General features: G+C 62.3%; 40 protein-coding genes (1 of these 40 cut by a window edge). 17 read left to right on the forward strand and 23 right to left on the reverse strand.

The window, feature by feature from the left end:
- From L8I05_RS27240 to L8I05_RS27265, 6 genes are all read right to left on the reverse strand, one after another.
- On the reverse strand, positions 1 to 72 hold the start of the coding sequence (locus L8I05_RS27240; protein ID WP_242175015.1) for a PepSY domain-containing protein. Its footprint begins 1311 nt before the window's first position; only the first 72 of its 1383 coding nucleotides appear in the window; it begins with the start codon at positions 70 to 72; its stop codon lies off the left edge, out of view.
- 116 nt (positions 73 to 188) lie between these two features.
- Positions 189 to 2249 (reverse strand): TonB-dependent copper receptor, encoded by a 2061-nt coding sequence (locus L8I05_RS27245; RefSeq protein WP_242175017.1) that lies wholly within the window; start codon positions 2247 to 2249, stop codon positions 189 to 191.
- A gap of 93 nt (positions 2250 to 2342) precedes the next feature.
- Complete coding sequence (locus tag L8I05_RS27250; RefSeq protein ID WP_242175018.1) at positions 2343 to 2768, reverse strand: DUF2946 domain-containing protein; 426 nt, start codon at positions 2766 to 2768, stop codon at positions 2343 to 2345.
- Between the two features lie 10 nt (positions 2769 to 2778).
- Positions 2779 to 3261, reverse strand: coding sequence for a copper chaperone PCu(A)C (locus L8I05_RS27255; RefSeq protein ID WP_242175019.1), 483 nt, complete (start codon positions 3259 to 3261; stop codon positions 2779 to 2781).
- A gap of 46 nt (positions 3262 to 3307) precedes the next feature.
- A complete protein-coding gene (locus tag L8I05_RS27260) occupies positions 3308 to 3703 on the reverse strand; it encodes a DUF2946 domain-containing protein (protein ID WP_177017409.1) in 396 nt (131 codons plus the stop codon).
- Positions 3704 to 3836: 133 nt separating this feature from the next.
- The gene (locus L8I05_RS27265) at positions 3837 to 4364 is read right to left on the reverse strand and encodes a hypothetical protein (RefSeq protein ID WP_242175023.1); all 528 of its coding nucleotides are present in this window, start codon (positions 4362 to 4364) and stop codon (positions 3837 to 3839) included.
- Positions 4365 to 4755: 391 nt separating this feature from the next.
- Between L8I05_RS27265 and L8I05_RS27270 the strand changes: the two genes are divergently transcribed.
- Positions 4756 to 5004, forward strand: coding sequence for a DUF6124 family protein (locus tag L8I05_RS27270; RefSeq protein ID WP_242175027.1), 249 nt, complete (start codon positions 4756 to 4758; stop codon positions 5002 to 5004).
- Between the two features lie 381 nt (positions 5005 to 5385).
- On the opposite strand, the gene L8I05_RS27275 is transcribed toward L8I05_RS27270, so the two are convergent.
- On the reverse strand, positions 5386 to 6105 hold the full coding sequence (locus L8I05_RS27275; RefSeq protein ID WP_242175029.1) for a cobalt-precorrin-6A reductase: 720 nt from the start codon (positions 6103 to 6105) through the stop codon (positions 5386 to 5388).
- On the reverse strand, positions 6102 to 7307 hold the full coding sequence (gene cbiE / locus L8I05_RS27280; protein WP_242175031.1) for a precorrin-6y C5,15-methyltransferase (decarboxylating) subunit CbiE: 1206 nt from the start codon (positions 7305 to 7307) through the stop codon (positions 6102 to 6104). The genes L8I05_RS27275 and cbiE overlap by 4 nt, the downstream gene beginning before the upstream one ends.
- Before the next feature lie 38 nt (positions 7308 to 7345).
- Between cbiE and cobG the strand changes: the two genes are divergently transcribed.
- The 5 genes from cobG to L8I05_RS27305 all read left to right on the forward strand — a co-directional run bounded on the left by cobG (position 7346) and on the right by L8I05_RS27305 (position 12697).
- Entirely contained in the window at positions 7346 to 8692 is a 1347-nt protein-coding gene (gene cobG, locus L8I05_RS27285; protein WP_242175036.1) for a precorrin-3B synthase, read from the forward strand.
- Positions 8685 to 9311 (forward strand): precorrin-8X methylmutase, encoded by a 627-nt coding sequence (locus L8I05_RS27290; RefSeq protein WP_159953946.1) that lies wholly within the window; start codon positions 8685 to 8687, stop codon positions 9309 to 9311. The genes cobG and L8I05_RS27290 overlap by 8 nt, the downstream gene beginning before the upstream one ends.
- Entirely contained in the window at positions 9311 to 10042 is a 732-nt protein-coding gene (locus L8I05_RS27295) for a precorrin-2 C(20)-methyltransferase (protein ID WP_242175038.1), read from the forward strand. The genes L8I05_RS27290 and L8I05_RS27295 overlap by 1 nt, the downstream gene beginning before the upstream one ends.
- On the forward strand, positions 10042 to 11679 hold the full coding sequence (gene cobJ, locus L8I05_RS27300; protein ID WP_242175040.1) for a precorrin-3B C(17)-methyltransferase: 1638 nt from the start codon (positions 10042 to 10044) through the stop codon (positions 11677 to 11679). Before L8I05_RS27295 ends, cobJ begins: the two co-directional genes overlap by 1 nt.
- A gap of 238 nt (positions 11680 to 11917) precedes the next feature.
- Entirely contained in the window at positions 11918 to 12697 is a 780-nt protein-coding gene (locus L8I05_RS27305; RefSeq protein ID WP_242175042.1) for a hypothetical protein, read from the forward strand.
- Here the strand turns inward: L8I05_RS27305 and L8I05_RS27310 are convergent.
- The 13 genes from L8I05_RS27310 to L8I05_RS27370 all read right to left on the reverse strand — a co-directional run bounded on the left by L8I05_RS27310 (position 12694) and on the right by L8I05_RS27370 (position 29743).
- Positions 12694 to 13290 carry a MarC family protein gene (locus L8I05_RS27310; protein WP_003217330.1) on the reverse strand — a complete coding sequence of 199 codons (597 nt, stop codon included), beginning with the start codon at positions 13288 to 13290 and terminating at the stop codon, positions 12694 to 12696. The two genes, L8I05_RS27305 and L8I05_RS27310, sit on opposite strands and share 4 nt — an antisense overlap.
- A gap of 164 nt (positions 13291 to 13454) precedes the next feature.
- The gene (locus L8I05_RS27315; RefSeq protein ID WP_242175045.1) at positions 13455 to 16229 is read right to left on the reverse strand and encodes a hybrid sensor histidine kinase/response regulator; all 2775 of its coding nucleotides are present in this window, start codon (positions 16227 to 16229) and stop codon (positions 13455 to 13457) included.
- A gap of 115 nt (positions 16230 to 16344) precedes the next feature.
- Positions 16345 to 17637, reverse strand: coding sequence for a phosphoribosylamine--glycine ligase (gene purD / locus L8I05_RS27320; protein WP_159953951.1), 1293 nt, complete (start codon positions 17635 to 17637; stop codon positions 16345 to 16347).
- Between the two features lie 124 nt (positions 17638 to 17761).
- Positions 17762 to 19369, reverse strand: a complete 1608-nt coding sequence (purH, locus tag L8I05_RS27325) for a bifunctional phosphoribosylaminoimidazolecarboxamide formyltransferase/IMP cyclohydrolase (protein WP_242175047.1) — start codon at positions 19367 to 19369, stop codon at positions 17762 to 17764.
- An 81-nt stretch (positions 19370 to 19450) separates the two neighbouring features.
- Positions 19451 to 19771, reverse strand: a complete 321-nt coding sequence (gene fis, locus L8I05_RS27330) for a DNA-binding transcriptional regulator Fis (RefSeq protein WP_002555375.1) — start codon at positions 19769 to 19771, stop codon at positions 19451 to 19453.
- Complete coding sequence (gene dusB, locus L8I05_RS27335; protein ID WP_242175049.1) at positions 19768 to 20781, reverse strand: tRNA dihydrouridine synthase DusB; 1014 nt, start codon at positions 20779 to 20781, stop codon at positions 19768 to 19770. Before dusB ends, fis begins: the two co-directional genes overlap by 4 nt.
- A gap of 185 nt (positions 20782 to 20966) precedes the next feature.
- Positions 20967 to 22226: a DUF3426 domain-containing protein gene (locus L8I05_RS27340; RefSeq protein WP_242175050.1), complete on the reverse strand. Its 1260-nt coding sequence runs from the start codon at positions 22224 to 22226 to the stop codon at positions 20967 to 20969.
- Positions 22227 to 22256: 30 nt separating this feature from the next.
- Complete coding sequence (gene prmA, locus L8I05_RS27345) at positions 22257 to 23135, reverse strand: 50S ribosomal protein L11 methyltransferase (RefSeq protein ID WP_159953954.1); 879 nt, start codon at positions 23133 to 23135, stop codon at positions 22257 to 22259.
- 302 nt (positions 23136 to 23437) lie between these two features.
- Positions 23438 to 24799, reverse strand: coding sequence for an acetyl-CoA carboxylase biotin carboxylase subunit (accC, locus tag L8I05_RS27350; RefSeq protein ID WP_131696710.1), 1362 nt, complete (start codon positions 24797 to 24799; stop codon positions 23438 to 23440).
- 17 nt (positions 24800 to 24816) lie between these two features.
- On the reverse strand, positions 24817 to 25281 hold the full coding sequence (gene accB, locus L8I05_RS27355; protein ID WP_003188191.1) for an acetyl-CoA carboxylase biotin carboxyl carrier protein: 465 nt from the start codon (positions 25279 to 25281) through the stop codon (positions 24817 to 24819).
- A 24-nt stretch (positions 25282 to 25305) separates the two neighbouring features.
- Positions 25306 to 25761, reverse strand: coding sequence for a type II 3-dehydroquinate dehydratase (gene aroQ / locus L8I05_RS27360; protein WP_065940938.1), 456 nt, complete (start codon positions 25759 to 25761; stop codon positions 25306 to 25308).
- Positions 25762 to 26057: 296 nt separating this feature from the next.
- Positions 26058 to 28019 (reverse strand): methyl-accepting chemotaxis protein, encoded by a 1962-nt coding sequence (locus L8I05_RS27365; RefSeq protein WP_242175053.1) that lies wholly within the window; start codon positions 28017 to 28019, stop codon positions 26058 to 26060.
- A gap of 53 nt (positions 28020 to 28072) precedes the next feature.
- Positions 28073 to 29743, reverse strand: coding sequence for a PleD family two-component system response regulator (locus L8I05_RS27370; protein ID WP_242175054.1), 1671 nt, complete (start codon positions 29741 to 29743; stop codon positions 28073 to 28075).
- A gap of 298 nt (positions 29744 to 30041) precedes the next feature.
- Between L8I05_RS27370 and L8I05_RS27375 the strand changes: the two genes are divergently transcribed.
- The 5 genes from L8I05_RS27375 to L8I05_RS27395 all read left to right on the forward strand — a co-directional run bounded on the left by L8I05_RS27375 (position 30042) and on the right by L8I05_RS27395 (position 35307).
- Positions 30042 to 31109, forward strand: a complete 1068-nt coding sequence (locus tag L8I05_RS27375; protein WP_159953959.1) for a DUF2333 family protein — start codon at positions 30042 to 30044, stop codon at positions 31107 to 31109.
- Positions 31110 to 31111: 2 nt separating this feature from the next.
- Positions 31112 to 31648 (forward strand): NUDIX hydrolase, encoded by a 537-nt coding sequence (locus L8I05_RS27380; protein ID WP_242175055.1) that lies wholly within the window; start codon positions 31112 to 31114, stop codon positions 31646 to 31648.
- Positions 31649 to 31830: 182 nt separating this feature from the next.
- Positions 31831 to 32202, forward strand: a complete 372-nt coding sequence (locus tag L8I05_RS27385; protein WP_012722004.1) for a translation initiation factor Sui1 — start codon at positions 31831 to 31833, stop codon at positions 32200 to 32202.
- Between the two features lie 143 nt (positions 32203 to 32345).
- Positions 32346 to 34259: an arginine decarboxylase gene (speA, locus tag L8I05_RS27390; RefSeq protein ID WP_242175058.1), complete on the forward strand. Its 1914-nt coding sequence runs from the start codon at positions 32346 to 32348 to the stop codon at positions 34257 to 34259.
- 154 nt (positions 34260 to 34413) lie between these two features.
- Positions 34414 to 35307, forward strand: a complete 894-nt coding sequence (locus L8I05_RS27395; RefSeq protein ID WP_242175059.1) for an alpha/beta hydrolase — start codon at positions 34414 to 34416, stop codon at positions 35305 to 35307.
- Here the strand turns inward: L8I05_RS27395 and L8I05_RS27400 are convergent.
- A complete protein-coding gene (locus L8I05_RS27400; RefSeq protein WP_242175061.1) occupies positions 35252 to 36589 on the reverse strand; it encodes an MATE family efflux transporter in 1338 nt (445 codons plus the stop codon). The two genes, L8I05_RS27395 and L8I05_RS27400, sit on opposite strands and share 56 nt — an antisense overlap.
- Before the next feature lie 211 nt (positions 36590 to 36800).
- Here L8I05_RS27400 and L8I05_RS27405 point away from each other — a divergent pair, with 211 nt between their 5' ends.
- Positions 36801 to 41696 carry an alpha-2-macroglobulin gene (locus tag L8I05_RS27405; RefSeq protein WP_242175063.1) on the forward strand — a complete coding sequence of 1632 codons (4896 nt, stop codon included), beginning with the start codon at positions 36801 to 36803 and terminating at the stop codon, positions 41694 to 41696.
- 79 nt (positions 41697 to 41775) lie between these two features.
- On the opposite strand, the gene L8I05_RS27410 is transcribed toward L8I05_RS27405, so the two are convergent.
- On the reverse strand, positions 41776 to 42066 hold the full coding sequence (locus L8I05_RS27410) for a hypothetical protein (protein WP_159953965.1): 291 nt from the start codon (positions 42064 to 42066) through the stop codon (positions 41776 to 41778).
- 211 nt (positions 42067 to 42277) lie between these two features.
- Between L8I05_RS27410 and pbpC the strand changes: the two genes are divergently transcribed.
- The 5 genes from pbpC (at position 42278) to L8I05_RS27435 (ending at position 47010) form a co-directional block, all read left to right on the forward strand.
- A complete protein-coding gene (pbpC, locus tag L8I05_RS27415) occupies positions 42278 to 44569 on the forward strand; it encodes a peptidoglycan glycosyltransferase PbpC (protein ID WP_242175069.1) in 2292 nt (763 codons plus the stop codon).
- A gap of 160 nt (positions 44570 to 44729) precedes the next feature.
- Positions 44730 to 45038, forward strand: coding sequence for a MazG-like family protein (locus L8I05_RS27420; protein WP_177017427.1), 309 nt, complete (start codon positions 44730 to 44732; stop codon positions 45036 to 45038).
- Complete coding sequence (locus tag L8I05_RS27425) at positions 45031 to 45780, forward strand: methyltransferase (RefSeq protein ID WP_242175065.1); 750 nt, start codon at positions 45031 to 45033, stop codon at positions 45778 to 45780. Before L8I05_RS27420 ends, L8I05_RS27425 begins: the two co-directional genes overlap by 8 nt.
- A gap of 24 nt (positions 45781 to 45804) precedes the next feature.
- Entirely contained in the window at positions 45805 to 46407 is a 603-nt protein-coding gene (locus L8I05_RS27430; protein WP_177017429.1) for a DUF4136 domain-containing protein, read from the forward strand.
- Positions 46408 to 46452: 45 nt separating this feature from the next.
- The gene (locus tag L8I05_RS27435; protein ID WP_177017430.1) at positions 46453 to 47010 is read left to right on the forward strand and encodes a DUF4136 domain-containing protein; all 558 of its coding nucleotides are present in this window, start codon (positions 46453 to 46455) and stop codon (positions 47008 to 47010) included.
- The last annotated feature ends 21 nt before the right edge of the window (positions 47011 to 47031 follow it).

Genomic DNA, 47031 nt, shown 5'->3' on the forward strand with positions numbered 1-47031 from the left:
CGCGACGAAGAGCCCGGCGTAGAAGTGCCAGCGCCAGGCCAGGTTGTAGAAGGAAATCTTTTGAGTGGTCATCATTGGGCTCCGCAAGGCTTTAATTTTTTTGGGTCCGTTGTGCCGCCATCGCGGGCAAGCCCGCTCCCACAGGGGAATACATTCCAAGTGTGGGAGCGGGCTTGCCTGCGATGCTTTTAGAAGCTCATGTCCACCTTGGTCCAGAGCGTACGCCCCGGCTCCTTGATGGCTTGCGGGTCATTGGCCGGGTAGCCGAAACCGGCGTTACCGGCCAGGTTCAAGTGTTCGGCGTAAGCCTTGCCGAACAGGTTGTCGACGCCGGTGCTGACCTTGAAGTTTTTATTGATGCGGTACGCCGCGTTCAGCGAGAACACGCCAAAGCCACCACTCTTGTCGAAGTCCTTGCCGACCACGTTGCCCTTGTTCTGGTCGATGCGGTTTTGCGCCGCCACCACACGCCACAGGGCGCCGGCGCTCCAATCATCTTCGCTGTAGGTCAGGCCGAAGCGTGCGTCCAGCGGCGGCATTTGCGGCAGTGCCTTGCCGTCGCTGGTGTTCTTGCCCCAGGCGTAGGCGAGGCTGGCGTCGGCCTTCCAGTTGCGCGTCAGCTTGTAGGCCGCGCCCACTTCGCCGCCCATGATGCGCGCGTCGACGTTACGCGCCTGGGAGGTGGTGCCCATCATGCCGGGCCTGTAGTCGAACAGAATGAAGTCCTGGACCCGGCCGATGTAACCCGAGGCCCAGGCTTCGAGGTCGGCGGTTTTGTATTGCGCGCCGAAGTCGAGCTGGGTGGTTTTTTCCGGCTTAACGCCATCGAAGGCATTCACAGATCCGACCGCGCCAGTGTTTGGGGAAAACAGCTCCCAGTAGTCCGGGAAGCGTTCGGCGTGGCCCAGCCCGGCGTAGACGGTGGTGGGTGTGTCGGCCAGGTCGTGTTCATAGCGCACAAAGCCCGACGGCAGCGTCTCGGCGCGGGTGTCATCGGCGGTCGGGTTGGGGCGCGACATCATTCCCGAGCCGGTGGTTTGGCGAAAATCCTTGGCCGAGGCGCGGTCCAGGCGTGCGCCGGTGATCAGGCGATCACGCTCGGCGGCGTACCAGGTCAGTTCGCTGAACACGCCATAGTTGTGGAAGTTGGCGTCCTTGTTGCGCGGCAGGTCCTTGTAGGTGTCGATGCCCATGCTGCTGCGCTGGCGGTGTTCGTTGGTCTGCGCGTCCAGGCCGCTGATCAACTGCACATCGGCCCAGCGCCAGGTCGCCTTGATCCGCGCGCCGAGGGTGCGGCGGTCGACATTGGAGGCCATGGGCCCGGCCATCATGCCGGTGCCCGACGGCGTGCGCAGGCTGTAGTTGTCCATCACGTGGTCGGCGTAGTTGTAGTAGACCTGGGCCTCGACCTTATCCAGCACCTCGCCGATGTTGGATTTTTCAAAACGCAGCCCGAGGCTTTCGCGCAGGAACTGCGAACCGTCCATGCCACGCCCGGCGTAGCGCGCTTCGCCATCGCCACGCCCAGCGGTGAGTTCCAGCAGGGTGTCGGCGTCGGGGGTGAAACCGACGGCGACGTCGCCGTTCCATTTGTCGTAGCGCGAGGCAACCGTATGGTTGTTGCCGTCCTTGTAGTCATCGGCGTGCGCCTGGTTGCCGATCACGCGCACGTAGCCCAGCGGCCCACCGGCGGCGGCATCGATGACCTTGTCGAAGCGCCCGTTGGAACCGGCCAGCACGCTGGCATTGACCCGTGTGCCCAACTCGCCGAACTGCTCGGGTTCGCGGTCGAACAGGATGGTGCCGGCCGACCCGCCTGGCCCCCACAGCACGGTTTGCGGGCCTTTGATCACCGTGAGTTTGTCGTAGGTTTCCGGCGAAATATAGGAGGTCGGCGCGTCCATGCGGCCTGGGCAGGCGCCGAGCATCATGCCGCCGTTGGTGAGGATGTTCAGGCGCGAGCCGAACATGCCGCGCAGCACCGGGTCGCCGTTGGTGCCGCCGTTGCGTACCAGGGCGAAGCCGGGGATGGTCTTGAGGTAGTCGCCGCCATCGCTGGCGGGCACCGGTTGGCGCGGGTCTTTCGGGTTGGTAATCACAGTCAGCGGCGAGCTGGGGGCAATCGCGGTGATCACCGTGGGGCTCAACTCGTGATCATCCGCGTGTGCCTGTGGCACCAACAGCGCGCCACACAGAATAGCGAAAACGGGGGTACGTCCCAAACGGGTGTCAGCAGAAAACCTGGACATGACAAATTCCATCAATCAAGCGTAAACAACACGGCCAGCAGCCTGCGGCTGTCTGTCTAAAGTCGGCCGGTGTGAAGTAAGGAGGTGAAGTGCTTACGCAGTGATGGGCGGTGCGCGGCTGCGCGCGCCGGGGAAGATGCTTTGCCGGGCATGGCCCAGGCGGGTGGCGGGGGTAATGGCGTTGGCCGGCGGCGGGGTGCCGAGGCTGACGCAGGACACGCTGCCGGGCAGGGCCGGGCAACTGAAGAGCAGGCTGCAATAGCCGCACTTTTCCCAGAGGACGTGGTGTTCGTCAGGCGCTTGCTTGTGTTCGCCGTGGCCGCCGGACATGTCCATGCCCGCGGGCATTTGCATCGACATTTGCATCGACATACCGGCGTGATGATCCATCGGCATCGCTTGGGAAATCAGCGGACCGATAAAGATCATCAACATGGCGAACAGGCTGATCCAACTGCCGCGCATCAGGCTCATGGGCTGGCGGCGGTGTGCGGATAACCTGGCGCGAGGGGCGCCCATTTACGTTGGCCTATTGCGCGTGTTTATGCTCGTGGCCGGCCATTGGCGGCGTTTTCTGGACCGAGACTTCCACTTCAACCTTGCCGGCTTTTTCGAAGGTCAGGGTCAGCGGGAATTGCTTGCCATCGGCCAACAGGCTGCGGTCCTTGAGGCCCAGCAGCATCACGTGATAGGCCATGGGCGCGAAGGTCAAATCACCCTTGGCGGGCACGGCGACGGTTTCCACTTGCTGCATCTTCATCAAGTCGCCTTGCATCACATGCTCATGCAACTCGGCCTTGTCCGCCACCGGCGTCGCAACGCTGAGCAGGCGGTCCGGCGTTTCACCGGTGTTATGAATCACAAAGTATGCCGCGACAGTCGGCGCATTCGGCGGCAACTCCTGGGACCACGGATCGCTGACCAGCAGGTCGCCGGCCTTGTAGTCATCGGCATTTGCAGCAACACACACCGGCAGCAGCAACGCAGCCAGAAGCAGGGAAGATTTGAGCATGGCAGTTCTCCAGAACGGTTCTAAACGCAGTTCACTTGCGAAGAAATCAGACCGTTGGAGAGGCGCGCGGGTTAAGGCTCGGCCATTGCTGGCGCGGCGTAGGGGCTTGCAGTGAAGGCGGCGGCAGGCTCTGCACCGCCGCAAACCGCGTCACGTACAACTGCGGCACATGCCCCGGCAACGCCACCAACGGCGGTGAGCCCGAGCAACACCAGCAATGCTGCATGGTGGAGTGGTCGTCCTGTTGCGGCGCCGGAATCTCCAGCTTGCCCAGGGCAATCGTCTTCAGGCTGGCGCCATTGGACGAACAGAAACTGCCCCACAGCAATTGCTGAACAGGGTCTTGGGACTGCTGCATCGCACTGGCCATCGGCATGGCAAAGGCGTTGAACAGCACTGCAAAGCAGGCGATCCACACAATTGCAAAGCGTTGACGGGCCATGGCGGACAATCCGTAGGGTTAAGCGATCAGGTGGGTATTTAGCCTGATCGCTGGGGATAAGTAAAAAGCGGCGGTGTGGTTTGGTGTCGCAGTGGTTGCCTTCATGATAGACGGGAACCACCGATTGCCAATCTTAACCCTGTGGGAGCTGGCTTGCCTGCGATGGCATCACCTTGGCCTGGCTGGAAGACCGAGTCGCCTGCATCGCAGGCAAGCCAGCTCCCACAGGTTGGATTGTGCTCGGCTGTTGCTGGGCGTTGAGCCTGCTGGTTGCGCGGGCAATGCCGTCTCGCGCCATTTTGATCAATGAGCCATCGCCTGGGTCTTCTTCGATGCTGGCTTCGAGGTAAGCATCCATATCTTCTTGTGTACAGAGATGGTCGGCAACATCGAAACGCGCGAACTGTGTCTTCCTGTCAGGTAGACATTGCGCTTTTTTCAGCCATTGGTTTAACCGTGCTGCGACTTGGGGTTTATCTGATGTCAGGGCGTCCGCTTCAAGGCCGAGCGCGTGGGCAAACTCTGGATTGGCGGCTATGTAGTCGACATTCGTCTGTTCAACAGGTCGAGTTAAGCCCCGCGCACGGGATTTTTTAGTCATGTGATGAGCCTCATGTTTAACGTCGGTGCACGAAATGTTGAGGATCATGGCCAAAGGCATGCGCTTCTCGGTAGTCAGCCGCCTCTAGTACTGATGTAGGCTGCTTCTTGTTGAGCCTCTATGTAACTCCAATGTGGGAGCCTTCTACAGAAACGTCCCACAAGGATTTAAGGTTGTCCCTAGGAAGGTGGAACTCTAGTCTCCATGCACCGCTGAGAACACAGTGGTCGGGCGTCGCGGCCCGGATTTCTCCAGACGCAAAAGCGTCATCGTCTCCTTTCAGTTGGCGCTTTTTTATCGTCTACTGTGCGGCGCTATGGCGGCTGTGCGCGGGATACCTTCGGGTATGCCGGTGTTCTGGAGAATCGGTCCGCGAACCTGCGTACAGCTGCCACCCCATCGCGTCGCGGCGATCAATGGCAGCTCCTATTTACTTCTCCGGAGCTTCACAATGATTAAACCCACTCCCAATCCCCCTGTATGTCTATTTACAGTAGCCGACGGAATCAGCACCGAAGACCTGCTGGTCAATCTCAGCGAAACACTCGCCTCGGCCAATGCGCTGAGTTGCGACCTTGCCTTTGACCTGGATGGCCCGAAACGAGAGGAGTTGCTCGGCGTTGCGCAGTTGATTGAGCTGGCGCAGTTGCTGGCTGATCGAGTGCATAAGGGCGTCGGGCAAACGAAAACTGCAGCCTGATAACACAGTTCCAAATGTGGGAGCGGGCTTGCTCGCGAAGGCGGTGTATCAGTAACGGCCAGGCTGACTGACCCACCGCCATCGCAGGCAAGCCAGCTCCCACAGTTATTTGTGCCTGGCCAAAATTTTGCGCTCGCCACAAACCAAATGTGGGAGTGGGCTTGCTCGCGAAGGCGGTGTATCAGTAACGGCCAGGCTGACTGACCCACCGCCATCGCAGGCAAGCCAGCTCCCACAGTTATTTGTGCCTGGCCAAAATTTTGCGCCCGCCACAATCCAAATGTGGGAGCGGGCTTGCCCGCGATAACGGTGGGTCAGCCAGTGATTTATTGGCTGACCCACCGCCTTCGCGAGCAAGCCCACACATTGGAAAGGTGGTGTTTAGAGCGTGTTGACGGCCTGTAGCACCGCCGCCACGGTAGTGAATTCTCGGTCTACCTCAGCCAACACCGGCCGCTTCAAGACAAGCACCGGTATTCCCAGTTCCCGCGCCACTTCCAGCTTCGGCTCGGTGGCCGCACTACCGCTGTTCTTACTGATCAGCACATCAATCCCACGCCGCTCAAACAGCGCGCGCTCGTCTTCGATCAGAAACGGCCCACGCGCGCCAATGACTTCACAGCGCGCATTTCCCGGATACACATCCAGCGCGCGCAGCGTCCAGAACTGATCGGCGGGGATTTCATCGAGGTGCTGCAATGGCTCGCGCCCCAGTGTGAACAGCGGGCGCTTGAAGGGTTTCAACGCTTCAATCAACTCGGCCCAATCACTGACCTCACGCCAGTCATCCCCGGCTTGCGGTTGCCACGCTGGTCGCCGCAAGGCCCAGCAAGGAATGTCGCACAACTGCGCAGCCAGGGCGGCATTCCGGCTGATCTGAGCCGCATAGGGATGTGTGGCGTCGAGGATCAAGCGGATATTTTCATCGCGAACAAACTGGGCGAGGCCTTCAGCCCCGCCATAACCACCGACACGCACTTGGCAGGTGAGGTCGGTAGGCACACGGCCCACACCGGCCAAACTGTAGAGATGTTCCGGCCCCAGTGTGCGGGCGATGGCCAGCGCTTCCGTCACGCCGCCCAGCAGCAGGATGCGTTTCATAACGGCTTGACCAGGTCCAGCAGCGTGATCGGCAGCGCCTGGCGCCAGGTGTCGAACTCGCCCAACGGCTGGGCCTGCGCCACATGAATGCGCGTCAGCTCACCGCCGTGTTGGGCGCGCCAGGCCATCAAGGTCATTTCGCTTTGCAGGGTCACGGCATTCGCCACCAGGCGGCCGCCGGGGCGCAGCTGCTGCCAGCAGGTGTCGAGTACGCCATCGCGGGTGACGCCGCCGCCGATGAAGATGGCGTCCGGTGCTTCCAGGCCGTGCAGCACGTCCGGCGCCTTTCCACGAATCAATTGCAAGCCGGGCACGCCAAGGGCGTCGCGGTTGTGTTCGATCAAGCCCTGGCGGCCGGTATCGGCTTCAATCGCCAGTGCGCGGCAGCTCGGGTGGGTGCGCATCCATTCGATGCCGATGGAGCCGCTGCCTGCACCCACGTCCCAGAGCAATTCGCCGGGCATGGGCGCGAGGCGGGCGAGGGTCATGGCGCGCACGTCGCGCTTGGTCAGTTGGCCGTCATGTTTGAAGGCTGAATCGGGCAGACCGGCGAGGCGCGACAGGCGCGGTGCATTGGCGTCGGCGAGGCAGTCGATAGCGACCACGTTCAAGTCGGCGACCGAGGCGTGTTCCCATGACTGGGCCAGCCCATCGATACGCTGCTCATCCGCGCCGCCCAAATGTTCAAACACGCTCAACCGGCTTGGCCCAAACCCGGATTCAACCAGTAGCGACGCAATCGCCGCCGGGCTGCGCCCATCATTGCTCAACACCAGCACGCGCACGCCGCTGGCCAGATGCGCGTTAAGCGCCGCCAATGGCCGAGCCACCACGGATAACGTCACCACTTCCTGCAACGGCCAACCCAACCGCGCCGCTGCCAGGGAAACAGACGACGGCGCCGGCAAAATCAGCAATTCTTCAGCCGCCACCTGCCGCGCCAGGCTGGCGCCCACGCCATAGAACATCGGGTCGCCGCTGGCCAGCACGCACACAGGCTCGCCGCGCCGCGCCAGTACCGGCTCCAGGGAAAACGGGCTCGGCCACAGCTCGCGCTCGCCACGAATACACACCGGCAACAAGTCCAACTGGCGTTGGCCACCTATAATCCGAGTGGCGCGCAGCAGGGCATGCCGGGCGTTTCTGCCCAGCCCCTTGAAGCCGTCTTCACCGATGCCTACAACCGTCAGCCAGGGCGACATATGAATTCCTTGAACGACATCCGACGGGCAGGCTTTTCATGCCGCCGGACAAAGCAGGCATAATACCGCGCCTTTACCCGTCAACCGGTAGCCCCGTGAACCCAACGCCCGCTGTGAATACCTTGCGCCCCTCGGCTTGTCCGGGGTTGCTGCGTATTGTCCAGGCGTTGGATGGCGGCATTTGTCGGATCAAATTGGCCGGTGGCTCGATCACTGCGGCCCAGGCGATTGCGGTGGCGGACGCGGCCCAGGCCTATGCGGGCGGGGTGATCGAGGCCACCAACCGCGCCAACCTGCAGATTCGCGGGATCGGCGCCGAGCAGGACGCCTTGATCGCCCTGCTGCTGGCTGCGGGCCTTGGCCCGAACAACGCCGCCGGTGACGACGTACGCAACCTGATGCTCAGCCCCAGCGCCGGCATCGACCCGCACATGCTGTTCGACACGCGCCCGCTGGCCGAGCAGATCCTGGCGACACTGCAAAACCATCCGCGTTTCCATGAGCTGTCAGCCAAATTCGCTGTGCAACTGGATGGCTGTGAGGCCCTGGCGATGCTCGAGCATCACCATGACGTGTGGTTGTCGGCGTTTGAACGGGATGGCCAGACGTTGTTGGCCTTCGGCCTGGCCGGTTGCCCGGGGTTGGATGCGCCCTTCGCGGCGGTGCCTCTGGAGCAAGGTCATGCCTTGGTCGTCGCGGTGCTGGAGCTGTTTCTCGACCTGGCGACCCCGACGCAAACCCGCATGCGTCATCTGGCTGTGGATAACTTACTGAGCCGTCTGAACCTGCCGCTGCTGCCGGTGGATGGCTTCAAACGCCCGGCCAGTGGGGCTTGTTTGCACCTGGGAACTTATCCACAGCGTCAAAAAGATCTGTTCTACGTCGGCGCCGTTGCGCCGTTGGGCCGCCTGGATTCAACCATGCTCCAAGGCGCCGCGCAGTTGGCCAGCGCATTCGGCGACGGCACGTTGCGCTTCACGCCCTGGCAGGGCGTACTGCTGCCCAACGTTAAAAACCACACCGCCGTGACTGAAGGTTTGCAGCGGTTGGGCTTTCTCTGTTCAGTCGACCAACCCCTGGCGCGCCTGATCGCCTGCACCGGTTCCAGCGGCTGCGGCAAAGGCCTGGCCGATACCAAGGCCGACGCCCTGCAATTGGCTGCGCTGCAACCTGGCATCGAGGTGCACCTGTCCGGCTGCCCGCGTTCCTGCGCCGCCGCGCACACCGCGCCGGTCACCTTGCTGGCGGTAAGCCCCGGCCACTACGACGTCTATTTTCGCGAGGCAGCCGAGCCGGGTTTTGGCCGGCTGCACGCACGCACTCTTTCCATTGAAGCGGCGGGCGCCCTGTTACGCGCACGCTCACGGAGCAACACCGATGATTGATTACATCCGCGACGGTCAGGAGATCTATCGCAACTCCTTCGCCATTATTCGCGCGGAAGCCAAGTTAGAGCGCATCCCGGCTGATTTGGAAAAACTCGCGGTGCGGGTCATTCATGCCTGTGGCATGGTCGAGGCGATTGACGGCCTGCAGTTCTCCGAAGGCGCCGGCAAGGCCGGGCGCGATGCGCTGGCCGCTGGTGCGCCGATTCTGTGTGATGCGCGGATGGTCTCCGAAGGGGTGACCCGCGCGCGCTTGCCGGCCAACAATGAAGTGATCTGCACCTTGCGCGACGACAGCGTGCCGGAGCTGGCGCGTGAGTTGGGCAACACCCGCTCCGCCGCTGCGCTGGAACTGTGGCGTCCGCACCTGGAAGGCAGCGTGGTGGTGATCGGCAACGCGCCGACCGCGTTGTTCTACCTGCTGGAGATGCTCGACGCCGGCGCACCGAAACCGGCGCTGATCCTCGGCTTCCCGGTCGGCTTTGTCGGCGCCGCCGAATCCAAGGCCATGCTCGCGGCTGACAGCCGTGGCGTGCCGTTCGTGATCATGCAAGGCCGCCTCGGCGGCAGTGCAATGGCCGCCGCTGCGGTCAACGCCTTGGCCACGGAGGTCGAGTAATGCAGGCACGTGGACGTTTGATTGGCCTGGGCGTCGGCCCCGGCGACCCGGAACTGATCACCCTCAAGGCCCTGCGCCTGCTGCGTGAATCGCCGGTGGTGGCGTACTTCGTGGCCAAGGGCAAGAAGGGCAACGCCTTCGGCATCATCGAAGACCACTTGGTGGCGCAACAGACCTTGATGCCGCTGGTGTACCCGGTGACCACCGAAGTGCTGCCGGCGCCGCTGTCCTACGAGCAAGTCATCAGCGACTTTTACGACACGGCCAGCCTGGACGTGGCCGCGCACCTGGACGCCGGGCGCGATGTGGCGGTGATCTGCGAAGGCGACCCGTTCTTCTACGGTTCCTACATGTACCTGCACGACCGCCTGGCCGAGCGTTATGAAGCCCATGTCATTCCTGGCGTGTGCTCGATGCTCGGCGGCGCCTCGGTGCTCGGCGCGCCGTTGGTGTATCGCAATCAGAGCCTGTCGGTGCTCTCGGGCGTGCTGCCCCATGACGACCTCAAGCGTCGCCTGGCGGACGCCGATGCTGCGGTAATCATGAAGCTCGGTCGCAACTTCCCCAAGGTGCGCCAGGTGCTGGAAGAACTCGGCCTGGCCGAGCGCGCGCTGTATGTGGAGCGCGCGACCATGGCCAACCAGAAAATCGTGCCGCTGGATCAGGTTGACCCGGCGTCTTCGCCGTATTTCTCGCTGATCATCGTGCCGGGTGAAAGGTGGCAAGGTTGATGCGCCCGGCGATTGTCATTCTGGGCCAGGGCAGCCTGGCCACGGCGCGCAAGATTGCGCAGGTTTACCCCGGCGCGCTGATCCATGGCCTGGCCGGGCGCGTGGAAGGCGCCGACCAGACCTACACCGAGTTCGGCGCCACCCTGCGCCAGTTGTATCAACACGGCACGCCGCTGATTGCGTTGTGTGCAGCCGGCATTGTGATCCGCACCCTGGCGCCGCTGCTGCTGGAAAAAGGCGAAGAACCCGCCGTGCTGGCCGTGGCGGAAGACGGCAGCGCTGTGGTGCCGTTGCTCGGTGGCCTTGGCGGTGTGAACGTGATGGCGCGGGACATCGCCGCTGCACTGGACGTGTCTGCTGCGATCACCACCAGCGGCGAGCTGCGTTTCGGCACCTGCCTGCTCAACCCGCCTGCGGGTTACCAATTGGCGGATCTGGAACTGGGCAAGCGCTTTGTCTCGGACCTGCTGGCCGGCGAAAGTGTGCGTATCGAAGGCGCAGCGCCCTGGCTGGACCAGGCGAATTTGCCGCAGGATCAGCAGGCCCGCCTGGCGATTCATGTGGGCAGCGCCGAGCGTGCGCCGGTGGCCAATGAATTGCTGATTTACCCCAAGACCGTGTGCGTCACCTGCAAGCCCGGCGCGCACTTGGCTGAACGTGTGCGGGCGGCATTGCACGACGCGGGCATTGCGCTGCAATCCCTGGCCTGCCTGTTGGCCAGCGATACGCAGATGGCCGAAGCTAGCCTGCATGAGGCTGCATTGGAATTGGGTGTGCCGTTGCGTTTCTCTGGCGTCACGCACGAGGCGGACATCGTTATCAGTGTGGCCGAGCAACCGCTGGACCTGGCGCACGTCGGTCGCCCGCGTGGCCGCCTGGCGGTGATCGGCCTGGGCCCTGGCGCCGCCGAGTTGATGGTGCCGGCCGTCAAGGCTGAGCTGGCGCGTTGCACCGATGTGCTGGGCTATGAAACCTATGTGCGCATGGCCGGGCCGTTCCGCGCCGATCAGGTACAACATTGCACGGATAACCGCGAAGAGATGCAGCGCGCGCGGCATGCGTTTGAGCTGGCCGCGCAGGGCCGTTCCGTGGTGGTGGTGTCGTCCGGTGACCCGGGCGTCTTCGCCATGGCTGCTGCCGTGATCGAGGCTTTGCATGAGTCGAATGACCCGGCCTGGCATCAGGTCGACCTGGAAATTCTGCCGGGCGTTTCGGCTTCGCTGGCCACCGCCGCCCAGGCGGGTGCGCCGCTGGGCCATGACTTCTGCGTGATGTCGCTGTCGGACAACCTCAAGCCGTGGTCGATTATCGAAAAGCGCCTGGACCTGGCGTCCCAGGCCGACCTGGCGCTGGCGTTCTACAACCCGATCTCGCGTTCGCGGCCATGGCAACTGGGACGCGCGCTGGAAATCGTCGCGCTGCACCGCACGCCTGAAACGCCGGTGGTGCTGGGGCGCGATATCGGTCGTCCAGGCCAGACCCTGCGCGTCACCACGCTTGGGCAATTGACACCCGAGCAGGTCGACATGCGCACCATGGTGCTGATCGGCTCATCCACCACCTGTGTGTTCCCGCGCGCCGGTGGCGGTGAGTGGGTGTACACGCCACGTTGGTATGGCAACAAGCCCGCCCCCTGAAAACTGCCTGCCGCACGTAAGAAAGCTCCGAGTAATGCTGGGTGAAAGCCTGGCGCTGCTCGGAGCTTTTTCTTTTTTCATCGATGAAATACGCAAGGCCGCGAGGTACGCCTTGTAATTGCTGGGTCAGCCTTTTTCGGAGGGCGAGCCAAGCGATGTTTGTCGTCTGGATAGCCCGCCAGGCACTCGTCTAGTGTGGAGGCAAACCCCATGTGGGGTGCTTGTGGAGAACTGAAAAATGGAGCGACATCACAAAAGGATCATCAGCGCGAAAAGGCGCAAATTGATTGCCGCCTACAAATTGCCAGGGGCGCCTGCAACACAGCCTGCCGGGCCGGTGGAGACTGACGATGAGTGCAATGCGGCCGTGGTGAACAACGGGGTCATCTCGTTTATCGAGGGTATGTCCGCCCTCAACCGCGAGTACGTGCGCAAGAGTTACCTGCTTGCGAGTAGTTATGTCAGCGAGGTGTTGAAGGTACAGCGTGGCACAGAGGCCTGGTACGACGAATTTATCAAGGTGATGGTCAGCCTCGGCTGGCTGCCGGTGCGCAGCCGTTTCGAACGGGTCTCACACACCGGCAAGGGCCTGACCGTGCAGCTGGCGGCACTGAATATGATTGCCGCGATGTTGGCCTCGACAGCACTGGCCGGGCCATTGCTCGCGGTACTGCCCAAGTTGGCGGCTGATGCACTCGAAGCGCTGAAGCGACAACCGGCTTCATTCGAGCTGTTCATGCGCAACAGCACGGTGCACCAGGGCGGGGATTTCGGCCTGGCGTCCTGTGCCGAAGCCGAGGGTGAAGTGACGATGGTGCTGGTGACTTATAGCTCCCACGGCGTGAGCAAACAGTTGGGGTTGCCGTTTCTGGAGTGGGACAGCGCCTCGTTCGAGGCCTTCAGCGGGCAGACCTGCCTGGTGCTGAATACCTCGGTGGTCAACGAAAACACGATTCAACTGATGCGTGAAAGCGCGGGCGATAAAGTGCAATTGGCGATCGCCAAATACCGAATTTAAGGCACCAGGTAGCCGCGCACGCCGGTAAAGATGATTTGTGCGGCGAGGGCGCATACGAACAACCCCATCAACCGGCTGACAATCTGCAAGCCCTGGTCACCCAGAATGCGTTCGATACGGTTGGACAGGTACAACACCACGCCCACCGTCAGGCTGGCCAGGGCGATGCTGAGAATGGCGGTGATCTTGTCATCCCAGTGCGGTTGGCTGACGCCCATTACCAGCAGCGCACCAATGGTGCCGGGGCCAACCGTGAGCGGAATGGTCAGCGGCACGATGGTCACGTCCTGCTGCACGTTGTCGGTCTGTACGGCGGATTTGCCTTGGGCCATGCCCAGGGCAGAGATAAACAGCACGCTGCCGGCGCCGATGCGGAAGGCGTCCACGGTGATGCCGAAGACACTGAAAATCACCCGGCCGAACAAGTACAGCAACACGCTCGACACCAGCGTCGCCAGGGCCACTTTCCAGGCCAGGCGCCGACGCTCTTTGCTGGAATAACCACGGGTCAGGCTGATAAAGCAGGACAGCACGAAGAACGGGCTGTAGAGCACGAGCATCTTCAGGTAAACGCTGAATAACACGTGGAGCATGAGGGCGGCTCGCGATGGGAGAAGTCTGCGGAGTCTATCAGGCGCAACCGGGCAAATGTGGGAGCTGGCTTGCCTGCGATAGCGGTATGTCAAGCAACTGGCGTGTCGCTAATACACCGCTATCGCAGGCAAGCCAGCTCCCACAGGGGCGGTTGCATTTCAGGTCACGAAACGGTGCTGTGTTCCTGTTTTTGCTGGCGCTGCGCCACCCAGAACTCCACCAGTTCGCGCAACTGCGACAACTCCACCGGCTTGGCCATATGCCCGTCCATCCCGGCTTGGCGCGCACGCTCTTTATGTTCCGAGAGGATATGCGCAGTCAGCGCAACCACCGGCGTGCGAATGCGCTGGTGGCTGACTTCCCATGCGCGCAGTTGCTGAGTGGCGGAGAAGCCATCAAGGATCGGCATTTCACAGTCCATCAACACCAGGTCGTAACGCTGGGCCTTCATGGCCTCGAGCGCTTCTTCGCCATTGCTGGCGGTATCCGGGTTGAGGTTGAGCTTGCCGAGCATGCCGCGAATGACTTTGGTAGAGATGCTGTTGTCTTCGGCCACCAGGATGCGGAAATCGGCGGGCACGGTCACGGCCGCGGGTGCGCTGAGGGCCGGGCGCGGCTGTACCACGCCTTTGCTGCGCTGGGTCAGTTCGTCGGCCAGGGTGGTCTTCAGCGTATAGCCGGCCACCGGCTTGGCGAGGATGCGCTTGATCCCGCAGTTGCGCGCGATGATCTTGCTCGGCGCGTTGCTGATGCCTGTGAGCATGATCAACAGGATGTCGTGGTTCAGGCTCGGGTCTTCCTTGATCTTTGCCGCCAGTTGCATGCCGGTCATGCCAGGCATGTTCTGGTCCAGCAGGACCACGTCGAAGTAGTCGCGCAGGTGCGCTTTGGTGCGCAGCAACGCCAAGGCTTCTTTACCGGACGGCACGGCGCTGACATTCAGGCCCCACGCCGTGCATTGCTGCACGAGAACCTTGCGGCAGGTGTCGTTGTCGTCCACCACCAACACCCGTGCGCCTTTGAGTGGGCCGTCGAGGTCGGAGGTCGGGTGTTCCAGGCGCTCCGGGTCCAGCGGCAGGGTCAGCCACAGCGTGCTGCCCTGGTGGCTGCCACTCTTGATGCCGAACTCGCCGTTCATCAACAGGATCAGTTGGCGGGCGATCACCAGGCCCAGGTGGCCACTCAAGCGGGTGGCCGAGAGGAAGTTCTTGCTGTGCAATTCGCTGTGCAGCAACGCATCGCGCTCGGCGGCTTCCATTGGCAGGCCGCTGTCTTGCACGGCGATGCGCAAGCGTGGCTTGGTGCTGCGCTCGTCGAGGGCGACGACGATCAGCACTTCACCTTCGTCGGTTTTTTGCAGGGCATTTTCCAGCAGGCTCAGCAGTGCCTGGCGCAGACGCGTCGGGTCGCCACTGATGACGCGCGGTACCTGGGGCTGGATGAAGCTGATCAGCTCGACGTTCTGCTGCTCGGCCTTGGCGCGGAAGATACTCAGGCAGTCTTCGATCAGCGCATTGAGGTCGAACTGCACGTCGTCCAGTTCGATCTGCCCGGACTCGAGCTTGGAGATATCGAGGATCTCGTTGATCAACGTCAGCAGTTCATTACCGGCACTGTGGATGGTCTGCACGTAGTCACGCTGCTTCACTGACAGCGGTGTGCCGAGCAGCAGCTCGGTCATGCCCAGCACGCCGTTCATGGGCGTGCGGATCTCATGGCTGATCTTGGCCAGGAACTCGGCCTTGGCGGCGATTTCGGCGTTACTGGCTGCCAGGTCGCGGCTGAGGCTGAAGCGCGCCTCGACAATCGCACGCTGGCGTTCGCCCAGGGCCAGGCTCATCAGCAAGCCACTGAGGCAGATGAAACCGAGCAGAGTCACGATCAAGCCTTGCGGCGCCACCAGCGTCAGACCGAGCAGGGCAGGCAAGATGACCAGTGTGCCGATGTTGAACACCACCATTGCCGCTACAAACAAGCGCGCCGGCCGGTAGCCTTTTTGCCAGTGGTAGGCCGAGACAAACAACATGCTCAAGCCGGCCAGGGCCACCAGTGCATAGGTGATGATGTTCAGCGGCAAGGTGTTGACGAACAGCAGCAACAGGCCGCAGAGCACGATAAACAGGATATCGGCCATCAACAGCTTGTTCAGCGGGTGCGGGCCCAGCGGCATGAAGAAACGGTAGGCAAACATCAGCCCGCACGGCGCGGTCAGCAGCAGGGCGAGGTAAGCGCCGGGGGTTTGGATAGCGTGCCAGTTCGGCAGCCATGGCCCCACCAGGTTGAGCAACAACGCCAGGCTGAGCATCAACAGTACTTCGCAGGCGGCCAGCCACAGGCTGCTGCGCGAACGGTGATAAGCGAAGCGTGTGAGGTTGTGCAGGATCAGCATCAACAGCACGCCGAACAGCAGGCCGTAGATCAGCGTCTGGGTCTGGTCGGCGGCGGCCAGTACGGCCGGTTCCAGGGTGATATAGGGGCGCAGCTCGTGCTCCGAGACCAGGCGCAGGTAAACCTCGAGGGGCTTCTGGCTCTGGGGCATCGGCAGCATGAAGTCGCTGCTGGGCAACGGGCGTTCCGCCTGGGGCTGGCGGGTGCCGGTGCTTTGTTGTTCCACCAGGGTGTCGCCGTCCAGTACATAGAGGCTCAGGTGGGACAGGTCCGGGGCGAATACCCGCAGCACTTGCTCGTGCTTGCCGGGTTGCAGTTTGAAGCGAACCCACAACGCACCGCTCGGGTCAGCAGCAGTGATCCGGTCCAGTTCGATGGGGCTGAATTGATTGGTGTAGCGGGCGGAACGGATGTCGCTCAGTTGCAGGTCGGCCTGTTCATCAAGCAATACTGCCCAACCACTGCCTTGCGCGGCGGCCTGGGCCGGGAACAAGCAGAGCAGGGTCAGTAGACTGACTGTGAAGCCTATGGCGATCCTGAGCCAGCGCACGGCGAAATCCCTTCGTAGGTTGATGCACGGGTTAACTATGCGCGGGGTGACATGTGTACGGCAAGGGCCAGAGGCCCTTGCCTAACCGAATGGATAGCTACGGGTGGGTAGCTATTTACTGGTTCTCGCCACGTTCACGGGCAATGGCGCGGTAGCCGATGTCTGTGCGGTAGAAGCAGCCTTTCCAGTCGATCTTCGCGGCCAGTTTGTACGCCTGTTGTTGCGCAGCGTCGACACTGGCACCCATTGCAGTGGCGCACAATACACGGCCACCTGCGGTTACAACTTTGCCATCCTTGAGCGCGGTGCCCGCATGGAACACCTTGCCTTCCAGCGTAGCAGCTGCGTCGAGGCCTTCAATGACATCGCCCTTGGCGTAGTCGGCAGGGTAGCCGCCGGCCGCCAGTACAATGCCGACGCTCGGACGCGGATCCCACTGCGCTTCAACCTTGTCCAGCGCTTGGGCCAGGGCAGCTTCCACCAGCAGCACCAGGCTCGATTGCAGGCGCAGCATCACCGGTTGGGTTTCCGGATCGCCAAAGCGGCAGTTGAACTCGATGACTTTCGGGTTACCGGCTTTGTCGATCATCAGGCCTGCATAGAGGAAGCCGGTGTACACATTGCCTTCGTCGGCCATGCCGCGCACGGTCGGCCAGATCACCAGGTCCATGACGCGCTTGTGTACTTCAGCGGTGACCACCGGGGCAGGGGAGTAAGCACCCATGCCGCCGGTGTTCGGGCCGCTATCGCCGTCGCCGACGCGTTTGTGGTCTTGGCTGGTGGCCATCGGCAGGACGTTCTTGCCGTCGACCATCACGATGAAGCTGGCTTCTTCGCCGTCGAGGAATTCCTCGATAACCACGCGCGAACCGGCGTCACCAAATGCGTTGCCGGCGAGCATGTCGCGCACGGCGTCTTCGGCTTCCTGCAGGGTCATCGCAACGATCACGCCTTTACCGGCGGCCAGGCCATCGGCCTTGATCACGATCGGTGCACCTTTTTCACGCAGGTAAGCCAGGGCCGGCTCGATCTCGGTGAAGTTCTGGTAGTCGGCGGTCGGAATCTTGTGGCGTGCCAGGAAATCCTTGGTGAACGCCTTGGAGCCTTCCAGCTGTGCCGCGCCGGCGGTCGGGCCGAAGCAGTCCAGGCCACGGCTGCGGAACAGGTCCACGACGCCGGCAACCAATGGTACTTCCGGACCGACGATGGTCAGGGACACATTCTTCTCGGCGAAGTCGGCCAGCTGTTCCAGGGCCAGCACGTCGATGGCGACGTTTTCGCACTTGGCTTCAATGGCGGTGCCGGCGTTGCCGGGAGCCACGAATACTTTCTGGACGCGTGGGTCCTGGGCTACTTTCCAGGCCAGGGCGTGTTCACGGCCACCGCTGCCAATGATCAAAACATTCATTTCAAAACCTCGTGTGGATGATCGTTCCCACGCTCTGCGTGGGAATGCCTCTACGGACGCTCTGCGTCCCAGGGACGCGGAGCGTCCCGGGCTGCGTTCCCACGCGGAGCGTGGGAACGATCAATCAGTGGCGGAAGTGGCGCATGCCGGTGAAGACCATGGCAATGCCGGCTTCGTCGGCTGCCGCGATCACTTCAGCATCACGCATCGAACCGCCCGGTTGGATCACGGCGGTCACACCGGCTTTCGCGGCGTTGTCCAGGCCGTCACGGAACGGGAAGAACGCATCGGACGCCATCACCGAACCGGCAACCTGCAACCCGGCGTGTTCCGCCTTGATCGCGGCGATACGGGCCGAGTTCACGCGGCTCATCTGGCCGGCGCCGACACCGATGGTCTGGCGGTTTTTGGCGTAGACGATGGCGTTGGATTTAACGTATTTGGCGACTTTCCAGGCGAAGATCAGGTCGTTGATTTCCTGCTCGGTCGGCGCGCGCTTGGTCACGACTTTGAGGTCTTCACTGCCGATCATGCCGATGTCGCGGCTCTGTACCAGCAAGCCGCCGTTGACGCGCTTGTAGTCCCAGGCAGCTGCGCGGTCAGCCGACCACTCGCCGCAGGCCAGCAGGCGCACGTTGGCTTTGGCAGCGACGATGGCGCGGGCTTCTTCACTCACGCTTGGGGCAATGATCACTTCAACAAATTGACGCTCAACGATCGCCTTGGCGGTCTCGGCGTCCAGTTCACGGTTGAAGGCGATGATGCCGCCGAACGCGGATTCGGTGTCGGTGGCGTAGGCCAGTTCGTACGCCTGGCGGATACCGCCTTCAGCGTCCGGGCTCACGGCCACGCCGCACGGGTTGGCGTGCTTGACGATCACACAGGCTGGCTTGACGAAGCTCTTCACACATTCCAGCGCGGCGTCGGTGTCGGCCACGTTGTTGTAGGACAGCTCTTTGCCTTGCAGCTGGGTCGCGGTGGCGATGCCGACTTCGGCCGGTTTGGCTTCCACGTAGAACGCCGCGCTCTGGTGCGGGTTCTCGCCGTAGCGCATTTCCTGGGCCTTGATGAACTGGCTGTTGAAGGTGCGCGGGAACTGGCTACGATCGGAGGTCGAGAGGGTTTCAGCGGCCTGGTTCACGGTGCCCATGTAGTTGGCGATCATGCCGTCATAGGCGGCAGTGTGTTCGAACGCCTTGAGCATCAGGTCGAAGCGCTGGGCGTAGGTCAGGCCACCGGCTTTCAGGCTTTCAAGCACGTTGGCGTAGTCGCTGGCGTTCACCACGATGGCCACGTCTTTGTGGTTTTTGGCTGCCGAGCGAACCATGGTCGGGCCGCCGATATCGATGTTTTCGATGGCGGTCGGCAGGTCGCAGCCTGGCTTGTTGATGGTGGCTTCGAACGGGTAGAGGTTAACGGCCACCAGGTCGATCGGCTTGATGCCGTGCTCGCTCATGATGGCGTCGTCGATACCGCGACGGCCGAGGATGCCGCCGTGGATTTTCGGGTGCAGGGTCTTGACCCGACCGTCCATCATTTCTGCGAAACCGGTGTAGTCCGCGACTTCTACTGCGGCCACGCCGTTGTCCTGCAGCAGTTTGAAGGTCCCGCCTGTGGAGAGGATTTCCACGCCAAGGGCTTCCAGCTCCCGGGCAAATTCGAGGATCCCGGTCTTGTCGGAGACACTGATCAAGGCGCGGCGGATCGGCAGGCGGGTGGTCTGGTCGGTCATTTCAATTTCCATCAAAAGCAAAGGAGTCAGCAAAAAAGGCGACCGTTTTTACGCGGGCGCCTTTCTGGTTTGATTGAATGCTTACAGCAAATCGTACTGCTTGAGCTTTTTGCGCAAGGTGCCACGGTTGAGGCCCAGCAGCTCACTGGCTTTGGTCTGGTTGCCCTTGACGTAGTTCATCACGCTTTCGAGCAAGGGCGCCTCGACCTCGGAGAGCACCAGGTTGTACACGTCCGTGACGGAAGCGCCCTCAAGGTGGGCGAAATAATTGTGCAGCGCCTTCTCGACACTCCCGCGAAGGGTCTGGCCTTCTTCGCTCGGCGTGTTGAGGTGCTGTTTCAAATTGACGTTGTCGCTCACGGGTGTTGTTCCACTCACTAAAGTCTCGGTCATCATCGTCATGCGGCCACCCCCTCTCCGTCCCCTGTCCCCAGGCTCTTTTCACGCTCGCTGAAAAACTCTCGAACGGTGGCGACCTGTGCTTGCGTTTCATCCAAACGATTGAAGTGGGCGCGAAACTCCCTGGCGCCCGGCAAGGTTGCGAGATACCAGCCGACATGCTTGCGAGCAATGCGTACTCCCATCACGTCCCCATAGAAGGCGTGCAGGGCGGCCAGATGCTCTAGCAGAATACGTTCCACCTCGATCAACTCCGGTGCCGGCAAGACTTCGCCGGTACGCAGAAAATGCTCGATCTCACGAAAAATCCACGGTCGCCCCTGGGCGGCCCGGCCAATCAACAAGCCATCGGCACCGGTTGCGTGCAGCACGCGCCGCGCTTTCTCGGCTGAGTCGATGTCGCCATTGGCAAAGACCGGCATCGACACCGCCTGCTTGATCGCGGCAATGGTGTCGTACTCGGCTTCACCGGTGTAAAGGTCGGCGCGGGTGCGGCCATGCACCGCCAGCGCTGTAATGCCTGCCTGTTCGGCGATCTTCGCCACCGTCAGGCCGTTCTTGTTGTCCCGGTCCCAGCCGGTACGAATCTTCAGGGTGACCGGCACATCGACTGCGGCGACAACGGCCTGCAGGATCTCGGCTACCAATTGCTCATCTTTCAACAGCGCGGAACCGGCGGCCTTGTTGCAGACCTTCTTGGCCGGGCAGCCCATGTTGATGTCGATGATCTGTGCGCCCAACTCCACGTTGGCCCGGGCCGCATCCGCCAGCATCTGTGCATCACCACCGGCGATCTGTACCGAGCGGGGCTCGGGATCACCTTCGTGGATCATGCGCATCCGCGATTTGCGGGTGTTCCACAAGCTCATGTCGCTGGTGACCATTTCAGAGACTACTAGACCCGCGCCCAAACGCTTGCACAGCTGACGAAAGGGCTGGTCGGTGACGCCCGCCATCGGGGCGAGGATCAAGCCGTTTTGCAATGTGTATGGGCCGATGCGTACCGCCGACATAGGACTTCCCTGTTGTGGGGCCGGATCATTAGAGTTCGAAAAAGGGTTGGCATGATACCCGCTCTCGATGACTGGATAAAGGCTGAATTGGATAAAATCTGAACAGTTATTTCTTTATCGCCGCCGGTTTGGTTGCGCAGCGTCAAGTCAATAATCTGCCGTCAAACCTCGACGCGCGTGTTGTTTCACTCGGGCGAGTGAAAGCTCAGGCTGTAATTCACGGCTTTGCTACCTGGGTCGAGGATGTCCAGGGAGATATGGATCGGTGTCTGCGAAGGCATTTCGCTCACCCCGGCCAGCTCACCACTGAGGTATTCGGCCGGTTTGAAGCGACGACTGGCAATCAGGCTGCCGTTCAAGTCGGCAAAGCGCAGCTCCAGCAGCGGGAACGGCTGGGTGAACGTTGCACGGTTATAAATGATCGCGTCCACCACCAGCGCCCCGGCGAACTCCGGGTTGCTGCGTACCACCAGGTTGCTGCTCTTGATGTGGGCGATATCGACCCGTGATGGCACGGTGCAGCCCAGGGTTGGGCACAGCTGCTGGAACCACGGGCGATAGGCGTCCTGGCGAGCCAGGTCGTCGAATTGGTAGGCGATGTACTGGCCTGCGAGGCCTGCTGCAGCCAGTAAGACCAGGATTATCCAGATAAGGCGACGGCCCCAGCTTGGCGGGCGTTTTTGCGCGTAAAGATGCAGCGGGTCGTCTTCCAGGTCCTGGAGCACGTCATCGTGAATGCTGGCTTCGGGGCGCGGGCGCTTGCGACGGGGTTTAGGGGGGACTTGCGGTTCCGGCTCGTCCAGGGGCTCGGTCACGGGCGTGAGCGGCGGGTCGAGATCGTCGTCGTCATCGTCAGGCGCTGAGCGCAGTGGTGGCTCTTCGTCGATATCGCCGGTGTGAAACGACATGGACGGCTCGGTGCGCTGCCTGGTCGCAGGCGCCTTGGGCGGTTCAGGTTCGTCTTGCACTGCTTGGGCGCGTTCCTCAGGCGGTTCGCTGAACAGGCTGGCGGCCCATTTTTCTTCCTCGGCCTTGACGCTGACGCGACTGGCACTAAGGGCGTCCTCCGGTTGCCGACGGTCAGCGTTCGCCTGGCGGCGCTCCGCGCTCATCGGCTGAGTGTGCTGAATCTCGCGGCGCTCAAGCTTGGCCAGCTCTTCGTCCAGGTCCAGGTTGTCCAGGTCCAGCTCTTCGGCGGTCCACTGTTTCTGGCTGATAGCGCGTGGCGCCTCAACAATGGGTTCAATTGCCTCTTCAGCGGTGGCCGGCTTTTGCGCAGCTGGCGCCGATGCGTTGGCGCGCTGCTCCAGCAGTTGGCGCACCGCGTTGAACACCTGCAGGCATGAGCCGCAGCGCACAACGCCACGGGCCACGTTCAATTGAGCGTGGCTGACGCGAAAGCGCGCTTGGCAATGTGGGCACTGGGTGACGAAACTGTCGGTCATGCGGCCATCCGATTCAGGCAAGCGCTCATTCTAGCGCCGACGACCACTGATGCGTACCCAGCCATCACGGTTGGCGATCGGGTCCAGCTCGAAATCCTTGGCGTAGGCCGCCGCCACGTCTTCACCTTGCTCGGCGAGGATGCCCGACAGTGCCAGGCGGCCGCCCGACTTGACCAGGCTCGACAGTTGCGGCGCCAAAGAAACCAGCGGCCCGGCGAGGATATTGGCAACCAGCACATCAGCCTGCACCTGGGGCAATTGCTCCGGCAGGTACAGTGGGAATTTGCCTTCAGGAATATTGTTGCGCCCGGCGTTATCGCGGGAGGCTTCCAGCGCTTGCACGTCGATGTCGGTACCGACGGCTTCCTTGGCGCCCAGCAGCAGGGCGGCAATCGCCAGGATCCCCGAGCCGCAGCCGAAGTCCAGCACGTTGCAGTCGGTCAGGTCCTGGCCGTCCAGCCATTCCAGGCAGAGCGCGGTGGTGGGGTGGGTGCCGGTGCCGAACGCCAGGCCCGGGTCGAGCAGCAGGTTGACGGCATCTGGCTCAGGTGCGGCGTGCCAGCTCGGTACGATCCACAGGCGCTGGCCGAAACGCATTGGCTGGAAGTTGTCCATCCAGCTGCGTTCCCAGTCCTGGTCTTCGATCACTTCGCTGTGGTGCTCGGGCAGCGGGCTGCCGGTGAGCAGCTCCATATGAGCCAGCACGGCGGCGGCATCGGTGCCGTCTTCGAACAGGGCCAGCAGGTGGGTGTGGGACCACAGCGGGGTGGTGTTGAGTTCCGGCTCGAAGATCGGTTGGTCTTCGGCGTCCATGAATGTCACCGAGACAGCGCCCACTTCAAGGAAAGCGTCTTCGTAGGTTTCGGCTTGTTCTGGGCTGATGGCGAGACGGACTTGCAGCCAAGGCATGGCGGGCACCTTTGAAAAAAATGAGTGTGCAGCGGGGAGGGGCTGCGAAAGGGCGCAAGTTTACGCGAGCGGCGGGCATAAGACGACTGTACTGAATGCACGCGCAGTCCAAATTTAGGAAAGGTTCATGTGGGAGCCGGGCTTGCCCGCGATGCAGGCGCCTCGGTCTTGCCTGGGGGCGCGGCGATGCTATCGCAGGCAAGCCAGCTCCCACAAAAGCCGGCACCTACCGAATTTTGTGAGGTTGTGGATAGCCCAGAAACAACAAAGCCGCCCGAAGGCGGCTTTGTTGGGTGGAGCACTTACTGGTTGGCCAGCTTGTGTTCCAGGTAGTGAATGTTCACACCACCTTCGCAGAAGCCTTCATCGCGAACCAGATCCCGGTGCAGCGGGATGTTGGTCTTGATGCCGTCAACCACGATTTCGTCCAGGGCGTTACGCATACGGGCCATGGCCTCATCGCGAGTGGCGCCCCAGGTGATCAGCTTGCCGATCAGCGAGTCGTAGTTGGACGGAACCTTGTAGCCGCTGTACAGGTGCGAATCCACACGTACGCCGTTGCCGCCGGGCGCGTGGAAATGCTTGACCAGGCCAGGGCTTGGGATAAAGGTTTTCGGGTCTTCGGCGTTGATCCGGCACTCCAGGGAGTGGCCGTGGATCTTCACGTCGTCCTGGGTGAAGGACAGCACATTGCCGGCGGCGATGCTGAGCATCTCCTTGACGATGTCGATACCGGTGACCATCTCGGATACCGGGTGCTCTACTTGCACGCGAGTGTTCATCTCGATGAAGTAGAAACGGCCGTTTTCGTAGAGGAACTCGAACGTACCGGCGCCACGGTAGTTGATGTCGATGCACGCCTTGACGCAACGAGCCAGCACTTCCTGGCGCGCGGTTTCATCCAGGCCCGGTGCCGGTGCTTCTTCCAGTACCTTCTGGTGACGACGTTGCAGCGAGCAATCGCGGTCGCCCAGGTGGATGGCGTGGCCCTGGCCGTCGGACAGCACCTGCACTTCCACGTGACGTGGGTTGGTCAGGTACTTCTCCAGGTAGACCATCGGGTTGCCGAACCAGGCAGCCGCTTCGGAGCGAGTCTGCTTGGCGGCTTCGATCAGCTCTTCTTCCTTGTGCACCACACGCATGCCACGACCACCACCGCCACCGGCGGCCTTGATGATCACCGGGTAGCCGACTTCGCGACCAATGCGCAGAGCGGTTTCCTCGTCTTCAGGCAGCGGGCCGTCGGAACCTGGAACGGTTGGCACGCCGGCTGCGATCATCGCGTCCTTGGCCGATACCTTGTCGCCCATCAGGCGAATGGTTTCGGCTTTCGGGCCGATGAAGGCGAACCCGGATTTTTCCACCTGTTCGGCGAAATCGGCGTTTTCCGCAAGGAAGCCGTAGCCTGGGTGAATGCCATCAGCGCCGGTCACTTCAGCGGCCGCGATGATGTTGGAGACTTTCAGGTACGAGTTGGTCGCCAGGGGCGGGCCGATGCAGATGCTCTCGTCCGCCAGTTTCACGTGCATCAGTTCGGTATCGGCCGTCGAGTAAACAGCGACGGTCTTGATGCCCTCTTCCTTACAGGCGCGCAGGATCCGCAGCGCGATCTCGCCGCGGTTGGCGATCAGGACTTTTTGCAGTTTCTTCGCAGGTTTCAACATCGAAGGTGCTCCGCGGTTCAAACGATGGTGAACAGCGGCTGGTCGTACTCAACCGGCTGACCGTTTTCTACCAGGATGGATTCGATGACGCCGGCTTTTTCAGCCGTGATGTGGTTCATCATCTTCATCGCTTCAACGATGCAGATGGTGTCGCCCACTTTCACAGTCTTGCCGACTTCAACGAAGGCTGGCGAGGTCGGTGCCGGGGTGCGGTAGAACGTACCGACCATTGGCGACTTGACCACGAAGCCGTTCAGTGCAGGCGCAGCCGGTGCTGCAGGCGCTGCGGCAGCAGCAGGTGCGGCGGCCGGAGCAGCAGCGGCTGGAGCCGGTGCTTGCATTTGCGGTGCGTAGAACTGTTGGGCCGGGGTTTTGCTGTGACGGCTGATCCGTACGGACTCTTCGCCTTCCTTGATTTCCAGCTCGTCGATACCGGATTCTTCCAGCAGTTCGATCAGTTTCTTAACTTTACGGATATCCATGAATCATCAACTCCCAAGGGTCGGTCAGGGGCGCTTGGCCGGTTGTTCAAGCTGTTCCAGGGCGGCCTCCAGGGCCAGTCGGTAACCGCTGGCGCCAAGGCCGCAGATCACTCCTACCGCTACGTCGGAGAAGTAAGAGTGATGGCGGAAAGGTTCGCGTTTGTGCACGTTCGACAAATGCACTTCGATAAATGGGATGCTCACCGCCAGCAGCGCGTCACGTAATGCAACACTCGTGTGCGTAAAAGCGGCGGGATTGATCAGAATAAAGTCCACGCCTTCGCTGCGCGCGGCATGGATGCGATCAATCAATTCGTACTCGGCATTACTTTGCAGGTAGAGCAAATGGTGGCCGGCTTCACGTGCCCTGCGTTCCAGATCGAGGTTGATCTGATCGAGGGTGACCGCCCCGTAGACGCCCGGTTCACGGGTGCCGAGCAGGTTCAGGTTGGGTCCGTGAAGAACCAGTAAGGTCGCCATCGGCTGTTCCTTGTTATTGATGTGGGTACGGCAGAACCCGGCGACTATGCCGCAAAGCCTTTGTGACTGTCCAGTTCTATGCAGTAGGCAGCACGATTAGCGAGGATTGCGCAAAATTTGTGACTGGGGCTCGGATTCCGGTCATGGGTAGCACGGTCCGAAATCGGCGCGGATCTAATGTGGGAGCTGGCTTGCCTGCGATAGCGCTAAGCCTGTGCAAGACGGGCCGGCTGATCCACCGCTATCTCAGGCAAGCCAGCTCCCACATTTTGAACTCCACATGGCTGCAGAGTAGGTCAAACCCGGAACGCCTGCACCGCCGTATTAAGCTGCCCACCCAGCACCAGCAGATGCTCTCCCTGGCGACGCCCCTGGCCAATACGCAGCAGATTATCCTCACCCAACTGGTGAATCCGCTCGCTGTTATCGCGAATTTCACTGACGGCGCCACTCTGCTGCGCGGTCACATCGGCGATGCGCACCGCCGTGTCGGAAATCGTCTGGATCGCGCCGACGATTTCGTCCAGGGCACCGTCGGCCGCCTGGGCTTGCTGGGCAGTAGCTTCGGCGTGCTCGACCTGCGCGCGCATGCCTTGCACCGATTGGTGGGCGGCGGTTTGCAGGCCGGCGATCAGGCTCTGGATTTCGGCGGTGGCGCCGGCGGTGCGTTGGGCCAGCGAACGCACCTCATCGGCGACCACCGCAAACCCGCGCCCTGCTTCACCGGCACGTGCGGCTTCGATGGCGGCGTTCAGCGCGAGCAGGTTGGTCTGGTCGGCAATCGCGCGAATCACCGTCAGCACGCCGCCGATGGTGGCGGATTCCTCCGCGAGTTTTTCGATCATCTGGGCGTTTTGCTGCACCTCACCCACCAAGGCATGCAGCCCGGTCAGGCTCAGGCCGATTACCCGCTGGCCCTGTTCCACGGCCTGGCCTGCACTGCGGCTGGCGCCGGCGGCCTGGCTGGCATCACCGGCCACTTGCTGGATGGTCGCTTCCAGTTCACCCAGCGAATCACGGATCTGCGCCGTATCGCCGGCCTGGCGCTCGGCCCCGTCGTGCAGGCCACTGCTTAGCTCCGCGAGGGCGCGGCTGCTGCCGGCGACTTCTTCGGCGTTGCCGCGAATGGTGCCGACCAGGTCGACCAGGTAAGCGCGCAAGCGGTTAAGCGAGGCTTCGATATCGTGCAGTTCGCGGTTGGTCTTGCCCAGCGCAATCGGCTGGCTGAAGTCGCCTTCGGCCCAGGTCGACAAGGCCGGGGCCAGGTTGGTCAATACGCGCGCCAGGCGCCGTTGCAGAGTGTCGATCAGCAGCGCAATCAACAGGATCAGGCCGATCATCACGCCCTGCATCAGGCGTACTTCGCCCTGGATCTTGCCGTGCTGCGCGCGCACCACCGGCTCCAGGCCGGCGATGGCATGCTGCACGGCGGCGATTTTCACGTGGGTGCTGTCGGCCAGCGCGGTGCGTGTCTGGATTTGGTCGCGGGTGCGCTTGAGTTCGGCGGGGTAGCGGGTCAACAGGCTGTTGAGTTCACGCTTGAGGTCGACGCCGGTGTCCTGCACTTCAGCTTTTTCGCTGTTTTCCAGGCCCATCATGGCGGAAAAGTCGTCGGTGCTGGACTCGGTACTGGCCTTTACGCCCAGCAACGGCAGCTGTGCCAACAGGTCGGCCTGGGCACGGATGCTGGCGACTTCGCGCTCCACCTCATCGGCCAATTCCGCGCGCCCGCTGCTGACCAGCTTGTCGCGGGCCAGGGACAGTTTGCCCAAGTGTTGGGCGGCGGCCAGCAGTGGCGGCAAGTAACGCGCGGCCTCCGGCGAGTTGACGCCCATGGCGTACTGGCTCAATTGCTCAAGGTTTGCACCCAGTTCACGTTCGGCTTGTACCAGCAGCGCTTGCGGGTCGCCCGCCAGTTTGCCGGCGGCGAGCAGGTCGGTTTTGCTGAAGGTGTCCAGGTCCACCAGGCTGGGGCGCAGGGTTTGCGCGAGGTCCGTCGGCAGTTCATCAACCTGCTGCAACAGTGCTTCCAGGCTCTGGCCGGCACTGCTCAAGCGCAAGGCGTCGCCGCTGGCGAGGTAGTCGTCGATGTTGCGCGCGGCCTGGTTCTGAAAGGTCTGCGACAGGCCAAGGTAGCGTTCCATCAGCAAATACGGGCGTTCCAGTGCCCGTTGCGACCACCACAGCGTGGCCCCAAGGGCCAGGCACACGGCCACCAGAAGAAGGGTGTTCAGATTGGTCAGCAGCTTCAGGCGCATGCGTGGTTTCAACCGACAGCAAAAGATAAGTGCCTGAAGTTATTGCGTTTGCGTTACAAAGTTATGACGGAATCAGTGAATTCCGGTGAAAAGGTGGCACTTTGCTTTGACGTACGCGCAGCGTGCACACGGTTGCGCCCGGCGTCCTTGGCGCGGTACAGCGCCTCATCCGCCTGGGCGGCCATCATCAGGCTGTCGGAGCCGTCGCACAGCTCCACCAGCCCAGCGCTGAAGGTGCACCACAAATCCTGCGGTTGGGCCGGGTAATGGATTTCGGCAAAGCGCCCGCGGATTTCGTCGAGCACTTTGCAGGCCGATTCCAGATCGGTGTCGGGCATCACGATGGCGAATTCTTCACCGCCGTAGCGGCCGATGTAGTCGGTCTTGCGCAAACGCTGCTTGAGAAACAGCGCCAGGCTCTTGATCACACGGTCGCCCATCGGGTGGCCGTGGCTGTCATTGACCCGTTTGAAGTGGTCGATATCGAGCATGGCAAAGCTCAGCGGCTTGTTCTCGCGGCGCGCGCGGAAGCTGCAGTCTTCGAGCAATTGCAGGATATGGGTGTGGTTGTACAACCCGGTCAGGCTGTCGCGCACCATCCGCGCCTTGAGGTTGCGCGCGCGGGCGGCGCGGTTGCGCACGGTGGTGATCAGGTGGCGCGGCTTGATCGGTTTGGTGAGGAAGTCGTCGCCGCCTTCGCTCATGGCGTCGAGCTGCTTATCCAGGTCGTCTTCGGCCGACAGGTAGATGATCGGCACGCTGACGTAACGGTCATTGTGGCGAATCACCTTGGCCAGTTCAGTGCCGGTGCAGGCGGGCATGTACATGTCGAGGATGATCAGGTCCGGCTGGAAATCCGCCAGCTCGGCCATCGCCTGGATCGGTTCGATCAAGGTGCGCGTGACAATGCCGGCGCTGTTGAGCAGGCGCTCGGTGTGCAGGGCCTGGGCGCGCGAGTCGTCGATGATCAGTACTTTGTAAGGCTCGTACTGCGCGACGCAGGTCAGCACTTCGATCTTTTCCAGCAGGCTCGAGGCTTCGAGGGTGCCGGTGAGGAATTCCTGGCCGCCGGCACGCACGGCGGCCAGGCGCGTCGGGGTGTCGGTTTCATGCAGGCTGAAAAACAACAGCGGCAGCTTTTGCTCCAGGCCTTCCTGGGCCTCGGCTGCGAGTTTGAGGCCTAAACCTTGGCCGCAGAAATCCACGTCCATCACAATCGCTGACGGCAGGCGCTCGGCCAGCGACGCGCGAAATGCCGCCACGCTGTCCAGCGGCTGGGCGCTCATGCCAAAGAACTCCAGCTGCTTGGCCAGGCGCTCGGCGCGGTCGTGGTCCGCCAGCATCACGTAGATCGGCTTGCGCATCGGCGGCAGGAAGGTTTGTTCCAACTGGTCGCCCTGGCGCAGGCCGGTGCGGGACAGGCGCTGCATCAGGCGGTTGAGTTCGGTGATGACTTGGCTGCTCAGGCGCCCGCGATTTTCGTCGACTGCCTTGAGCGATTCGCCAATGTGCCGCGCCAGCTGGCCGTGCTCCGGCTGTTCGAAACGCTCGGCAAAGCGCAGCAGGCGCAGGTTGGCTTCGCTGAGTTCGGACAAATCGGTGTTCGACCATTCGCTGCGTTGCAGGCGTTGCCAGATCTCAAGAATTTGACGTGCCTGATGAATTACCCGCTGGGCAAAATGGTGCTTGAGACGCTCACGGCAGGGGTCTTCTGGCTCGGTCATATCCTGACTACTAGTTAGGGTGCATGCTGAGGTCGACTGATGGCTCTATGCTAGCACCTCTTTTCTTCAACATGAGTGTCATACGTCAATTAAGTACACGTCTGCTGTATTCAGTTTTTGACCTAGTGGTCGCACTGCGTAAACAGCGTGCATCATTTATAGTCGAACATCTCTGGCGCGCCACTTCTGTTAAAAGCCCCGCACCGATGGGCACGATGGGGTAGGGTTGTGGTCGGAGTGTTTGAACGCACCCGGACAAATGACGTGCATGAACTCAAGTGATTGAAAGGATATCGCCATGCTGGACTGGAAAAACCGCGCAGGCAGTGCCAAAGGCCCCGCCCCTGAGCCCAAGTCGGCCAACCGTAGCTACTTTCGCAACCTGGTGATGAGCCGAGCCGTGCTCAGCGTGCTGGGGTTGTACCTGTTGGTCACCGGCGCGCTGGGCTGGTACTGGAGCGAAGAGCCGGCGCTGTTCCCGGTCCAGCAAAATGCCCAGCTTGCCGCCGAGAAGGAAGGCAAGCAGATGGTGGTGGGCTACACCACCGTCGAAACCCTCAAGACCGTGGTCGGCACCTTGCTGAACAAGCCCGGTGGCTACATCTCCAATGACCGTTTCCCGCCAGGCCTGTGGATGGACAACATGCCGAGCTGGGAATATGGCGTGCTGGTGCAGGTGCGCGACCTGACCCGCGCCCTGCGTAAAGACTTTGCCCGCTCCCAGTCGCAGTCGGCTGAAGACGCTGACTTGGCCAAGGCCGAGCCGCGTTTCAACTTCGACAACAAGAGCTGGGTGCTGCCGTCCAGCGAGTCGGAATACCAGGAAGGCATCAATTCCCTGAGCCGCTACGAAGCGCGCTTGTCGGACCCTAACCAGCGCGGTGCGCTGTTTTATGCGCGTGCCGATAACCTGAACAACTGGCTGGGCGATGTCGCCACCCGTTTGGGCTCGTTGTCGCAGCGTCTGTCGGCCAGCGTGGGCCGGGTCAAGCTGAACACCGCACTGAAAACCGAAGCCCTGGCGCCGGGTGAAGTGCCGCAGGTCGATGAGGAAGTGGTGGAAACCCCATGGATGCAGATCGACAACGTGTTCTACGAAGCCCGTGGCCAGGCGTGGGCGCTGTCCCACCTGCTGCGCGCCATCGAAGTCGACTTTGCCGACGTGCTGGCCAAGAAAAACGCCACCGTCAGCGTGCGCCAGATAATTCGTGAGCTGGAGGCCTCGCAGGAACCGGTTTGGAGCCCTATGATTCTTAACGGCAGTGGCTTTGGCATCCTCGCCAACCACTCGTTGGTCATGGCCAACTATATTTCCCGGGCAAACGCTGCAGTTATAGATTTGCGTCAGCTCCTCAACCAGGGGTGATGATGGACGCTACTCAAAAGGAGGCCGCACACCGTGCGGCCTCCGACGCTGAACTGATCTGCTGGGTCGACGAGCAGGACAACCTGCTCGGCCACCTCGTCAGGTCCGACCTTCGCCAGCGCGGCCTGATCGGCCGATGCACCTTTATCTTCCTGTTCAATTCGGCCGGTGAGCTGTGTGTGCATCGGCGCACCCTGAGCAAAGCCTTGTATCCGGGGTTCTGGGACACGGCGGCGGGTGGCATGGTCGCGCAGGGTGAGAGCTACGCCGCTTCGGCCGCCCGTGAACTGGAAGAGGAGCTGGGCGTTGCCGGCGTTGAATTGGTCGAGCATGACCATTTCTACTTTGAAGAGGACGACAGCCGGCTGTGGTGCACGTCCTACTCGGCGGTCTGGGATGGGCCTTTGCGTCTGCAGCCCGAAGAGGTCATGGAAGCGCGCTTTTTACCCGTTGAAACTGTCCTGCAGGAAGCTGAACAAAAGCCTTACTGCCCGGACGCTCAAGAAGGCTTGCGGCGCTATCTGGCCTCGCGTCGCTAAAGTTGCATAAATTGGCGCTATTTGGCTCTTAGCAAGTCGGCTTTTTGCCGTTACACTGCGCGACTTTTCACCCGAACCACCTTTGCGGTTCGGTAGCGCTGCCCCTGCCTGAGTGGGGCTTCGCGGTCGGTGATGCTCGTTGCGAGCACCGATCAGTCTTTGTCCTCCCAAGAGGATTGCCGGTGGCCAAAAAAGCCGCATCCTTCGCCGCCCTTGGTGGCCTGGTATTTTCCACCGACGCAGGTCGACACTGCCCGGACTGTCGTCAGCCCGTGGATTCGTGCACCTGCAAACAGACCCTGATCCCTGAAGGCGACGGCATTGCCCGCGTGCGACGCGAGAGCAAAGGCCGTGGCGGCAAGACGGTGACCACCATCACCGGCGTACCGCTGGCCGAAGAGGCCCTGAAGGAACTGGCTACCACGCTGAAAAAGCGCTGTGGCACCGGTGGCGCGTTGAAAGACGGGGTCATCGAGATTCAGGGCGATCACGTCGAATTGCTGTTGGCCGAGCTGATCAAGCTCGGGTACAAGGCCAAGAAGTCCGGCGGCTGAAAGCCTCTTCCCAACCTGTGTCTAAACTCTGTCCTGCGAGTGAGGTCTACCTCCCTTACAGGCAAATCGTCATTTTCATTCTTTAGACTGCGCCAGCCTCAAACCCGGGGCGGCGCCTTCGCCTTCATTTATAGGGGACTTCGATGTCCGTACGACGCACACGCAAAGACGATGGCAGCCAATGGACAGTTGCGGACAGCCGCAGTGTTTACGGGATTCGCCATTGGGGGGCCGGGTATTTCGCGATCAATGAAGCCGGTCGCGTTGAAGTCCGTCCGAACGGCCCGAACAGCACGCCTGTCGACCTGTACGAGCAAGTCGACGAGCTGCGCAAAAGCGGCCTGTCCTTGCCGCTGCTGGTGCGCTTCCCCGATATCCTGCAAGACCGCGTGCGCCAGCTGACCGGTGCTTTCGATGCGAACATCGAACGCCTGGAATACCAGAGCAAGTACACCGCGCTGTACCCGATCAAGGTGAACCAGCAGGAAGCGGTGATCGAGAACATCATTGCTACCCAGGACGTGTCCATCGGCCTGGAAGCTGGCTCCAAGCCTGAACTGCTGGCCGTGCTGGCCCTGGCACCGAAAGGCGGCACCATTGTCTGCAACGGTTACAAAGACCGTGAGTTCATCCGCCTCGCGCTGATGGGCCAGAAGCTCGGCCACAACGTATTCATCGTGATTGAGAAAGAATCTGAAGTGGCGCTGGTGATCGAGGAGGCGGCCAACCTCAAGGTCAAGCCACAGGTCGGCCTGCGCGTGCGCTTGTCGTCCCTGGCGTCGAGCAAGTGGGCGGACACCGGCGGTGAGAAGTCCAAATTCGGTTTGTCGGCAGCGCAACTGCTGTCGGTGGTCGAGCGTTTCCGCGCGGCCGGCCTGGATCAGGGCATCCGCCTGCTGCACTTCCACATGGGCTCGCAGATCGCCAACCTGGCCGACTACCAGCACGGGTTCAAGGAAGCCATTCGTTACTACGGCGAACTGCGCAACCTCGGCCTGCCAGTCGATCACATCGACGTCGGCGGCGGCCTGGGTGTGGACTACGACGGCACGCACTCGCGCAACGCCAGCTCGATCAACTACGACATGGACGACTACGCCGGCGTGGTGGTGGGCATGCTCAGGGAATTCTGCGACGCGCAGAGCCTGCCGCACCCGCATATCTTCTCCGAAAGCGGCCGCTCGCTGACTGCCCACCACGCCATGCTGGTGGTGCAAGTCACCGACGTCGAGAAGCACAACGACGAAATCCCGCTGATCGAAAACAAGGAAAGCCTGCCGGAAACCGTGCAGTGGCTGGTCGACCTGCTGGGCCCGACCGACATTGAAATGGTCACCGAAACCTACTGGCGCGCCACGCACTACATGAGCGACGTGGCCACCCAGTACGCCGACGGCAAGATCACCCTGGCCGAAAAAGCCCTCGCCGAGCAGTGCTACTTCGCCGTATGCCGTCGCCTGCACGACTCGTTGAAAGCGCGTCAACGCTCGCACCGCCAAGTGCTGGACGAGCTCAACGACAAACTGGCCGACAAGTACATCTGCAACTTCTCGGTGTTCCAGAGCCTGCCGGACACCTGGGCGATCGGCCAGGTGCTGCCGATCCTGCCGCTGCATCGTCTCGACGAAGAGCCGCTGCGCCGCGCCGTGCTGCAGGATTTGACCTGCGACTCCGACGGCAAGATCAAGCAATACGTCGACGAGCAGAGCATCGAGACTAGCCTGCCGGTGCATGCCTTGAACGAAGGTGAAGACTACTTGCTGGGCATCTTCCTGGTCGGCGCTTACCAGGAAATTCTCGGTGATATGCACAACCTGTTCGGTGACACCGACTCGGTGAACATCTACCAGCGCGAAGACGGTTCGGTGTACAGCGCCGGGATCGAGACCCACGACACCATCGAAGACATGCTGCGTTATGTGCACTTGTCGCCGGAAGAACTGATGACGCACTACCGTGACAAGTGTGCGAGTGCGAAGATCAGTGCCAGTGAGCGCACGCAGTTCCTCGATGCGTTGCGTCTGGGCCTGACGCGTTCTTCGTACCTGTCGTCGTGATCTAAGCTGATAGCAATCTAATGTGGGAGCGGGCTTGCTCGCGAAGGCGGTACATCAGTCACACATGTGTTAACTGACCCACCGCCTTCGCGAGCAAGCCCGCTCCCACATTTGGATCTTCGTTTGGTAGTACCTTCTGTGTGAGGTCTGAACGATGTCGAGAAAACTCCTGCAAGCCTTGACCCTGGCATTCGCTGCGCTTCTAGCAGCGTGCTCCCCGATCAAAGTGCTCAACGCACTCACGCCCTCCAGCACCTTCACCAAAACATCCTCAATCGCCTACGGTGCCGACCCGCGCCAAACACTCGATGTCTACCGTCCAACCAAGGCAGCGCCCAATGCCCCAGTCGTGGTGTTCTTCTACGGCGGCAGTTGGAACAGTGGCGCCAAGGACGATTACGGTTTTGTCGGCGAAGCCCTGGCCTCACGCGGCATCGTGGTGGTGATTGCGGATTACCGGCTCTACCCGCAAGTGCGTTACCCACTTTTTCTGCAGGACAACGCCCAGGCCGTCGCCTGGACTTATCAGCACATCGCCGACTACGGCGCCGACCCCAAGCAGCTTTACCTCATGGGCCACAGCTCCGGTGCCTACAACGCGTCGATGCTGGCGCTGGATGCGCGCTGGCTTGGCGAAGTGAATATGTCGCCATCGATGCTCAAAGGCTGGATCGGCCTGGCCGGGCCGTATGACTTCCTGCCGATTGATAATCGCGACGTACGGCCCGTGTTTTTCTTCCCCGATTCACCGCCGGATTCTCAGCCGATCAATCACGTCAGCCGTGACGCACCACCGAGCCTGTTGATCGCCTCGGTGAGCGACACGCTGGTCAACCCAACGCGCAATACCGGCGGGCTGGCGAAGAAACTGCGCGAAGCAGGCGTGCCGGTGGAGGCGTTTTACTTCACCAGGACCAGCCACGCGACCTTAGTGGCATCGATTGCCAAGCCCTTACGCTGGCTGGCGCCGGTGTTGGACCGCGTCACGGCGTTTATCCAAGCCACTGATTCTGCCGATTCAAGCGCCAGGCAATCGCCCACAAAGTAAGGCTGCGCAACGCCATGAACAGCAGGAAGGTTATCCACAGCCCGTGGTTGCCGTACGGCTGCAGCGCCCAGGCGAACGGCAGCAGAATCACCACGGTGAGCAGCATGCCGTTGCGCATTTCCCGCGCGCGGGTGGCGCCGATGAACAGGCCGTCCAGCAAGTAACTCCAAACCGCAATCAACGGCAGCACGGCCAGATAAGGCAGGTAGATGTCGGCGGTTTCGCGCACGCTGGGGATGTCGGTTTGCATGGCGATAAACAGGTGGCCGGCGAACGTGAACAGCAACGCGAACCAGACGCTGGCGATCAATGACCAGCCGCAGGCGACCACCAATGAGCGGCGCAACGCCTGGCGATCATGGGCGCCGATGGCATGCCCGCACAGCGCTTCGACGGCGTGGGCCAAACCGTCCAGGGCGTGGGCGGTCAGCAGCAGGCCATTGAGCAGCAGCGCGTTGGCCGCGACCGTAGCATCGCCGAGGCGCGCGCCTTGTACCGTGATCATGAAAAACACTGACTGCAACGCCAGGCTGCGGATAAAAATATCGCGGTTCACCGCCAGCAACGGGCGCCAACTTTCCCACACTTTCAGTGCGGCCCAGGCGATATGGCCGGGGTAGGCGCGCAGGGCGTTTTGCGTCAGGGCCAGGCCGAGCAGGGCGCCGGTCCATTCAGCGATGACCGACGCCCGCGCGGAGCCGACCACACCCCACTCCAGGCCGAGGACGAACCACAGGTTCAAGGCGATATTGACCAGGTTGGTGGTCAATAGAATCGCCAGCGGCGCGCGGGCGTTTTGCGTGCCGAGGAACCAGCCGACCAAGGCATAGCTGGCCAGCGCGGCGGGCAGGCCGAACAGGCGCGTGTGGAAAAACTCGCGGGTCAGTTGATTCAATTCGGCTGAGGGCTGCATCCACTCCAGGGCCAGATGGCTCAGCGGGATGCCGACGGTGCCCAGCAACATCGCCAAGCCCAGTGCCAGCAGCAAGCCTTGCAGCAGGATTTGCCGCAGTGCCGCGCCATCATTGCGCCCGGCGGCCTGGGCGGCAAAGCCGGTGGAGCCCATGCGCAGAAAGCCCATGGCCCAGGCGAGGAAGGTGTACAGGCTGGCGCCGACGGCCACGGCGCCCAACTGGTGAGCGTGGGGCAGGTGGCCGATGACCATGCTGTCGACCAGGGCCACCAGCGGCACCGATATGTTGGACAGAATCATCGGCGCGGCCAGCGCCCAGACGCGGCGGTGGGTGGGGCGGTGGCGCCAGTCGGTGAGCAGGGAAGTCATTTGGGCTCCTTTGGGGAGCGGCATTGTAACTGGCCCTCAACAACACAACAGCACCCACATTTTGATCTTCAGTGGCTGTGGGATTTGGCTTGGTTACAAGAGGACCAAGAACCAAACCACCCTCCGTCGGTCAATGTGACCAGCACCCCATCGGCCCCACCCAGGCTGATATATAGTTCACCCCTCGGACCCCTCTCACTACGAGTGCCCCATGCTTAACAAAGGACTGTTCCTGGCCTGCGCGCTGGCCCTGCTGAGCGCCTGCGATTCCTCCGATAAACCGGCTGCCCCGTCTGCTCCAACGGTGTCGACCGCGCCGAAACCCGTCAAGGCCGCGGAGGACGTGGCAGCGCTCAAGCAGCGTTACGCCGGGCGTGAGTTGAGCGTGGTGGATGTGTCCGAAGTCCAGCTGGACGGGGCCAGCACCTTGTCGGTGAGTTTTTCCATTCCCTTGGATCCCGACCAAAAGTTCGCCGACAAACTGCATCTGGTCGACAGCAAGTCCGGCAAGGTCGACGGCGCGTGGGAGCTGTCCGATAACTTGATGGAGTTGCGCCTGCGTCACTTGGAGCCGCAGCGCAAACTGGTGCTGACCGTGGATGCCGGGGTCAGGGCGGTCAACGACAACACGCTCGCCGCCGAGTACAGCGCACGCCTGGAAACCCGTGACCTGCAAGCCACGGTCGGCTTCGCCAGCCGTGGCACCTTACTGCCGACCCGTCTGGCTGAAGGCTTGCCGGTGATCGCGCTGAATGTCGACAAGATCGACGTCGAATTCTTCCGCATCAAACCCGAATCCCTGCCGTCGTTCCTGGCGCAGTGGGGGCGCAATACCAGCCTGCAAAGTTATGAGTCCCGCGAGCTGCTGCCGATGGCCGACCTGGTCTACGGCGGCCGTTTCGACCTGAACCCGGCGCGCAATACCCGCGAGACCCTGTTGCTGCCGATCGCCGGCCTCAAGCAGCTGCAACAGCCGGGCGTGTACCTGGCGGTGATGCGCGCCTCGGGCACCTACAACTATTCGCAACCGGCCACGCTGTTCACCTTGAGTGATATCGGCCTGTCGGTGCACCGCTATGCCAATCGCCTGGATGTGTTTACCCAGGCACTGGAAGGCGGCAAGGCGCTGGACGGCGTTGACCTCGAAGTGCTGGATGCCGAAGGCCGCGTGCTCGGCCAGGGTAAAACCGAGAAGGGCGGCCACGCCGAATTGCCGCTGCCGAAAAAGGCCCAGGTGTTACTGGCCAAGCAGGGCGAACAAACCAGCATGCTGCGCCTGGACAGTGCCGCGCTGGATTTGGCCGAGTTCGACATCGGTGGCCAACCGGCACACCCGCTGCAATTCTTCGTATTCGGCCCGCGTGACCTGTATCGCCCCGGCGAAACCGTGCTGCTCAACGCCCTGTTGCGCGACAAGGATGGCAATGCGGTCAAGCCGCAACCGGTGAGCGTCGAAGTGCGCCGCCCGGATGAGCAAGTCAGCCGCAAGTTCGTGTGGGATGCCGATGCGTCAGGCCTCTATCAATATCAACTGCAATTGGCCGGTGAGGCGCCGACCGGGCGCTGGCAACTGGTGTTCGACCTCGGCGACGGCAAGCCGCAGCTGTATGAATTCCTCGTCGAAGACTTCCTGCCCGAGCGCCTGGCGCTGGAACTCAAGGGCAGCGACACGGCCTTGAGCCCGGCGGATAATCCGGTGATTCACGTCAATGGCCGCTACCTCTACGGCGCACCGGCGTCGGGCAACCGCGTCAGCGGGCAAGTGTATGTGCGCCCCCTGCGCGAAGCGGTCAAGTCGCTGCCGGGTTATCAGTTCGGCTCCGTCACTGAAGAAGAACTGAGCCAGGATTTCGAGCTGGACGAAAGCGTACTCGACGCCAAGGGCCAGGAAGAACTGACCCTGGAAAGCAAATGGGCCGAGGCCAAGTCGCCGCTGCAACTGATTGTGCAAGCCAGCCTGCAAGAGTCGGGCGGGCGGCCGATCACGCGGCGCCTGGTGCAACCGATCTGGCCGGCCGAGCAACTGCCCGGTTTGCGAGGGTTGTTTGACGGCAAGGAAACCAATGGTGACGGCCCGGCAGAGTTCGAAGTGCTGGTGGCCAATCAGGATGGGCAGAAACTCGCTGCGCAAAACCTCAAGGTGCGCCTGGTGCGCGAGCGCCGCGACTACTACTGGAACTACTCGGAAAGTGACGGCTGGAGTTATCACTTCAACGAGAAATTCCTCAACCTCGACGAGCAGACCTTGAATATCAAGGCCGGCGACACCGCCAAGGTCAGCTTCCAGGTGGAGTGGGGCCCCTACCGCGTCGAAGTCGAAGACCCGCAAACCGGGTTGGTCAGCAGCCTGCGTTTCTGGGCCGGCTACCAGGCCCAGGACAACACCGAAGGCGGCGCCGTGCGCCCGGACCAAGTCAAGTTGGCACTGGATAAACCCGCGTACGGCGATGGCGATACCGCCACGGTCACCGTCACGCCACCGGCGGCCGGCAAGGGCTACTTGCTGGTGGAGTCCAGCGAAGGGCCGCTGTGGTGGCAGGAAATCGATGTGCCGGCCGAGGGCAAGAGCTTCGCCGTGAAACTCGACCCGAAATGGTCGCGCCATGACCTTTACGTCAGCGCGTTGGTGATTCGCCCAGGTGAGCGCAAGGCCAATATCACCCCCAAACGTGCCGTCGGCCTGCTGCACCTGCCGCTGGATCGCACCCAGCGCAAACTGGGCCTGACCCTCACCGCACCGGAAAAAATGCGCCCCAAACAAGCGCTGACGGTAAAGATCGCCGCCAAGAACGCCGATGGCAGCGTGCCGAAGCAGGTGCATGTGCTGCTGGCGGCTGTGGACGTGGGCATCCTCAATATCACCGAATACCCGACGCCGGACCCGTACTCCAGCCTGTTTGGTCGCAAGGCCTATGGTGTGGACCAGTTCGATATCTACGGCCAGTTGATCGAAGCCGGCCAGGGCCGTTTGGCCAGCCTGGCGTTTGGTGGTGACGCGGCGCTGGCCAAGGGCGGCAAACGCCCGGACACCAGCGTGACCATCGTCGCGTTGCAAAGCGCGCCGGTGACCTTGAACGAGCAGGGCGAGGGCGAAGTCAGCGTCAATATCCCGGACTTTAACGGCGAGCTGCGCCTGATGGCCCAGGCCTGGAGCGATGACCGTTATGGCATGGCCGAAGGCAAGACGGTGATTGCCGCGCCGCTGATTGCCGAGCTGTCGGCGCCGCGCTTCCTGGCCGGCGGTGACCAGACGACGTTGGCGCTGGACCTGTCCAACCTGTCGGGCAAAGCGCAGAAGCTCGACGTGCAACTGAGGGCCGAAGGGCAGTTGGAGTTGCTCAACAGTGCTGCGCAGACGGTGGAACTCAAGCAAGGCCAGCGCACCACCTTGCGTATCCCGGTGAAAGCCTGGGGCGGCTTGGGGCAGGGCAAGGTCAGCGTCACGGTGAATGGCCTGGACCTGCCGGGTGAAAACCTGCCGCCGTTCAGCCGCGAATGGACCCTGGGCGTACGCCCGGCCTACCCCGCGTTGCTCAAGCATTACCGCGCAGTGCTCAAGGATCAGCCGTGGAGCCTCCCGGCCGGTACGTTGGACCAGTTCGATAACTCGGGGCGTGAAGCGCTGCTGAGCCTGTCGAGCCGGCCACCGCTGAACCTCGGTGCGCAGATCCGCGCGCTCAAGGCCTACCCTTATGGATGCCTGGAGCAGACCGCCAGCGGCTTGTACCCGTCGCTGTATGCCGACGCTGCGTTGCTCAAGCGCCTGGGCGTCAAGGGCGAGGCGGACAGCGAGCGCAAGCGCAAGATCGAACTGGGCATCGAGCGGCTGCTGGGCATGCAGCGCTACAACGGCAGCTTCGGTTTGTGGGGCGCCGATGGCGATGAGGAATATTGGCTGACCGCCTACGTCACCGACTTCCTGTTGCGCGCCCGCGACCAGGGCTTTGCTGTGCCGCCCGAAGCGCTGAAGAAGGCCAGCGAGCGCCTGCTGCGCTATGTGCAGGAGCGCAACCTGATTGAGGTGAGTTACAGCGACAACGCCGACCACACCCGCTTTGCCGTGCAGGCCTACGCCGGCATGGTGCTGGCGCGCAGTCAGCAGGCGCCATTGGGCGCGTTGCGCAGTATTTTCGAACGCCGCAGCGATGCGCGCTCCGGCTTGCCGTTGGTGCAGTTGTCTATCGCCCTGCAAAAAATGGGCGACCAGCCGCGTGCCGATCAAGCCTTGCTCGCCGGTTTGGCGGCGCAGCGCAACGCCAATGAGTGGCTGGCCGACTACGGCAGCCCGCTGCGCGATCAAGCGATGATCCTGGCGTTGCTCGAAGAAAATGACTTGGCCAAAGGCAAGCGCGAGGAGCGTTTGTTCACGCTGTCGGACCAGTTGGCCGCCAGCCCGTACCTCTCGACCCAGGAGCGTAATTCGCTGTTCCTGGCCGGGCGCCTTGGGTTCTCGCAGGCGGAGCCGAACTGGCAGGTGTCGCTCACCGGCAGCGGGGGTGTGCATGAGTTGAATAATCAACAGTCGACGTTGGAGCTGGACGGCAAACAGCTGTCCAGTGACCTGGCCTTGAGCAATCAGGGCGAGGCGCCGGTGTACCAGCAACTGACGATTTCGGGTTACCCGCAAGTGCCACCGGCAGCGGGTGGTGACAACCTGAGTATCCGTCGCGAGTACCTGGGCATGAACGGCCAGCCGTTGAACCTGCGTAACGTGAACAGTGGTGATTTGGTGCTGGTGCACCTGGCGGTGAGTGCCAAGCAGCGGGTGCCGGATGCCTTGGTAGTCGACCTGTTGCCGGCCGGCCTGGAGCTGGAAAACCAGAACCTGGCGCAAAGCGCGGCCAGCCTGGAAAACGCCAGCAGCCAAGTCAAGGAATGGCGCGAGTCGATGCAGAACGCGTCGCTCAAGCATCAGGAGTTCCGCGATGACCGCTATGTGGCGGCGATGAACCTGGACGGCTATGGCACCACGCACCTGTTGTACCTGGCGCGGGCAGTGACGCCGGGCACGTACCGCGTGCCGCCGCCGCAGGTGGAGTCGATGTACCGGCCGAACTGGCAGGCGGTGGGGGAGACGCCGGCGGATCTGGTGATCAAGGGCCGCTGAGGTCTGGCTGAAGGCACTGGGTTCAAATGTGGGAGCTGGCAAGCCAGCTCCCACAGGGGATTGGGGAAGTGCTTGGGGTTTAGTGGACGACCCAACTCAGCAGCCACAGGCCGAGCATCAGCCAGATCACGCCAATGATGATCGAGGCGCGCATGAAGGCGCGTACGGCCGAGTACAGGAACAGCAAGCCGATGATCAGCGTGATGATGCTGATGATCGAGGTGTCCATGCCCAGTGAGCGGGACATGCCCTCGACGAAGTTGCCGCCCGCATTGGACAGCATGTTGAACAGCCCACTGAAGAACTCGACGATGTAGTGGATGATCAAGCCAACGGTGTTACCCAACCATCCGAAAAAGTCTACTTGCATAGGTGTGTCTCGATGAATAAGTGGACGAAATTGCCAGCACTGAGCCTTTGGGCGCGATGGGTCGCGGCTAGTTCCATGAAGCATAGAGGTTTGCGCGGTTGAATTTGCGATTAGTTGTGGGCGGGGTGGGGCCGCTGTGAGTGAGTTGACTGATAGGCCGCCATCGCAGGCGAGCCAGCTCCCACATTTACTGCGCGTGGGCGTGGGTTTTGTGTTGTTGGTGATTGCGCTGTTGTGGCTGGCGGATCGGATTTGGCCGTTGCCGTTGCCCAGGGATGACTTGGCGCGGGTGGTGCTGGCTGAGGATGGCACGCCGTTGTGGCGGTTTGCTGATGCCAACGGTGTGTGGCGTTATCCGGTGCAAACCCGTGAGGTGTCGCCGTATTACCTGGATGCGCTGCTCACCTACGAAGACCGCTGGTTTTATGAACACCCCGGCGTGAACCCGTTGGCGCTGGCGCGGGCGACCTGGCAGAACTTGACCGGCGCGCGGGTGGTGTCGGGCGGCAGCACCTTGTCGATGCAAGTGGCGCGGCTGCTTGACCCGCATTCGCGCACCTTCCATGGAAAGCTGCGCCAGCTGTGGCGCACTGCGCAGTTGGAATGGCATTTATCCAAGGACGAGATTCTCAACCTGTACCTGAACCGCGCGCCGTTTGGCGGTACGTTGCAAGGCGTGGCGGCGGCCAGTTGGGCGTATTTGGGCAAGTCACCGGCACAACTGACCCACGCCGAAGCGGCCTTGCTCGCCGTATTACCCCAGGCGCCGAGCCGCCTGCGCCCGGACCGCCATCCGCAACGCGCCCAGCAAGCCCGCGACAAAGTGCTGCGGCGCCTCGCCGAGTTCCAGGTGTGGCCGCAATCGGCGGTCGATGAAGCCCTGGAAGAGCCGCTGCTGCTCGCCCCGCGATTGGAGCCGAGCCTGGCGCCCTTGCTCGCCCGCCGCCTGAACCGCCCCGACAGCCCGCCGCTGATCCGCACCACTCTGGACGCCACGCTGCAACGCCGCCTTGAAGACCTGTTGCTGGGCTGGCGCGCGCGGCTGCCGGAGCACACCTCCGCAGCCATTCTGGTGGTGGAAGAAGAAAGCATGGCCGTGCGTGCCTACCTCGGCTCGGTGGATATCAATGACGCCAAACGCTTCGGCCACGTGGACATGATCAGCGCGCTGCGCTCGCCCGGTTCCACCTTGAAACCATTTCTGTACGGCATGGCCCTGGACGATGGGCTGATTCACTCCGAATCGCTGCTGCAGGACGTGCCGCGACGCTACGGCGATTACCGGCCGGGCAACTTCTCCATGGGTTTCAGCGGCGCGGTGCCGGCGAGTACGGCGCTGTCCAGTTCGCTGAACTTGCCGGCGGTGCAACTGCTGGAGGCCTACGGGCCGAAGCGCTTTGCCGCCGAAATGCGCATCGGCGGCGTGCCCTTGGCGCTGCCGGCGCTGGCCGAACCAAACCTGGCGTTGATTCTGGGCGGCGCAGGCAGCCGACTGGAAGACTTGGTCAGCGGCTACAGCGCCTTCGCCCGCGACGGCAAGAGTGCGGCTATCCGCTTACAGCCGGACGATACGCTTAAAGAACGGCCTTTATTGTCACCAGGGGCCGCCTGGATTGTGCGGCGTATCCTCAGCGGCCAGGCGCGGCCTGACCGCGACCCGCGCGCCGAGCTGGTGCAGCGCCCGGTGCTGGCCTGGAAAACCGGCACCAGCTACGGCTTTCGCGATGCCTGGGCGATTGGTGTGGGGCCGCGCTACTTGATCGGCGTGTGGATCGGCCGACCGGATGGCACGCCGGTGCCGGGCCAGTTCGGCCTGGCGTCGGCGGCGCCGTTGATGTTGCAGGTGCATGACGTGCTGACCAACCGCGACAGCCAGCGCGGGATCAGCGCGCCCGTCAAACCGGTGCCGGCCAATGTTGGCGTCGCGGCCATCTGTTGGCCGTTGGGCCAGCCGATGAGCCGCAGCGACCCCAATTGCCGTCGCCAGCGCTTTGCCTGGACACTGGACAACACCACGCCGCCCACCTTGCAGGCGTTGGACCAGCCATTAAGTGTGGGCTTGAAGGAAACGGTGTGGGTCAACGCCAAGGGTTTGCGGGTCGATGCCCATTGCCCAGGTGCCGTGGCCAAAGACATCGCTTTGTGGCCGGCGCCGCTGGAACCGTGGCTGCCCAGGGTCGAGCGCCGTGAAGCGCGTATCCCGGCTGCCGACCCCGATTGCCCGCCACCGGCGTTGGCGGCGGCGTCGCCGTTGTCGATCGTCGGTGTTCGCGAAGGCGACCAGTTGCGCCTGCCCGCCGCCAGCCAGCAAGCGCTGCGCCTGAAAATCTCCGCCCTGGGCGGTAGCGGTCGACGCTGGTGGTTCCTCAACGGCGCGCCGCTGGGCGACAGCGCCAACCAGGACAGCATCAACGCCAGCTTCGAACACCTGGGCCGCTACCAGCTCAGCGTCCTCGACGAAGCCGGCCAAACCGCCCGCCTCGAGTTCAGCGTCGTCGACTAGAGCCTCATCGCAGGCAAGCCAGCTCCCACAAATTGAATTGTGAACACATTTAAAATGTGGGAGCTGGCTTGCCTGCGATGGCGCCCTCAAGCCCACCACCGGGATTCACTTGCCTTCATCCCTGATCCCCCCGAAGCTATACACCTTCAGGAGCCCCCGCATGAACCTCGAACACCTCACCGAACGCCTGCACCGCATCCGCGATAACAACGACTGGAAGCAATTCCACAGCCCGAAAAACCTGGCCATGGCCGCCAGTGTGGAAATGTCCGAGCTGGTGGAAATCTTCCAATGGCTGACCGAAGACCAATCGCGCCAGCTGCCCGCCGAAAAACTCGCCCATGCCGGGCAGGAAGTCGGCGATATCGTGCTGTACCTGCTGTTGCTGTGCAGTGAGTTGGGCCTGGACATGAACGAGGTGGTGCGCGCCAAATTGGCCGACAGCGAACGGCGGTTTGCCCATGAGTGACCGTCATTTCGACCAACTGGCCACGCGCTTCGCCGAGAAAATCTACGGCGGCGCCAAAGGCGCTATTCGCCTGGCGGTGCTCCAGGCCGACCTGATCGAAGCGCTGCCCGAGCGCCCGCTGCGAGTGCTGGACATCGGCGCCGGCCTTGGGCATATGTCGCTGTGGCTGGCCGAACGCGGCCACCAAGTCACCCTGGCCGAGCCCGCCGAGCCGATGCTCGAAGGCGCGCGCCAGCGCTTTGCCGACGCTGGGCAGACCGCAACCTTTATCCATGCGCCCTGGCAAGACCTGCTCGGCCAACTCACCGAACCGTACGACTTGGTGCTCTGCCACGCCGTGCTGGAATGGCTGGCCGAACCCCATGCCATCCTGCCGGTGCTGCACCAGCTCACGGTGCCGGGTGGCTGGCTGTCGCTGGCGTTCTACAACCGCGATGCGCTGATTTATCGCAACCTGCTCAAAGGCCACTTCCGCAAAATGCGCAAGAACGACATGGCCGGCGAGAAGCAGAGCCTGACCCCGCAACAGCCGCTCGACCCACGTGAGTTGGCGGCGCAACTAGAGGGGCTTTGGCAGGTCGAAAGCCAAAGTGGCGTGCGGGTGTTCCACGACTATATGCCGGTGGAATTCCAGGCCCGCGCCGATTTACAGGACTTGTTGGAGATGGAACTCGCTCACCGTCGTCACCCAAGCTTTGCCGGACTTGGGCGTTATTTGCACTGGATCTGCCGTCCGGTTTAAGCGGCCCAGTCTGCGGAGGTCGAAATGCGTCGTCTCTGTTTGATCCTGTTATCGGTGGGCTTGAGCGCCTGCTCCAGCCCCAATCCTTACGTGGCCACTTCTGCGCCCATGCCACCGGCGCCGGCGCAGGCGGCCAACACCTTTGATGCCAGCGCCTACCCGGCACCGGTGCGCGACTATGGTGCCTACCGCAACTGGGCCTGGCTCAACGGCCAACTGCCGGCGGGCACGGCGTGGGCCGATTCGGCGCAGATTGCCGAAGCGGTCAGCGGCGCCCTCGACCAGCGCGGCTTGCGCCCCTTGCATGACAACCGTGCGCCCGACCTGCTGGTGAGTGCCGACGTGCGCCTGGAAAAACGCCTGCGCCAGGTCCAGGACGATTATGGCTACGGTTACGGCGGCTATAACCGCTATGGCAACGGCTACGGCATGTACAACACGGTGCCGGTGGTTCGCACCTATGAAGTGACAGTCGCGGTGGCGCGCATCAGCTTGTTCGACGCCCGCACCCGTCAGCCCGTGTGGAGCACCAGCGCCGAAACCGCCAGCCAGGGCAGCCTCAGCGAACGGGCAGATGCCTTGCGCGAGGCCATGCAGAAGGCCATGGCCGCTTATCCACCGAGTTAGCCGCTATTCTCATCGCAGGCTCAGTTTGTCTTTTGGAGAAAAACCATGCTTCGTCGCATTGCTGCACTTGCTGTTGTTGTAGTGCTGGGCGGCTGCCAGACCAATCAGGTCAACCACGACTTTGACGCCAGCCGCGACTTCGGCGCCTACCGCAACTGGGCCTGGAAAGATCCGGCCCTGCAATACCGCCCGGATGATCCACGCATCAAGAGTGACCTCACCGAGCAACGCATCCGCCAGGCGGTGGGCGAACAACTTGACCAACGCGGCCTGCGCCCGGCAGCGGCGGGCACCAAGGCTGACCTGAACGTGCAGGCCTACCTGATCGTCGAAGACCGCCAGCAACAAGTCACCACCAACTACGGCGGCGCCTGGGGCGGCCCGTGGAATGGCTACTGGGGCGCGCCGATGTACAACGAAACGCGCAACATCACCTACAAGGTGGCAACCATCCAGATCGACTTGCTGGACGGCAAGGACGGCAAACTGGTGTGGCGCGGCAGTGACGAACAGATGATGGCCAGCTCGCCGAACCCGCAGGATCGCAGCAACGCTATCCGCACCACCGTCACCAAAATCCTCTCCAACTACCCACCGCACTAACCCCCCAATGATCGTTCCCAC

Origin of the sequence: Pseudomonas sp. MONT-RG-20F-20-E-7-02, from assembly GCF_022662395.1 — a bacterium.
Lineage (GTDB): Bacteria > Pseudomonadota > Gammaproteobacteria > Pseudomonadales > Pseudomonadaceae > Aquipseudomonas.

Coding starts and splice junctions, on each gene's coding strand:
- L8I05_RS27245 (WP_242175017.1), bottom strand. CDS start 2,249: ATGTCCAGGTTTTCTGCTGACACCCGTTTGGGACGTACCCCCGTTTTC.
- L8I05_RS27250 (WP_242175018.1), bottom strand. CDS start 2,768: ATGGGCGCCCCTCGCGCCAGGTTATCCGCACACCGCCGCCAGCCCATG.
- L8I05_RS27255 (WP_242175019.1), bottom strand. CDS start 3,261: ATGCTCAAATCTTCCCTGCTTCTGGCTGCGTTGCTGCTGCCGGTGTGT.
- L8I05_RS27260 (WP_177017409.1), bottom strand. CDS start 3,703: ATGGCCCGTCAACGCTTTGCAATTGTGTGGATCGCCTGCTTTGCAGTG.
- L8I05_RS27265 (WP_242175023.1), bottom strand. CDS start 4,364: ATGCCTTTGGCCATGATCCTCAACATTTCGTGCACCGACGTTAAACAT.
- L8I05_RS27270 (WP_242175027.1), top strand. CDS start 4,756: ATGATTAAACCCACTCCCAATCCCCCTGTATGTCTATTTACAGTAGCC.
- L8I05_RS27275 (WP_242175029.1), bottom strand. CDS start 6,105: ATGAAACGCATCCTGCTGCTGGGCGGCGTGACGGAAGCGCTGGCCATC.
- cbiE (WP_242175031.1), bottom strand. CDS start 7,307: ATGTCGCCCTGGCTGACGGTTGTAGGCATCGGTGAAGACGGCTTCAAG.
- cobG (WP_242175036.1), top strand. CDS start 7,346: ATGCCGCCGGACAAAGCAGGCATAATACCGCGCCTTTACCCGTCAACC.
- L8I05_RS27290 (WP_159953946.1), top strand. CDS start 8,685: ATGATTGATTACATCCGCGACGGTCAGGAGATCTATCGCAACTCCTTC.
- L8I05_RS27295 (WP_242175038.1), top strand. CDS start 9,311: ATGCAGGCACGTGGACGTTTGATTGGCCTGGGCGTCGGCCCCGGCGAC.
- cobJ (WP_242175040.1), top strand. CDS start 10,042: ATGCGCCCGGCGATTGTCATTCTGGGCCAGGGCAGCCTGGCCACGGCG.
- L8I05_RS27305 (WP_242175042.1), top strand. CDS start 11,918: ATGGAGCGACATCACAAAAGGATCATCAGCGCGAAAAGGCGCAAATTG.
- L8I05_RS27310 (WP_003217330.1), bottom strand. CDS start 13,290: ATGCTCCACGTGTTATTCAGCGTTTACCTGAAGATGCTCGTGCTCTAC.
- purD (WP_159953951.1), bottom strand. CDS start 17,637: ATGAATGTTTTGATCATTGGCAGCGGTGGCCGTGAACACGCCCTGGCC.
- purH (WP_242175047.1), bottom strand. CDS start 19,369: ATGACCGACCAGACCACCCGCCTGCCGATCCGCCGCGCCTTGATCAGT.
- fis (WP_002555375.1), bottom strand. CDS start 19,771: ATGACGATGATGACCGAGACTTTAGTGAGTGGAACAACACCCGTGAGC.
- dusB (WP_242175049.1), bottom strand. CDS start 20,781: ATGTCGGCGGTACGCATCGGCCCATACACATTGCAAAACGGCTTGATC.
- L8I05_RS27340 (WP_242175050.1), bottom strand. CDS start 22,226: ATGACCGACAGTTTCGTCACCCAGTGCCCACATTGCCAAGCGCGCTTT.
- prmA (WP_159953954.1), bottom strand. CDS start 23,135: ATGCCTTGGCTGCAAGTCCGTCTCGCCATCAGCCCAGAACAAGCCGAA.
- accC (WP_131696710.1), bottom strand. CDS start 24,799: ATGTTGAAACCTGCGAAGAAACTGCAAAAAGTCCTGATCGCCAACCGC.
- accB (WP_003188191.1), bottom strand. CDS start 25,281: ATGGATATCCGTAAAGTTAAGAAACTGATCGAACTGCTGGAAGAATCC.
- aroQ (WP_065940938.1), bottom strand. CDS start 25,761: ATGGCGACCTTACTGGTTCTTCACGGACCCAACCTGAACCTGCTCGGC.
- L8I05_RS27365 (WP_242175053.1), bottom strand. CDS start 28,019: ATGCGCCTGAAGCTGCTGACCAATCTGAACACCCTTCTTCTGGTGGCC.
- L8I05_RS27370 (WP_242175054.1), bottom strand. CDS start 29,743: ATGACCGAGCCAGAAGACCCCTGCCGTGAGCGTCTCAAGCACCATTTT.
- L8I05_RS27375 (WP_159953959.1), top strand. CDS start 30,042: ATGCTGGACTGGAAAAACCGCGCAGGCAGTGCCAAAGGCCCCGCCCCT.
- L8I05_RS27380 (WP_242175055.1), top strand. CDS start 31,112: ATGGACGCTACTCAAAAGGAGGCCGCACACCGTGCGGCCTCCGACGCT.
- speA (WP_242175058.1), top strand. CDS start 32,346: ATGTCCGTACGACGCACACGCAAAGACGATGGCAGCCAATGGACAGTT.
- L8I05_RS27395 (WP_242175059.1), top strand. CDS start 34,414: ATGTCGAGAAAACTCCTGCAAGCCTTGACCCTGGCATTCGCTGCGCTT.
- L8I05_RS27400 (WP_242175061.1), bottom strand. CDS start 36,589: ATGACTTCCCTGCTCACCGACTGGCGCCACCGCCCCACCCACCGCCGC.
- L8I05_RS27405 (WP_242175063.1), top strand. CDS start 36,801: ATGCTTAACAAAGGACTGTTCCTGGCCTGCGCGCTGGCCCTGCTGAGC.
- L8I05_RS27410 (WP_159953965.1), bottom strand. CDS start 42,066: ATGCAAGTAGACTTTTTCGGATGGTTGGGTAACACCGTTGGCTTGATC.
- L8I05_RS27420 (WP_177017427.1), top strand. CDS start 44,730: ATGAACCTCGAACACCTCACCGAACGCCTGCACCGCATCCGCGATAAC.
- L8I05_RS27425 (WP_242175065.1), top strand. CDS start 45,031: ATGAGTGACCGTCATTTCGACCAACTGGCCACGCGCTTCGCCGAGAAA.
- L8I05_RS27430 (WP_177017429.1), top strand. CDS start 45,805: ATGCGTCGTCTCTGTTTGATCCTGTTATCGGTGGGCTTGAGCGCCTGC.
- L8I05_RS27435 (WP_177017430.1), top strand. CDS start 46,453: ATGCTTCGTCGCATTGCTGCACTTGCTGTTGTTGTAGTGCTGGGCGGC.